General features: G+C 60.7%; 52 protein-coding genes (2 of these 52 cut by a window edge). 15 read left to right on the top strand and 37 right to left on the bottom strand.

Features of this window, described 5'->3' with window-relative positions; genetic code table 11:
* Window positions 1–31 carry the start of a multicopper oxidase family protein gene (locus AC3ITY_RS05195; RefSeq protein WP_489307975.1) on the bottom strand. 1,346 nt of this gene lie to the left of the window's left edge, so only the first 31 of its 1,377 coding nucleotides appear in the window; the start codon lies at window positions 29–31; the stop codon falls past the left edge of the window.
* Between the two features lie 256 nt (window positions 32–287).
* On the opposite strand from AC3ITY_RS05195, the gene AC3ITY_RS05190 reads away from it, so the two are divergent.
* Window positions 288–3,245, top strand: a complete 2,958-nt coding sequence (locus AC3ITY_RS05190) for a dermonecrotic toxin domain-containing protein (protein WP_489307973.1) — start codon at window positions 288–290, stop codon at window positions 3,243–3,245.
* 84 nt (window positions 3,246–3,329) lie between these two features.
* On the opposite strand, the gene guaA is transcribed toward AC3ITY_RS05190, so the two are convergent.
* From guaA to AC3ITY_RS05150, 8 genes are all read right to left on the bottom strand, one after another.
* Entirely contained in the window at window positions 3,330–4,907 is a 1,578-nt protein-coding gene (guaA, locus tag AC3ITY_RS05185) for a glutamine-hydrolyzing GMP synthase (protein WP_008053207.1), read from the bottom strand.
* 99 nt (window positions 4,908–5,006) lie between these two features.
* The gene (gene guaB, locus AC3ITY_RS05180) at window positions 5,007–6,476 is read right to left on the bottom strand and encodes an IMP dehydrogenase (RefSeq protein WP_489307972.1); all 1,470 of its coding nucleotides are present in this window, start codon (window positions 6,474–6,476) and stop codon (window positions 5,007–5,009) included.
* Window positions 6,477–6,708: 232 nt separating this feature from the next.
* The gene (locus tag AC3ITY_RS05175; protein ID WP_489307971.1) at window positions 6,709–7,257 is read right to left on the bottom strand and encodes a sugar ABC transporter ATPase; all 549 of its coding nucleotides are present in this window, start codon (window positions 7,255–7,257) and stop codon (window positions 6,709–6,711) included.
* 183 nt (window positions 7,258–7,440) lie between these two features.
* Complete coding sequence (purT, locus tag AC3ITY_RS05170; RefSeq protein ID WP_489307969.1) at window positions 7,441–8,622, bottom strand: formate-dependent phosphoribosylglycinamide formyltransferase; 1,182 nt, start codon at window positions 8,620–8,622, stop codon at window positions 7,441–7,443.
* Between the two features lie 87 nt (window positions 8,623–8,709).
* The gene (locus AC3ITY_RS05165) at window positions 8,710–9,177 is read right to left on the bottom strand and encodes a preQ0 transporter (protein WP_489307967.1); all 468 of its coding nucleotides are present in this window, start codon (window positions 9,175–9,177) and stop codon (window positions 8,710–8,712) included.
* A 133-nt stretch (window positions 9,178–9,310) separates the two neighbouring features.
* Complete coding sequence (locus AC3ITY_RS05160) at window positions 9,311–9,526, bottom strand: DUF1289 domain-containing protein (RefSeq protein WP_489307965.1); 216 nt, start codon at window positions 9,524–9,526, stop codon at window positions 9,311–9,313.
* Window positions 9,523–10,047 carry a gamma carbonic anhydrase family protein gene (locus AC3ITY_RS05155; protein WP_151213897.1) on the bottom strand — a complete coding sequence of 175 codons (525 nt, stop codon included), beginning with the start codon at window positions 10,045–10,047 and terminating at the stop codon, window positions 9,523–9,525. Before AC3ITY_RS05155 ends, AC3ITY_RS05160 begins: the two co-directional genes overlap by 4 nt.
* A 72-nt stretch (window positions 10,048–10,119) precedes the next feature.
* A complete protein-coding gene (locus AC3ITY_RS05150) occupies window positions 10,120–10,719 on the bottom strand; it encodes a CoA pyrophosphatase (RefSeq protein WP_489307963.1) in 600 nt (199 codons plus the stop codon).
* A gap of 147 nt (window positions 10,720–10,866) precedes the next feature.
* Between AC3ITY_RS05150 and AC3ITY_RS05145 the strand changes: the two genes are divergently transcribed.
* The 7 genes from AC3ITY_RS05145 to nagE all read left to right on the top strand — a co-directional run bounded on the left by AC3ITY_RS05145 (window position 10,867) and on the right by nagE (window position 19,636).
* Window positions 10,867–11,418 (top strand): NUDIX hydrolase, encoded by a 552-nt coding sequence (locus AC3ITY_RS05145; RefSeq protein WP_008016748.1) that lies wholly within the window; start codon window positions 10,867–10,869, stop codon window positions 11,416–11,418.
* 121 nt (window positions 11,419–11,539) lie between these two features.
* On the top strand, window positions 11,540–12,043 hold the full coding sequence (locus AC3ITY_RS05140; protein WP_007982819.1) for a L,D-transpeptidase family protein: 504 nt from the start codon (window positions 11,540–11,542) through the stop codon (window positions 12,041–12,043).
* A gap of 292 nt (window positions 12,044–12,335) precedes the next feature.
* Window positions 12,336–13,067 carry a GntR family transcriptional regulator gene (locus AC3ITY_RS05135; protein ID WP_489307962.1) on the top strand — a complete coding sequence of 244 codons (732 nt, stop codon included), beginning with the start codon at window positions 12,336–12,338 and terminating at the stop codon, window positions 13,065–13,067.
* 49 nt (window positions 13,068–13,116) lie between these two features.
* Entirely contained in the window at window positions 13,117–14,223 is a 1,107-nt protein-coding gene (nagA, locus tag AC3ITY_RS05130) for an N-acetylglucosamine-6-phosphate deacetylase (RefSeq protein ID WP_489307960.1), read from the top strand.
* Entirely contained in the window at window positions 14,216–15,226 is a 1,011-nt protein-coding gene (locus AC3ITY_RS05125) for an SIS domain-containing protein (protein WP_489310782.1), read from the top strand. The genes nagA and AC3ITY_RS05125 overlap by 8 nt, the downstream gene beginning before the upstream one ends.
* Before the next feature lie 148 nt (window positions 15,227–15,374).
* Window positions 15,375–17,891 carry a phosphoenolpyruvate--protein phosphotransferase gene (ptsP, locus tag AC3ITY_RS05120; protein ID WP_489307959.1) on the top strand — a complete coding sequence of 839 codons (2,517 nt, stop codon included), beginning with the start codon at window positions 15,375–15,377 and terminating at the stop codon, window positions 17,889–17,891.
* Window positions 17,892–17,920: 29 nt separating this feature from the next.
* The gene (nagE, locus tag AC3ITY_RS05115) at window positions 17,921–19,636 is read left to right on the top strand and encodes an N-acetylglucosamine-specific PTS transporter subunit IIBC (RefSeq protein WP_489307958.1); all 1,716 of its coding nucleotides are present in this window, start codon (window positions 17,921–17,923) and stop codon (window positions 19,634–19,636) included.
* A gap of 75 nt (window positions 19,637–19,711) precedes the next feature.
* On the opposite strand, the gene AC3ITY_RS05110 is transcribed toward nagE, so the two are convergent.
* Window positions 19,712–20,023 carry an NGG1p interacting factor NIF3 gene (locus tag AC3ITY_RS05110; RefSeq protein WP_489307957.1) on the bottom strand — a complete coding sequence of 104 codons (312 nt, stop codon included), beginning with the start codon at window positions 20,021–20,023 and terminating at the stop codon, window positions 19,712–19,714.
* A 20-nt stretch (window positions 20,024–20,043) separates the two neighbouring features.
* Window positions 20,044–23,940, bottom strand: a complete 3,897-nt coding sequence (gene purL, locus AC3ITY_RS05105; protein ID WP_489307956.1) for a phosphoribosylformylglycinamidine synthase — start codon at window positions 23,938–23,940, stop codon at window positions 20,044–20,046.
* 285 nt (window positions 23,941–24,225) lie between these two features.
* On the opposite strand from purL, the gene mltF reads away from it, so the two are divergent.
* On the top strand, window positions 24,226–25,686 hold the full coding sequence (gene mltF / locus AC3ITY_RS05100; protein WP_489307954.1) for a membrane-bound lytic murein transglycosylase MltF: 1,461 nt from the start codon (window positions 24,226–24,228) through the stop codon (window positions 25,684–25,686).
* Window positions 25,687–25,812: 126 nt separating this feature from the next.
* Here mltF and pdxJ read toward each other — a convergent pair whose 3' ends face one another.
* From pdxJ to lptF, 8 genes are all read right to left on the bottom strand, one after another.
* On the bottom strand, window positions 25,813–26,559 hold the full coding sequence (gene pdxJ / locus AC3ITY_RS05095; protein ID WP_489307953.1) for a pyridoxine 5'-phosphate synthase: 747 nt from the start codon (window positions 26,557–26,559) through the stop codon (window positions 25,813–25,815).
* Window positions 26,560–26,609: 50 nt separating this feature from the next.
* Window positions 26,610–27,293 (bottom strand): DNA repair protein RecO, encoded by a 684-nt coding sequence (gene recO, locus AC3ITY_RS05090; RefSeq protein WP_489307952.1) that lies wholly within the window; start codon window positions 27,291–27,293, stop codon window positions 26,610–26,612.
* Between the two features lie 133 nt (window positions 27,294–27,426).
* Window positions 27,427–28,329 carry a GTPase Era gene (gene era / locus AC3ITY_RS05085; RefSeq protein WP_007973959.1) on the bottom strand — a complete coding sequence of 301 codons (903 nt, stop codon included), beginning with the start codon at window positions 28,327–28,329 and terminating at the stop codon, window positions 27,427–27,429.
* Window positions 28,322–29,011: a ribonuclease III gene (gene rnc, locus AC3ITY_RS05080; RefSeq protein ID WP_008053221.1), complete on the bottom strand. Its 690-nt coding sequence runs from the start codon at window positions 29,009–29,011 to the stop codon at window positions 28,322–28,324. The genes era and rnc overlap by 8 nt, the downstream gene beginning before the upstream one ends.
* Before the next feature lie 185 nt (window positions 29,012–29,196).
* Window positions 29,197–30,051 carry a signal peptidase I gene (gene lepB, locus AC3ITY_RS05075; protein ID WP_489307951.1) on the bottom strand — a complete coding sequence of 285 codons (855 nt, stop codon included), beginning with the start codon at window positions 30,049–30,051 and terminating at the stop codon, window positions 29,197–29,199.
* Window positions 30,052–30,056: 5 nt separating this feature from the next.
* Window positions 30,057–31,856, bottom strand: coding sequence for a translation elongation factor 4 (gene lepA, locus AC3ITY_RS05070; RefSeq protein WP_347910792.1), 1,800 nt, complete (start codon window positions 31,854–31,856; stop codon window positions 30,057–30,059).
* 171 nt (window positions 31,857–32,027) lie between these two features.
* Entirely contained in the window at window positions 32,028–33,089 is a 1,062-nt protein-coding gene (gene lptG, locus AC3ITY_RS05065; protein WP_489307949.1) for an LPS export ABC transporter permease LptG, read from the bottom strand.
* On the bottom strand, window positions 33,082–34,200 hold the full coding sequence (gene lptF, locus AC3ITY_RS05060) for an LPS export ABC transporter permease LptF (RefSeq protein ID WP_489307948.1): 1,119 nt from the start codon (window positions 34,198–34,200) through the stop codon (window positions 33,082–33,084). Before lptF ends, lptG begins: the two co-directional genes overlap by 8 nt.
* Before the next feature lie 407 nt (window positions 34,201–34,607).
* Between lptF and AC3ITY_RS05055 the strand changes: the two genes are divergently transcribed.
* From AC3ITY_RS05055 to AC3ITY_RS05045, 3 genes are read left to right on the top strand one after another with little or no spacing between them, the layout of a single operon-like run.
* Window positions 34,608–36,098, top strand: a complete 1,491-nt coding sequence (locus tag AC3ITY_RS05055; RefSeq protein WP_489310780.1) for a leucyl aminopeptidase — start codon at window positions 34,608–34,610, stop codon at window positions 36,096–36,098.
* 60 nt (window positions 36,099–36,158) lie between these two features.
* Window positions 36,159–36,587: a DNA polymerase III subunit chi gene (locus tag AC3ITY_RS05050; protein ID WP_489307946.1), complete on the top strand. Its 429-nt coding sequence runs from the start codon at window positions 36,159–36,161 to the stop codon at window positions 36,585–36,587.
* An 8-nt stretch (window positions 36,588–36,595) separates the two neighbouring features.
* Window positions 36,596–37,003: a DNA polymerase III subunit chi gene (locus tag AC3ITY_RS05045; RefSeq protein WP_223458616.1), complete on the top strand. Its 408-nt coding sequence runs from the start codon at window positions 36,596–36,598 to the stop codon at window positions 37,001–37,003.
* Window positions 37,004–37,205: 202 nt separating this feature from the next.
* Here the strand turns inward: AC3ITY_RS05045 and AC3ITY_RS05040 are convergent, their stop codons facing one another.
* A complete protein-coding gene (locus tag AC3ITY_RS05040; RefSeq protein WP_489307944.1) occupies window positions 37,206–37,973 on the bottom strand; it encodes a sulfite exporter TauE/SafE family protein in 768 nt (255 codons plus the stop codon).
* Window positions 37,974–38,173: 200 nt separating this feature from the next.
* Here AC3ITY_RS05040 and xseA point away from each other — a divergent pair, with 200 nt between their 5' ends.
* The 3 genes from xseA (at window position 38,174) to leuA (ending at window position 42,518) form a co-directional block, all read left to right on the top strand.
* Window positions 38,174–39,553: an exodeoxyribonuclease VII large subunit gene (gene xseA, locus AC3ITY_RS05035; RefSeq protein ID WP_008053235.1), complete on the top strand. Its 1,380-nt coding sequence runs from the start codon at window positions 38,174–38,176 to the stop codon at window positions 39,551–39,553.
* Between the two features lie 3 nt (window positions 39,554–39,556).
* Window positions 39,557–40,378: a peptidoglycan DD-metalloendopeptidase family protein gene (locus AC3ITY_RS05030; protein WP_489307942.1), complete on the top strand. Its 822-nt coding sequence runs from the start codon at window positions 39,557–39,559 to the stop codon at window positions 40,376–40,378.
* A gap of 460 nt (window positions 40,379–40,838) precedes the next feature.
* Window positions 40,839–42,518: a 2-isopropylmalate synthase gene (leuA, locus tag AC3ITY_RS05025; RefSeq protein WP_489307941.1), complete on the top strand. Its 1,680-nt coding sequence runs from the start codon at window positions 40,839–40,841 to the stop codon at window positions 42,516–42,518.
* 105 nt (window positions 42,519–42,623) lie between these two features.
* Here leuA and AC3ITY_RS05020 read toward each other — a convergent pair whose 3' ends face one another.
* The 17 genes from AC3ITY_RS05020 to iscU all read right to left on the bottom strand — a co-directional run.
* Window positions 42,624–43,415 carry an amidohydrolase gene (locus tag AC3ITY_RS05020; RefSeq protein WP_489307939.1) on the bottom strand — a complete coding sequence of 264 codons (792 nt, stop codon included), beginning with the start codon at window positions 43,413–43,415 and terminating at the stop codon, window positions 42,624–42,626.
* On the bottom strand, window positions 43,403–44,551 hold the full coding sequence (locus AC3ITY_RS05015; RefSeq protein WP_489307937.1) for a pyridoxal phosphate-dependent aminotransferase: 1,149 nt from the start codon (window positions 44,549–44,551) through the stop codon (window positions 43,403–43,405). Before AC3ITY_RS05015 ends, AC3ITY_RS05020 begins: the two co-directional genes overlap by 13 nt.
* Window positions 44,552–44,673: 122 nt before the next feature.
* Window positions 44,674–46,143, bottom strand: a complete 1,470-nt coding sequence (der, locus tag AC3ITY_RS05010; protein ID WP_489307936.1) for a ribosome biogenesis GTPase Der — start codon at window positions 46,141–46,143, stop codon at window positions 44,674–44,676.
* Window positions 46,144–46,361: 218 nt separating this feature from the next.
* Window positions 46,362–47,513, bottom strand: a complete 1,152-nt coding sequence (gene bamB, locus AC3ITY_RS05005) for an outer membrane protein assembly factor BamB (protein WP_489307935.1) — start codon at window positions 47,511–47,513, stop codon at window positions 46,362–46,364.
* Entirely contained in the window at window positions 47,506–48,147 is a 642-nt protein-coding gene (locus AC3ITY_RS05000) for a tetratricopeptide repeat protein (RefSeq protein ID WP_489307933.1), read from the bottom strand. The genes bamB and AC3ITY_RS05000 overlap by 8 nt, the downstream gene beginning before the upstream one ends.
* 41 nt (window positions 48,148–48,188) lie before the next feature.
* A complete protein-coding gene (gene hisS, locus AC3ITY_RS04995; protein WP_046040930.1) occupies window positions 48,189–49,478 on the bottom strand; it encodes a histidine--tRNA ligase in 1,290 nt (429 codons plus the stop codon).
* 38 nt (window positions 49,479–49,516) lie between these two features.
* Window positions 49,517–50,626, bottom strand: coding sequence for a flavodoxin-dependent (E)-4-hydroxy-3-methylbut-2-enyl-diphosphate synthase (ispG, locus tag AC3ITY_RS04990; protein ID WP_003185136.1), 1,110 nt, complete (start codon window positions 50,624–50,626; stop codon window positions 49,517–49,519).
* Between the two features lie 3 nt (window positions 50,627–50,629).
* Window positions 50,630–51,655 (bottom strand): RodZ domain-containing protein, encoded by a 1,026-nt coding sequence (locus tag AC3ITY_RS04985; protein WP_489310778.1) that lies wholly within the window; start codon window positions 51,653–51,655, stop codon window positions 50,630–50,632.
* Window positions 51,655–52,413, bottom strand: a complete 759-nt coding sequence (gene pilW, locus AC3ITY_RS04980) for a type IV pilus biogenesis/stability protein PilW (protein WP_489307932.1) — start codon at window positions 52,411–52,413, stop codon at window positions 51,655–51,657. Before pilW ends, AC3ITY_RS04985 begins: the two co-directional genes overlap by 1 nt.
* A 16-nt stretch (window positions 52,414–52,429) precedes the next feature.
* Window positions 52,430–53,572 (bottom strand): dual-specificity RNA methyltransferase RlmN, encoded by a 1,143-nt coding sequence (rlmN, locus tag AC3ITY_RS04975; protein ID WP_489307930.1) that lies wholly within the window; start codon window positions 53,570–53,572, stop codon window positions 52,430–52,432.
* A 28-nt stretch (window positions 53,573–53,600) separates the two neighbouring features.
* Window positions 53,601–54,026, bottom strand: a complete 426-nt coding sequence (gene ndk, locus AC3ITY_RS04970; RefSeq protein ID WP_007903599.1) for a nucleoside-diphosphate kinase — start codon at window positions 54,024–54,026, stop codon at window positions 53,601–53,603.
* 88 nt (window positions 54,027–54,114) lie between these two features.
* Window positions 54,115–54,315 carry a Fe-S cluster assembly protein IscX gene (gene iscX / locus AC3ITY_RS04965; RefSeq protein WP_218429449.1) on the bottom strand — a complete coding sequence of 67 codons (201 nt, stop codon included), beginning with the start codon at window positions 54,313–54,315 and terminating at the stop codon, window positions 54,115–54,117.
* A 14-nt stretch (window positions 54,316–54,329) separates the two neighbouring features.
* Window positions 54,330–54,671, bottom strand: a complete 342-nt coding sequence (gene fdx / locus AC3ITY_RS04960; protein WP_489307928.1) for an ISC system 2Fe-2S type ferredoxin — start codon at window positions 54,669–54,671, stop codon at window positions 54,330–54,332.
* Window positions 54,672–54,673: 2 nt separating this feature from the next.
* Entirely contained in the window at window positions 54,674–56,536 is a 1,863-nt protein-coding gene (gene hscA, locus AC3ITY_RS04955; protein WP_489307927.1) for a Fe-S protein assembly chaperone HscA, read from the bottom strand.
* Between the two features lie 51 nt (window positions 56,537–56,587).
* A complete protein-coding gene (hscB, locus tag AC3ITY_RS04950; RefSeq protein WP_150813623.1) occupies window positions 56,588–57,109 on the bottom strand; it encodes a co-chaperone HscB in 522 nt (173 codons plus the stop codon).
* 8 nt (window positions 57,110–57,117) lie between these two features.
* A complete protein-coding gene (gene iscA, locus AC3ITY_RS04945) occupies window positions 57,118–57,441 on the bottom strand; it encodes an iron-sulfur cluster assembly protein IscA (protein ID WP_003227904.1) in 324 nt (107 codons plus the stop codon).
* A 34-nt stretch (window positions 57,442–57,475) separates the two neighbouring features.
* On the bottom strand, window positions 57,476–57,671 hold the 3' portion of the coding sequence (gene iscU, locus AC3ITY_RS04940; RefSeq protein WP_007982746.1) for a Fe-S cluster assembly scaffold IscU. Its footprint extends 191 nt past the window's final position; 196 of the gene's 387 nt are visible here — the last part of the coding sequence; its start codon lies beyond the right edge, outside the window — the gene reads right to left on this strand; it ends in the stop codon at window positions 57,476–57,478.

Here is a 57,671-nt window from a genome sequence, read left to right as displayed (position 1 = left end):
CACCGAGGATTTGGCGACGGGTAAACGACATGAACTCAACTACCTCACGTATCAGCGACAGGCCCGGGGCCCGCAAAAGGCGAATACGATACACCCGCAGTTGTGAAAGAAACAGCAAAGTGGGCGTGATGCCGGGCCGCAGCGGGTCGGCAATCTGTTCGGATCTACCTCTGACAACACAGGTCCATCAATACCTGACACCGCGCGCCGTTATTCCTACAGAACCGGCTGTAGTCCGCAGCGCATAGTGCCGACTTCAAACCCATCCATTTCTCAAGGAGAGAGAAATGAATTCTTCAGATACAGACTCACAATTCCTACTTCCCAACCCCGACGACGTGCAGGCCCTCAAAGACCTGGTGATTCCGTTCGTGGAAGCATGCCCCGACATGCACGACATGGCCCACATCGAAGCCCAGGGGATTCTGGACAAGTACGGCATCCAGCACATCGATCCGGACCGGGTCTGGTGGCACCGTTTCGACAACACCTCGGTGAGCAGCAACAAGGCCTTCCTGTTCTGGGAACACTACCCCAGGCCCATCGAGTCACTGACCTTGCCGCAACTGGTGATCCAGCGCTTTCAAGCCCACGACCAGGACAATGCCGACCTGCTGGACAGTGATGGCGGTTTCTACAGCGAAGGAGCGAATGCCCGGATCTACAACGAAACCAACGAAGTGAAGATGTACCCAAGCGTGGTCATCAAGGACCTGTGGCGCATCAATTTTCACGACCGCTACTGGGACAAGATGGGCGACTTCTGGCGCAATCATTCGGACAACTTCCGCACCCTGGCCAAGCTCAATTTCATTTCCAAGGCGCTGGAGGAACACGACGGCTCACGCCTGAGCAACGAAAACCTCAAGACCGTGCTCAAGGCTGTGGCCAGCCATCTCTCCTGGCCCATAACCCTCGATTTGCTCCGGGCCCATGAGCCACCTGCCGAAGGCCTGCGGGTCGCGCCGCTGTACATCGGCAACTACCGCGCCTGCGACATACTGCGCATCATCGACCGCCAGGGTCGGCAGATCCTTTATACCCCTGGCGAAACAGATGCCTTCCATGTGTTCGAAACCTCCCACGACCTGCACTGGTGGCTGCTGTGCCAGAACAACCACCCAGAGAACCGCGCCCGCTTCATGGCGCACTTTCCCCTGTCAGCGCAACAACAGGATGGCGACAACATCGGCCTGAATCATACGATCGACCTGCTGTATTCGACCTGGGGCAAGTACGACAGCAGCCTGTTCGATCAGGACGCCCCCGATATCGAGATTGATGCCTTCACCTGGATCCGTGACTCGGTAAGGGACCGTATGTTCGACGATGCCGATCTGTCCCTGCGCTCCAATGGCGACCTACGGGAGAAAATGTGGATCGGCTACCTGAGTACCTTCACCCGACTCTTTGGCGCCATGTCCACGGTGGGCTGGCCGGTTGCCCTGGCCGCGGTCGGTGCCGGGCTCGCCAACATCGGCCTGAACATCGACCAGGCCGTCAACGGCATGAATGCCAACGAACGCAAGGCCGGTGTGCTCGGTGCCATCTTCAGCAGCATCGATACCCTCTTCAATGCGCTGGCGCTCGGCGGCGCGGCCGAGATAGCGGAGGTCGGCGAAGCAAAGGATGAGTTCACCCCCCAGGAGAATCTCGCCGCCGAAAACGAACACCCCAATGGCACCCCGCCGAAAATCAACGTTGCCGCGCCTGATCGGGCCTATATCCTGGAAGGTGAAAACCCGCTGGCTCCGTTCGAGACCAATGAAGTAGTCGATGGGATGGAGGTCGTGGCTGACGAAGGCAAATACCGCAACATTTACCAAACACCCAGAGGCGAAAACTACGTCCGAATCGACAATTCCTACTACCTGGTGCGCTACGTCAACGAGTTGAAGACCTGGGTCATCATCGACCCCGCCAACCCGTTCTCTTTTTACCGCAACCTGCCCATTCGCTTGAACGACGAGGGTGAATGGATTTTCCTGACACGCCCAGGGCTGTACGGTGGCGGGAGGATTTTCGGCAAGCTGCCTTGGGGGCGCTCCCCATCGCGGCTGCCGGATATGGACAGCGCCCCCACCCCCTACGATGTGCCAGTTGAGTTACGCCAGGAGCTCAAGCCAGTGGCTTGGGGGCACGTGGGTGAAAGGATACTGGACGATCAATTCGTCAATATCGTGAACCCGGATGGCCCTATCGCTCAGTTCAAGGTATTTCGCAAAAGACTTCACAATGATGCAGAAGCTTTCTTTGCCAACCAGACTGTCCCTGCGCGCCCTTCCATTCCAGCCTTCAGCTCTGCCAGCTCACCAAAACTCATCGTCCGGAGACTCTACGAAGAGTCCCCTTGCCTGGTGATCGGCGAAAGTCACGCAAGTATCGGCAGCAAACAGTTCTTGATTGAAAACATGGAGCTACTCGGTAAACAGAAAGTCAAAACGCTGTACATGGAACACCTGCTCACCGACTTCCACCAGGCAGACCTGGACATTTTCAATCGAGGCGGCGAACTTTCGGAAGATCTCGAGAGCTACCTCAAAGATCTCGACGCCGGTCATCACACCGACCCTTCGGGTGAATTCACCTTTCTAAACGTGGTCAGGACCGCACAAAAAAATCATATCCGCATACAAGCCATAGACTGCACCGCCAGCTATCGGTCCAAGGGGATTCTTGGCGCCTCCGATACCTTCCGGCAAAAGATGATGAACTACTTCGCCAAATGGGTGATCGACGCCGATCAGGCACTGAGAGGCCCTCATCGCTGGATTGCGCTGGTGGGGGAGTCCCACGCCAACAACTGGCACGAAGTCGCGGGGCTCAGTGAGCTGGAGGGTGGCATTGGTTTGCGCATCGAAAGTGCAGAACCCGGCCAGTCCGGCGGCATCGGACCCGATCCAGGAAGAACCGCCGCCGACCCCGCTGACCTGACGATGGATGTCGTCAAGAATGACTTGCGCCTGCAGATCGCCCTGCCCCCCAAAAGGGCCAGAAGGATACTGCTGGAAGCAGCTCTGAGTGAGCCTGGAATGGTCACTATTGATAAATTTGGTTCCAGCTACGTACTGGTTCACCGCAGTCGCGACCTATCGCTCGTGGTCACACCCATTGAGCACGATGCTCGTGGCCTTTACATCAACCGCCCGCAGTGGGGCAGCATCAGTAACAAGCGCTTTGCAAATCTGGCCGAGCTTGGCGAAGCACTTGATCGCCTCGGCCTGAACCGCGTACACGTTTCTTGAAACGAAAAAAAAGCCCCGGGTCTCTCGACCCGGGGCTTCGCTTGGCATTATCGATTTGAACCTGGTTTCACAGGTTCAATTCGATCATTCCCACTCAATGGTCGCCGGCGGCTTGCTCGACACGTCGTAGGTGACGCGGGAGATGCCTTCGATTTCATTGATGATGCGGCCGCTGACGGTTTCCAGCAGTTCGTAAGGCAGGTGTGCCCAACGCGCGGTCATGAAGTCGATGGTTTCCACGGCACGCAGGGCCACGACCCAGGCGTAACGACGGCCATCGCCAACAACGCCTACCGATTTCACCGGCTGGAACACCACGAATGCCTGGCTGACCTTGTGGTACCAGTCGGCCTTGCGCAGCTCTTCGATGAAGATGTGGTCGGCGCGACGCAGCAGGTCGGCGTATTCCTTCTTCACTTCACCGAGGATCCGCACGCCCAGGCCCGGGCCCGGGAACGGGTGACGGTAGACCATGTCGTACGGCAGGCCCAGTTCCAGGCCCAGACGACGGACTTCGTCCTTGAACAGTTCGCGCAGGGGCTCAACCAGCTTGAGGTTCATTTCTTCCGGCAGGCCGCCCACGTTGTGGTGCGACTTGATCACGTGGGCCTTGCCGCTTTTCGCGCCAGCCGACTCGATCACGTCCGGGTAGATGGTGCCCTGGGCCAGGTACTTGATGTTGTCCAGCTTGCAGGATTCGGCGTCGAACACGTCGATGAAGGTACGGCCGATGATCTTGCGCTTCTTCTCCGGGTCGGCTTCGCCGGCCAGGTTGCCGAGGAACTGCTCTTCGGCGTTGGCGCGGATCACCTTGACACCCATGTTCTCGGCGAACATGGCCATCACTTGCTCGCCTTCGTGCAGGCGCAGCAGGCCGTTGTCGACGAATACGCAGGTCAGCTGATCGCCGATGGCCTTGTGCAGCAGCGCAGCAACCACGGACGAGTCCACACCGCCGGACAGGCCGAGCAGGACGTTGTCGGTGCCGACCTGGGCACGCACCTGGGCGATGGCGTCTTCAGCGATTTTCGACGGGGTCCACAGGGCTTCGCACTCGCAGATGTCGAGGATGAAACGCGACAGGATGCGACCGCCCTGTTTGGTGTGGGTCACTTCCGGGTGGAATTGCACGCCGTAGTAACGGCGCTCGTCGCTGAACATGCCGGCGATCGGGCAGCTCGGGGTGCTGGCCAGGATGTGGAAGTCTTCCGGCATGCGGGTGACCTTGTCACCGTGACTCATCCACACGTCGAGGCCGAACAGGCCATCGGCGTCGATGTGGTCTTCAATGCCGTCGAGCAGGCGGCTCTTGCCGACCACGTCTACGCGGGCATAACCGAACTCACGCAGCTCGGAACCTTCAACCTTGCCACCCAGTTGCTCGGCCATGGTCTGCATGCCGTAGCAGATACCGAAGACCGGCACGCCCAGATCGAAAACGGCTTGCGGGCAGCGCGGGCTGTTGGCTTCGTGAACCGACTCTGGGCCGCCGGCGAGGATGACGCCTTTAGGAGCGAATTCGCGGATCGCATCTTCGTCCATGTCGAACGGATGCAGCTCGCAGTACACGCCGATTTCACGCACGCGGCGGGCGATCAGCTGGGTGTACTGGGAACCGAAGTCGAGGATCAGGATGCGGTGAGCGTGAATATCGAGGGCCATGATTCAGTCTCGTCTAAGTCATTCAGAAACAGTCGTGATTCAGAAACAACTCGGGGCTGAATAAAACAGCCCCGGTTGCTTAGCTTGTTGCTTGAAGGCTCAACCTACGCGGTAGTTTGGCGCTTCCTTGGTGATCTGCACGTCGTGAACGTGGGATTCGGCCATGCCAGCGCCGGTGATCCGCACGAACTCAGGCTTGGTGCGCATCTCTTCGATGTCGGCGCTACCGGTGTAGCCCATCGAGGAACGCAGGCCGCCCATCAACTGGTGGATGATCGCGCTCAGGGTGCCCTTGTACGGAACACGCCCTTCGATACCTTCCGGAACCAGCTTCTCGGCGCCTGCCGAGGAGTCCTGGAAGTAACGGTCGGAGGAACCTTGAGCCTGGGACATGGCGCCCAGCGAACCCATGCCGCGGTAAGCCTTGTACGAACGGCCCTGGAACAGTTCGATCTCGCCCGGCGCTTCTTCGGTACCGGCGAACATCGAGCCCATCATCACGCAGGAAGCACCGGCTACGATGGCCTTGGACAGGTCACCGGAGAAACGGATGCCGCCATCGGCGATCAACGGTACGCCAGTACCTTCAAGGGCAGCGGCAACGTTGGCGATGGCACTGATTTGCGGCACGCCGACACCAGCGACGATACGGGTGGTGCAGATCGAGCCAGGGCCGATACCGACCTTGACCGCATCAGCGCCAGCTTCGGCCAGGGCCTTGGCGGCAGCGCCGGTGGCGATGTTGCCGCCGATGACCTGCACTTCAGGGAAATTCTGCTTGACCCAGCGAACGCGGTCGATCACGCCCTTGGAGTGACCGTGAGCGGTGTCGACCACCACCACGTCAACACCGGCAGCGACCAGCGCGGCAACGCGATCGCCGGTGTCTTTACCGGTACCCACAGCTGCGCCGACGCGCAGACGACCTTGATCGTCCTTGCTGGCCAGCGGGTAAGCCTTGGCTTTTTCGATGTCGTTGACGGTCATCATGCCCTTGAGGGCGAATTTGTCGTCGACGATCAGCACGCGTTCGATGCGGTGCTTGTGCAGCAGTTCACGCACATCATTCTTGTCGGCGCCTTCCTTGACCGTGACCAGACGCTCTTTAGGCGTCATCACTTCACGGACAGTGGCTTCCAGACGATTCTCGAAACGCACGTCACGGGAGGTGACAATGCCGACCAGGTCGCCATTGTGCAGCACCGGAACGCCGGAGATGTTGTGCATGCGGGTCAGTTCGAACAACTCGCGCACGGTGGCGTCGGCGACGATGGTGATCGGGTCCTTGACCACACCGGCTTCGTAACGCTTGACCTTGCGGACTTCGGCAGCTTGCTGCTCGACGGTCATGTTCTTGTGGATGATACCGATACCACCTTCCTGAGCCATGGCGATTGCCAGACGGGCTTCAGTGACGGTGTCCATGGCAGCGGAAACCAGTGGAATATTCAGCTCGATGCCACGGGTAAGGCGGGTCTTGAGACTGACTTCGTTAGGAAGCACCTCGGAATAACCGGGCACTAGGAGAATGTCGTCGAATGTCAGAGCTTCTTGGCTGATACGCAGCATCGCGGGGGCTCCCGAGCGGGAAAATGGAAGCGCGCCATTATAGTCAGACACCCCCTCGGGTTCAATGTAAAACTCTGTCTATTATCGACGTAGTGATCAACGGAGTAACTAACGCCAAAAAACTGTAGGAGCGAGCTTGCTCCGGGCGGCGTTCCGACGATGGTCGCCAACGATAACGCGCACTGCCTGACTTATCGCGTCGTCCAAAAGTTTTTCGCGAGCAAGCTCGCTCCTACAATTCGACTTTCACCCAACTGACCGGCTGATCGAGCCAATCGGCGAATTCATCGAGAAAGCGCTGTTTGAACCCGGCTTCGGCCCAATTATTGAAGATGAAACCGAGGTTGGAGAAGCCGCATTCCTGCAGGAACAGGAAGCCGTTGATGTCGTCTTCATGCCCGCATTCGGGGCAGGTGAAGTTGTCGGTGCGCCCCGGCATCCAGTCTTCCAGGCTTTCGAACAGGGCTTCACCCACTTCCTTGCGGCACTCGGCGCAGCCCGCCTCTTCAAGGAAACCCTTGGCTGGCGTATAGATGCAGCGCTTGGTGATGATCTCCAGGCCATTGATCGGCTCGCCGAACGGCAGCGCCTCCGGGTGCAGGACCACTGCGCGGGCACCGTCGGCGATGGCATGGGCCATGCGATTGCCGGTGCGACCGCAGGTGGTCAGCTCTTCCTGGATGATGTTCTTGCGCACCAGCCAACGCACGATCGCCCGGGCCCGGGGCTCGTGCACCGGCAGTGTGGAGATTTTCGGGACGATGATGCTTTGGGAATTCATGGGTACAGGCCTGAAGCTTTAATGAAAGGGTCGATCAACAATCCCTGTAGGAGCGAGCCTGCTCGCGATAGCGGAAAGCCTGTCGACATCAATGTCGACTATGAAATCGCTTTCGCGAGCAGGCTCGCTCCTACAGTAAATTGCGGCGACCCCATAGAAGTTATAGGCCCGCCACAGCTGTTTTTACAACTCTACGACAACCGCTTGCGAAGCACGGGTCGCCTTGGCGCGGGCGGCTTCGATCGATTCGTCGCGGGCCAGGGCCACGCCCATGCGGCGCTGGCCGTTGACCTCAGGCTTGCCGAACAGGCGCAGCGCGGTATCCGGCTCGCTCAAGGCAGCGCCCAGGTTGGCGAAAGCGGTCTGGGTCGACTGCCCTTCCACCAGGATCACCGCCGAGGCCGAAGGCCCGAAATGACGGATCAATGGGATCGGCAGACCGAGAATGGCCCGCGCGTGCAGGGCGAACTGCGACAGGTCCTGAGAGATCAGGGTCACCAGGCCAGTGTCGTGAGGGCGCGGCGAGACTTCGCTGAACCACACCTGATCGCCCTTGATGAACAGCTCGACGCCGAACAGACCACGGCCACCCAGGGCTTCGGTCACGGCTTTGGCGACGCGTTCGGATTCAGCCAGGGCAATCGGGCTCATGGCTTGCGGCTGCCAGGATTCCTGATAGTCGCCCTTCTCCTGACGGTGGCCGACCGGCGCGCAGAAGGTGGTGCCGCCGACGTGGCGCACGGTCAGCAGGGTGATTTCGTAGTCGAAATCGATGAAGCCTTCGATGATCACCCGACCTTTACCGGCACGGCCACCTTCCTGGGCGTAGTCCCAGGCTTTCTGCACGTCATCGACGCTGCGCAGCAGGCTCTGGCCCTTGCCCGAGGAACTCATGACCGGCTTGACCACGCATGGGAAACCGAGGTCTTCAACGGCTTTGCTGTAGTCCTCGAAGGTGTCGGCGAAGTGGTACGGCGAGGTTGGCAGGTCCAGCTCTTCAGCGGCCAGGCGACGGATGCCTTCGCGGTTCATGGTCAATTGCGCAGCGCGGGCGGTCGGGATCACGGTGAAGCCTTCGGCTTCCAGTTCCACCAGGGTCGCGGTGGCGATGGCTTCGATTTCCGGCACGATGAAGTGCGGCTTCTCGGCTTCGATCACCGCACGCAGGGCTGCACCGTCGAGCATGTTGATCACGTGGCTGCGGTGCGCCACCTGCATGGCCGGCGCATTCGCGTAGCGGTCCACGGCAATCACTTCAACGCCCAGGCGTTGCAGCTCGATCACCACCTCCTTGCCCAACTCGCCACAGCCACACATCAATACGCGGGTCGCGGTGGGCGACAATGGAGTTCCGATACGGGTCATCTGAAGGTCCTCAAGGAGCGGATCATCGAGGGACGCGTCGCCATGCGCGCTTCCCATTGAGAGAAAGCGCGGCATTTTACATGAACTTCAGCCGACGACAGCCTGTTTGCGCAGGCGCCAGGCCATGATCAGCCACACGGCGGTGACCCCGGCGAATTTCGAACCCAGGGCGGTGAGGATCACCCCCGGCGTCAGGGCGTCGATCATGCCGAAAAAGATAAAGGTATCGAGGGGAATGCTCAGGGCCGAACTTATCCACAGGCGGTCGTGCAACGGGCGTTTGGTGATGCTGAACACCAGCCAGTCGATGCACTCGGAAATCGCGAACGCCGTGGCGCTGGCCAGGGCGATGGACGGATCGGAGGTGACATAGGACAACACCAGCGCCACCAGCATCGCCGCGAGAGCGCCATGCCCGAATCGGGCTTGCACCATGTCGCGCAGGATAAATACCAGACCGCCCCAGGCCGACCAGATGATGTCCAGGTGCGGCGCGGTGGAAAAGGCGTAGTTGATCAGCACGACGCTGCTGATGTAGGCGATCAGGAAGAGCATGGGCGGGAAAGTACCTGTCAATTTGCCGCACAGAATACTGTAGGAGCGAGCTTGCTCGCGATGGGCGTGAACGATAACGCGGCAAACCTGACACCCCGCGGCGTTCGCGGGTCCATCGCGAGCAAGCTCGCTCCTACAACCGCGGTTTTGCCCCGATCATCCACACCAACCCACTGGACTTCGCCCGCTCATGACACAACCCCAGCACCTTGCGTCGCTCGTCGTTGTCCATGCGGCTCCAGCGGGTAATCTCCTCCACCGTGCGTTGGCAACCGGTGCAGATGTCATCGTCGTCCAGCGCACAAATGTTCACGCAGGGCGATGCTACCGGGCGCTCGGTGGTGGTCATTGTTCCTGCTCGGCCAGGTCGCGGGCATAGCGCTGCGAGTTGTGCACGTAGTGAGCAGCGCTGGCTTCCAGCATCTTGATTTGCGGCTCGGTCAATTCGCGCACCACTTTGCCGGGCGACCCCATGACCAGCGATCCGTCCGGAATCTCCTTGCCTTCGCCGATCAGCGAGTTGGCGCCGATGATGCAGTTCTTGCCGATCTTCGCGCCATTGAGAATCACCGCGTTGATGCCGATCAGGCTGTAGTCGCCGACGGTGCAGCCGTGGAGCATGGCATTGTGGCCGATGGTCACGCCGGTGCCGATGGTCAGCGGGTAGCCCATGTCGGTGTGCATCACGGTGCCGTCCTGGACGTTGCTGTTCTTGCCGATCAGGATCAATTCGTTGTCGCCGCGCAATACGGCGTTGAACCAGACGTTGGCGCCCTCTTCCAGCTTGACCTTGCCTACCAGCACGGCATTGGGTGCGACCCAGCTCTGTGGATGGGTTTCGACGCGGGCGTCGCCCAGGCGGTATTTCATTGGTGTATTCCTCAAGGCTCAGGCAGGCTTTTTTTCAGCAAAATCAGGATTCAGGCCATTCGAACGATGGCTTCAGATATTGATAAAGCTTTTGGGAGGCTGATGCAGGCTGATTTTGGCGTCATACAGCAGGTTGATCAACTCGACGATCATGATCGCCGTCAGCCCCCAGATCTTGTATTCGCCATAGCGATAGCTCGGCACGTACCAGCTGTGGCCCTGATAATCGATGCGATGGGTATGTTCGCGGGGGTCTTTGCGGAAGAACTCCAGGGGCACGCTGAACACCGCGGCGATCTCGGCATCGTTGGCCCGGTATTCGACAAAATCCGGGATCACCCCGACATAGGGCGTGACCTGGATGCCATGCAGGCTGATCAGCGGGCTGAGCGGGCCGATCACCTCGACCAGCCCCGGCGGCAGGCCGATCTCTTCTTCGGCTTCACGCAGGGCGGTGAAAATCAGGTCGGGGTCTTCGGGGTCACGGCGCCCGCCGGGAAAGGCGACTTCGCCGCCATGGGTCGACAGGCCGCTGGCACGCAGGGTCAACACCAGCTGAGGCTCGTCACTGCGGGTGATAGGCACCAGCACCGCGGCCTCGGGAAAACGACGGTCGGTCTCCAATGTGCGTGGTGTGTGGTTACTAACCCGATGCAGTAGCTCGTCCAGCATGAGTGTTCTCGATCTGTGCCCTACCCGGCATCATGCACCAATCGCTGCGGTCGCCCAACCCCCGCAACCGCCCCATGTCGCGAAACGACAACTTGCCGACAGACACTGCCGCACGCCAAGATAGGCGCAGCATTCAGGAACCCCAGCATGAAATTTTGCAGCCAGTGCGGTAACCCGGTGACCCAACGCATTCCCGAAGGCGATTCGCGCCTGCGTTTTGTCTGCGACAGTTGTCAGGCCATTCACTACCAGAACCCCAACATCGTCGCCGGCTGCGTGGCGACCTGGGGCACCAAGGTGTTGTTGTGCCGGCGGGCCATCGAGCCACGTCGCGGTTACTGGACCCTGCCCGCCGGGTTCATGGAGAACGGCGAGACCATCGAACAGGCCGCCATTCGCGAAACCGCCGAAGAAGCCTGCGCCCGAGTGCGCAACCTGAGCATCTATACCCTGATCGACGTGCCGCACATCAGCCAGGTGCATGTGTTCTTCCGTGCCGAGCTGGCCGACCTGGACTTTTCTGCCGGCCCCGAGAGCCTGGAAGTGCAACTATTCGACGAAGCGGACATTCCATGGGATGAGCTGGCTTTCCGCACGGTGGGCCGTACCTTAGAATGCTTCTTCGCTGACCGGCGGACCGAAGTCTATCCCGTTCGGTCTGAATCGATCCCGCCACTTGCTCAGCCTGCCATTATCTGATGTCATCTCGGCATCACACAAAGGTGCCGAAAGATCGCCCGAATGCGGCACGAGCCTGCGGCAGCTCCTGCAAAAACTTCTATACATAAATAGTCGCGACACCTCCTGGGGAATCGTTTCAATGCGCTGGTTGCTTGCCCTGTTCTGTTTGTCGTTTGTCACGGTGTCCCAGGCTTCTGCCGTGGAAACCCTGGACGGCAAGGTCATCGAGAAGATCCTGATTCTCAAGTCTTCCCATCAATTGCAATTGATCAATGACGGCAAGCCGCTCAAGACCTATCGCATTTCCCTGGGCAAGCGTCCCAAGGGGCCGAAGCTGATGGAAGGCGACAAGCGCACCCCCGAAGGCTTCTACTGGGTCGACTGGCGCAAGATCAGCGACCGCTTCAACCTGGCGATGCACATTTCCTACCCGAACATCAGCGACTCTGCCCGCGCTCGTCGTGAAGGCGTCGAGCCCGGCGGCATGATCATGATCCACGGCACCCCGGACAGTGAAGACACCCCCGAAGACCTGTTCCACACCCTGGACTGGACCGACGGCTGCATCGCCATGCGCAACATGGACATGCGCGAAGTCTGGAACCTGGTGCCGGACGGCACGATGATCGAAATCCGCCCGTAATCCCCACGACCATTGGTCGCCCGCAAAAAATAAATTCAAAAGATCGTAGTCTGCGGCAGCTCCTACAGGGTGAATACCATTTCGCTCTGCAGGAGCTGCCGCAGGCTGCGATCTTTATCGCTTTAAACCCTACCGCTAATACCACTTCAAACCAACCCACATCCAGCCGGCCACAATCGGCTTGTTCTCGCTCGCCCGCGGTAAAGCCTCGGCGTTGACATGGTATTCAAGTGGTATTAGCTTTCACCCATTACGGGCAAAAACATTCCAATATCCGCCCCGGACACCCGCCATGAACGATCTCCATGCCCTGCGCCCCGACGACACCCAACCCACGCCGTTGTACCTGCAACTGGCACGCAACCTGGAAGCGGCGATCCACGCCGGCCAGTGGAAAGCCGAGCAGGCGATGCCATCGGAACGCAACTTGAGCGAGACGTTGGGCATCTCCCGCGTCACCGCCCGCAAGGCGCTGGAAGTGTTGTTCGAACAAGGTTTGATTCGCCGCAACCAGGGCTCCGGCACCTTCATCACGCCGCGCCTCGAACAACCGTTGTCACGCCTCTCCGGCTTCAGCGAAATGCTCCGCCTCAAGGGTTTCGTGCCCGGCTCACAATGGCTGGAGCGAGAAATCACCCTGCCGACCCACGAAGAGCTGATCCGCCTCGGCTTGTCGCCCAATGACAAGGTCGCGCGCCTCAAACGCCTGCGCAAGGCCGACGACACGGTGATGGCCATCGAGATGAGCACCCTGCCCGCCTCGATCATTCCCAAGCCGCTGGCGGTGGGCGATTCCCTCTACGAATTCCTCGACGGCATCGGCAAACCGGTTGTCCGCGCCCTCCAGCACATCCAGGCGATCAACGCCTCGGACGAGTTCGCCGCGCTGGTGGGCATCGCCCCCGGCACCGCCATGTTGCTGATGACCCGGGTCGGCTACCTCGAAGACAACACGCCCATCGAAGTCACCGACACCTATTGCCGTAACGACTACTACGACTTTGTCGCAGAGCTTCGAAGATAAAGAGCTTCGTAGAGAAAGAGCTGCGTCGATAAAACACCGAGATCCCGACATGTCCGAAGACAACATCCTCACCGCCCACGGCTGGGTTCGCGGCCGACTGGTCCACGAGCACGGCAAAGTCGTGTCGATCGAAGGCCAGCCCTGCGATCCGGCGGACAACGATCTGCCGTACCTGCTGCCGGGCTTCATCGACCTGCACGTGCACGGAGGCGGCGGCAAAGACATCATGGAAGGCGCGTCGGCCTTCGAAACCATCACCCGAACCCACGTGCGCTTCGGCACGACGTCGCTGCTGGCCACCACCATGACGGCACCGAGCGAAGAGATATCCAGCGTACTCCAGGCCGTCGGCGAGTTCTGTGAGCAGCGGCCCCAAGGCTGCGCCCGGGTGCTCGGCGTGCACCTCGAAGGCCCTTACATCAACCCGGGCAAACTCGGCGCGCAACCCAACTTCGCCCACACCGCGCTGATGGCCGAAGTCGAAGCGTACCTGGCGCTCGCGCCGATCCGGGTGATCACCATTGCCCCGGAAATCGCCGGTCACGACGCCTTGATCCGCGACCTCAGCAACCGCGGCGTTCGCATGCAGATCGGCCACACTCTGGGCAGTTATGAGGAAGGCGTGGCCGCACTGGAGGCCGGCGCCAGCAGTTTCACTCATCTCTATAACGCCATGAGCCCTCTGCATCACCGCGAGCCCGGGATCGTCGGCGCCGCGCTGGCCCACGCCAAATACGCCGAACTGATTCCGGACTTGTTGCACGTACACCCCGGCGCCATCCGCGTGGCCCTGCGTTCGATTCCGTGCCTGTATTGCGTCACCGACTCGACCGCCGCCGCCGGTATGCCTGACGGCGAGTACAAGCTCGGCAGCCACACCGTGACCAAATGCCTGGGCGGCGTGCGCCTGCCCGACGGCACCCTTGCCGGCAGCACACTGACCATGGATCAGGCCCTGCGCAACCTGGTGAAGATCGGCCTGCCCATCGCCGAAGCCTCGCAGCGCCTGTCGCAATTTCCCGCCGACTACCTCGGCATCACCGAACGCGGGCGCCTGCAACCGGGGGCCTGGGCCGACTGCGTGCGGCTGGATCGCTCACTGAAACTGACCGCCGTGATGGTCGAAGGAGAAGACATTGACTTCAAAAATGCTTGAAGAGGCGCTGTCCTCGTTCGAGGCCGTGCAGGCCCAGTTGCAACAACTCCACCCGCAGATGATCGAGATCGCCGGGCGCCTGCGTCGTCAGCCGCCGCAAGTGGCCATGACCGTGGCGCGCGGTAGCTCCGACCATGCAGCCAGTTACTTCGCCTACCTGACCATGCAACTGCTGGGCATCCCGGTGGCGTCGCTGCCTATGTCGGTGGTGACCATGCAACAGGCACCGTTGAAGGTCAGCGGCCAGGTGGCATTCGCATTTTCCCAATCGGGGCAAAGCCCGGACCTGGTCAACAGCCTGCGCCTGTTGCGCAAGCGCGGTGCCTTGAGCATTTCGCTGGTCAACGCCGAAGACTCACCGCTGGAAGCGGCCTGCGAATTCAGCCTGCCGCTGTGTGCCGGCACCGAAAGCAGCGTCGCCGCAACCAAGAGTTTTATCGCCACCCTCAGCGCCAGCGCCCGGTTGATTGGCCACTGGAAAGAAGACGCCGAATTGCTCGAGGCCGTCTCTGCCTTGCCCGACGGCCTGCGCGACGCAGCGCAACAGGACTGGAGCCCGGCCATCGACGCCTTGCGCGATTGTCAGAGGCTGATGGTGATCGGCCGTGGCGCCGGTTTCGCCATCGCCCAGGAAGCGGCGCTCAAGTTCAAGGAGACCTCGGCGATCCAGGCCGAAGCCTTCAGCAGCGCCGAAGTCCGTCACGGCCCGATGGCCTTGATCGGCGACAACTACCCGCTGCTGGTGTTTGCCCCACGGGGTGCCGAACAGGCCGGTTTGCTGAGCCTGGCCGCCGACATGCGCCAACGCGGCGCCCGTGTCCTGCTGGCCGCGCCGGATGACGTGCTTGAACGCGACCTGACCCTGACCCGCGCCGAGCACCCGGCCCTCGACCCGATTCTCGCGATCCAGAGTTTCTACGTGATGGCCGCCGGCCTGGCCGTGGCCCGTGGCATGGACCCGGACCAGCCGCGGCACCTGAGCAAAGTGACGCGCACCCACTGAACGCCCCCCTGTAGGAGCGAGCTTGCTCGCGATGGACGTTAACGATGACGCGTTCTTCCTGAATGAACGCGTTGCTCTCAGGCTCTTCGCGAGCAAGCTCGCTCCTACAAGGGGCGAGCTGATCTGAACTTTTTGATGAGACCGAGCCATGCATAACAACAATAAAGAGCTGACCCTCAGCGCCCCGCTCAGCGGCCCGGTGCTCACGCTCGCCAAAGTCCCGGACCCGGTGTTTGCCAGCGGCGCCATGGGTGACGGCATCGCCATCGATCCGCTCAATGACACGCTTCACGCCCCCTGCGCGGGCGTGGTGGTGCATGTCGCCCGCACCGGTCACGCGGTAACCCTGCGTGCCGACAACGGCGCGGAATTGCTCCTGCACCTGGGCCTCGACACGGTCGAGTTGCAGGGCCAGGGCTTCTCGATGCTGGTCAAGGAAGGCGCGCGTGTCGCCAACGGCCAACCGCTGCTGCGCTACGACCTGGACAAGGTCGCGCAACAGTGCAAGAGCCTGGTCAGCCTGCTGATCCTCACCAACAGCCAGGACTTTCAGGCACGCCCCATCACCCTCAAGTCGGTAAAGGTCGGCGAGCCGCTGCTGCACATCATTCGTCGACAGACCTCGAGCGCACAGGTTGATGCCGAGTTTGCCGGCGCCGAGATTGTCGGTCTCGTGCGCATTGCTCACCGTGGCGGTCTGCACGCGCGGCCGGCTGCGTTGATCCGTCAGACCGCGCAAGGATTCAAAAGCAAATCGCAGCTGCATTTCGCCGGCAAGTCGGCCACCTGCGACAGCCTGATCGGCCTGATGGGACTGGCCATCGGCGAACAGGCAGAAGTCCAGGTCAGTTGCCAGGGCCCGGACGCCGAAGCCGCGCTGCAAGCCTTGCTGACTGCGTTATCCACAGCCCTGGCCGAAGACCACCACGCTGCCGCACCAGCCACGATTGCCCAACGCAGTCGCGCCGCCGAAGCCGGCGTGTTGCACGGCGTCTGCGCGGCACCCGGCCTGGTCGGCGGGCCGCTGTTTCGCCTGAATGCAATCAGCCTGCCGGTGGATGCCGGCCATCATGATCCGCAGCAACAACAGCAAGTGCTGGACGCGGCACGGAGCCAGGTGCGCAGCGAAATCGAGCACACGCTGGCCCTGGCGAAAAAACACAAGGACACCGCGGAGGAGGCGATTTTCGCCGCACACCTGGCGCTGCTCGAAGACCCGGCCCTGCTGGACGCCGCCAGTCAAACCGTCGCCCAGGGCACGGCCGCGACCCACGCCTGGAGCCAGGCCATCGACGCGCAATGCGAAGTCCTCCAGCAAATCGGCAGCACGCTGCTGGCCGAACGCGCCAACGACCTGCGCGACCTCAAGCAACGGGTGCTGCGCGCATTGCTCGGCGATACCTGGCATTACGACGTGCCGGCCGGCGCCATCGTCGCGGCGCATGAACTGACGCCCTCCGATTTACTGCAACTGAGCCAGCAAGGCGTCGCCGGGCTGTGCATGGCCGAAGGCGGCGCGACCTCCCACGTGGCGATTCTGGCCCGGGGCAAAGGCCTGCCGTGCATGGTCGCACTGGGCTCGACGCTGCTCGATCAGCAACAGGGGCAACCGGTGGTGCTGGACGCCGACGGCGGTCGCCTCGAACTGACACCCAATGCCGAGCGCCTGGCCGACGTGCGCCTGCTGCAACAGCAACAGCAACAACGCCGGGCCGAACAACAGGCCCAGGCGCACACACCGGCACTGACCACCGATGGTCTGCGCATCGAAGTCGCTGCCAATGTGGCATCCAGCACGGAAGCGGCAGACGCACTGGCCAATGGTGCCGACGGCGTCGGCTTGCTGCGTACCGAGTTTCTCTTCGTCGACCGCCACACCGCCCCGGACGAACAGGAACAGCACCACGCCTATCAAGCGGTGCTCGATGCCATGGGCGACAAGTCGGTGATCATCCGCACCATCGACGTCGGCGGCGACAAGCAACTGGACTACCTGCCACTGCCCGCCGAGGCCAATCCGGTGCTCGGCCTGCGCGGCATTCGCCTGGCCCAGGTTCGTCCTGAACTGCTCGACCAGCAACTGCGCGCGCTGTTGCACCTGCGCCCGTTGTCACGCTGCCGGATCCTGCTGCCGATGGTCACGGAAGTCGATGAACTGCTGCACATCCGCCAGCGCCTCGATGCCTTGTGTACGGAGCTGGGTCTGACACAACGTCCGGAACTGGGCGTCATGATCGAAGTTCCGGCCGCCGCGCTGCTGGCCGAGCAACTGGCCGAACACGCGGACTTCCTGTCCATCGGCACCAACGACCTGTCGCAATACACCCTGGCCATGGACCGCGACCACGCTGGGCTCGCTGCGCGCGTCGATGCGCTGCATCCGGCACTGCTGCGGTTGATCGCCCAGACCTGCGCCGGTGCGGCGTTGCACAACCGTTGGGTGGGCGTGTGCGGCGCACTGGCGTCCGATCCATTGGCCACGCCGGTGTTGATCGGCCTGGGGGTCAGTGAATTGTCGGTGAGCCCGGTACAGGTCGGTGAAATCAAGGACCGCGTGCGTCATCTCGACGCCAGCGAATGCCGGCGCATCAGCCTGGGTCTGCTCAAGCTGAGCAGCGCTGGCGCGGTGCGTCACGCCTGTCACCAGCATTGGCCTCTGAGCTAAAGAACAACAAGAATCCACGGAGAACCGCCATGTACCAACTTTTCATTGAAGGTCTGCAACGCCTCGGGCGCGCGCTGATGCTGCCGATCGCGATCCTGCCGATTGCCGGCCTGCTGCTGCGCCTGGGCGATACCGACCTGCTGAACATCGCGATCATCCACGACGCCGGCCAGGTGATCTTCGCCAACCTGGCGATGATCTTCGCCATCGGCATCGCGGTCGGTTTCGCCAAGGACAACAACGGTACAGCGGGGCTTGCCGGGGTGATCGGCTACCTGGTGATGATCTCCACCCTCAAGGTGCTCGACCCGAGCATCAACATGGGCATGCTCGCCGGGATCGTCAGCGGCCTGATGGCCGGCGCGCTGTACAACCGCTTCAAGGACATCAAGCTGCCGGAGTACCTGGCGTTCTTCGGGGGCCGGCGTTTTGTGCCGATTGTCACCGGGTTCGCCGCCGTGGGGCTGGGCGTGGTGTTCGGTCTGATCTGGCCACCGATTCAGAATGGCATCAACAGTTTCGGCGTATTGATGCTCGACAGCGGCAGCATCGGCGCTTTCATCTTCGGCGTGTTCAACCGCCTGTTGATCGTCACTGGACTGCACCACATCATCAACAACATGGCATGGTTCGTCTTCGGCAACTTCACCGACCCGACTACTGGCGCCCTCGTGACCGGCGATATCTCACGCTACTTCGCCGGCGACCCCAAGGGCGGCCAATTCACCACCGGCATGTTCCCGATGATGCTCTTCGGCCTGCCCGCCGCGTGCCTGGCAATGTACCGCAACGCCTTGCCGGAACGACGCAAAGTCATGGGTGGGATCTTCCTGTCGATGGCCCTGACCTCGTTCCTCACTGGCGTCACCGAACCCGTCGAGTTCGCCTTCATGTTCCTTGCGCCACTGCTCTTCTTGTTGCACGCGCTGCTGACCGGCCTGTCGCTGGCTATCACCAATCTGCTGAACATCCACCTGGGGTTCACCTTCTCCGGGGGCTTCATCGACATGATCCTTGGCTGGGGCAAGTCCACCAACGGCTGGCTGGTGTTCCCGGTGGGCCTGGCGTATGCGGTGATCTATTACGTGGTGTTTGATTTCTGTATCCGCCGCTTCGACCTGAAAACACCGGGCCGCGAAACCAGTGCTGCCGCCCCGCAGGTTGCAGTGGCCGACAATGAACGCGCCGGGGCTTACATCAAGGCCCTGGGCGGTGCCGAAAACCTGATCACCGTCGGCGCCTGCACCACGCGCTTGCGCCTGGACATGGTGGATCGCAACAAGGCCTCGGATACCGACTTGAAAGCGCTCGGCGCCATGGCCGTGGTGCGTCCGGGCAAGGGCGGGAGTTTGCAGGTGGTGGTGGGGCCGATGGCCGACGCGATTGCCGATGAGATTCGCCTGGCGATGCCGGCGCTGGGCCGCGCCATGGTGTCGTCACCGGCAGCAGAAATCGACACACCTCCACCTGCCGCCGTGGCAACACCCGAGGCGCAACAATGGCTCAAAGCCCTGGGGGGTGGCGACAATGTGCTGCAACTCGATTGCATCGCCATGACCCGCCTCCGCCTGCAACTGGACAATGGCAAAGCGTTGTCGGAATGTGATTTGAAAGCGCTGGGCTGTCAGGGTGTCAGCCAGTTGGAAGGCGGCATCTGGCATCTGTTGATTGGCGACAAGGCGCCGAGCTTGAGTGATGCGCTGGAAGCGTTGGTCAATCGCAGTGAGGTCAGTGCCAAGGTTTAGATCCTCGGTGCCTGAGCAACAAAAAACCCGCTGAAATCTCTTTCAGCGGGTTTCTCATTTCAGCAGCCAGGAAGATCAGAAATCCTCCAACCGCCACACCTCATAAGCCGGCGTCTCGTAGGGATGGCTCTGTTTCAGAGCCGCCACCACCGAGCGAATCAACTCATCGGCCACCACCAGTTCAACCTTCCATTCCTCGACCTGCTCGACCTGCCCCGCTTCGCCAATGAACGGCTGACTGCCGTCCAGTGGACGAAACTGGCCAGTGCCAAGCACCTGCCATGCACAGTGGTCGTAAGCACCGATTCGACCGCCACCGGCGGCGAATATGGCACTCTTCACGTCTTCGACGTGACTGGTTGGAACGAAAAAGCTGAGCTTGTACACGGCGCTTAGTTCACCCGCTTTTAGTTTACCCAGACCCGAGCATTACGGAACATGCGCATCAGCGGTGCATCTTCGTTCCAGTCGTCCGAACGCCACGAGTTCTGCACGGCGCGGAACACACGCTCCGGGTGCGGCATCATGATCGTTACGCGACCGTCGCGGCTGGTCAAACCGGTGATCCCGCGCGGCGAGCCGTTCGGGTTGGCCGGGTAGCTTTCGGTGACCTTGCCGTGGTTGTCGACGAAACGCATCGCCACGCAACCGGACAGATCGGCTTCCAGCAGGGCTTCTTCGCTGGAGAACTCGGCATGACCTTCACCGTGGGCGATGGCGATCGGCATACGCGAACCGGCCATGCCTTGCAGGAAGATCGAGTTCGACTCCTGGATCTGCACCATGGCAACACGGGCTTCGAACTGCTCGGAACGGTTGCGCACGAAGTGCGGCCAGAACTCGCTACCCGGGATCAGCTCGTGCAGGTTGGACATCATCTGGCAACCGTTGCACACGCCGAGGGTGAAGCTGTCGTTACGTTCGAAGAAACCCTGGAACGCATCGCGGGCCCGGCTGTTGAACAGCGCCGACTTGGCCCAGCCTTCACCGGCACCCAGTACGTCGCCGTAGGAGAAGCCACCGCAAGCGACCATGCCCTTGAACTCGTTCAGGTCGACTCGGCCGGCCAGAATGTCGCTCATGTGCACGTCGATCGCGTTGAAACCGGCGCGGTCGAACGCGGCTGCCATTTCTACCTGACCGTTGACGCCCTGCTCACGCAGCACGGCAACCTGTGGGCGAATGCCTTTCTTGATGTAAGGCGCGGCGACGTCCTGGTTGACGTCGTAGCTGAGCTTGACGCTCAGGCCCGGGTTGTCTTCTTCCAGCAGCACGTCGAACTCTTGCTCGGCGCAGTCGGCGTTATCACGCAGACGCTGGATCTGGTAGCTGGTCTCGGCCCACTGGCGTTGCAGCAGACGACGCTGGCCTTCGAACACGGTTTCGCCGTTGAAGGTGATGCTGATCTCGCCGTTGTTCATCGGCTGACCGACCACCGATACGCAGTCGCCCAAACCAGCAGCGCTGAACTGCGCGAGGATGTCCGGGGTCGCGTCCTGGCGAACCTGGATCACGGCACCCAGTTCTTCGTTGAACAGGATGGCGGCGATGTCGGCGGAGGTTTCCGCCAGACCGTCGAGGTTCAGGCTCAGACCGCAGTGACCGGCGAAGGCCATCTCGACAACGCTGGTCAGCAGACCACCGTCGGAACGGTCGTGGTAGGCCAGCAGGTGACCGTCGGCGTTGAGGCCCTGGATCACCGCGAAGAAGGCTTTCAGGTCTTCGGCGTCATCGACGTCCGGAGCCTGACTGCCGAGTTTGCCGTGAACCTGCGCGAGGATCGAGGCGCCCATGCGGTTCTGGCCACGACCGAGGTCGATCAGGATCAGGTCGGTGGTGCCCTTGTCCATGCGCAGTTGCGGGGTCAGGGTCTGACGGATGTCAGTCACTGGCGCGAAACCGGTCACGATCAGGGACATCGGCGACGTGACGGACTTGTCCACGCCTTCATCGTTCCAGCGCGTGGCCATGGACATCGAGTCCTTGCCCACCGGAATGGTGATGCCCAGCTCAGGGCACAGTTCCATGCCGACCGCTTTCACGGTGTCATACAGGCGTGCGTCTTCACCCGGGTGACCGGCTGCGGACATCCAGTTCGCCGACAACTTGATGTCGGAGATCTTGCCGATGCGCGAAGCGGCAATGTTGGTCAGGGTTTCGCCGATGGCCATGCGGCCCGACGCCGGAGCGTCCAGCAGTGCCAGCGGAGTACGCTCGCCCATGGCCATGGCTTCACCGGTGTAGACGTCGAAGCTGGTGGCGGTGACGGCAACGTCGGCCACCGGAACCTGCCACGGGCCGACCATCTGGTCACGGGCCACGAGGCCGGTGATGGTGCGGTCGCCGATGGTGATCAGGAAGCTCTTGCTGGCCACGGCCGGGTGATGCAGGACGCGCTCGACGCAGTTGGCAATGTCGAGGGTCGACGGATCGAAATCGTCGCCCAGCTCATTTTCACGAACCACCGAACGGTGCATGCGTGGAGCCTTGCCCAGCAGCACTTCCAGCGGCATGTCCACAGGGCTGTTGCCGAAGTGGCTATCGGTCACGGTCAGCTGTGGTTCGGCAGTGGCTTCGCCGACCACGGCAAACGGGCAACGCTCGCGTTCGCAGATCGCCTTGAAGCGTTCGAAATCCGCCGGGCCGACCGCCAGAACGTAGCGCTCCTGGGATTCGTTGGACCAGATTTCGTGCGGGGCCATGCCCGGCTCGTCGTTTGGAATGTTGCGCAGTTCGAAACGGCCACCGCGGTCGCCGTCGTTGACCAGTTCCGGGAAGGCGTTGGACAGACCGCCCGCACCCACGTCGTGGATGAAGCTGATCGGGTTCTTGTCGCCCAGTTGCCAGCAACGGTCGATGACTTCCTGGCAGCGACGTTCCATTTCCGGGTTTTCGCGCTGTACCGAAGCGAAGTCCAGGTCTGCCGAGCTGGTGCCGGTGGCCATGGAGGAAGCCGCGCCGCCGCCCAGGCCGATCAGCATCGCCGGGCCGCCGAGCACGATCAGCTTGGAGCCGACCAGGATCTCGCCTTTCTTGACGTGTTCTTCACGGATGTTGCCCATACCGCCAGCCAGCATGATCGGCTTGTGGTAACCACGAACTTCGTCACCGTGCGGGGTGGTGATCGATTGTTCGAAGGTACGGAAGTAGCCGGTCAGGGCCGGACGGCCGAATTCGTTGTTGAACGCAGCGCCGCCCAGCGGGCCTTCGATCATGATGTCCAGCGCAGTGACGATGCGCTCAGGCTTGCCGTATGGCACTTCCCACGGCTGTTCGAAGCCCGGGATCTGCAGGTTCGACACAGTGAAACCGGTCAGGCCAGCCTTCGGCTTGGCGCCACGGCCGGTAGCGCCTTCGTCGCGAATCTCGCCACCGGAACCGGTGGATGCGCCCGGGAACGGGGCAATCGCGGTCGGGTGGTTGTGGGTCTCGACCTTCATCAGGATGTGCACCGGCTCCTGCACCGCGCCGTACTGGCGGGTTTCAGGGTCCGGGAAGAAGCGACCGGCCACGGAGCCGACGATCACCGAAGCGTTGTCCTTGTAAGCCGACAGGACACCTTCGCTGTGCATCACGTAGGTGTTCTTGATCATGCCGAACAGGCTTTTTTCCTGGCTCTGGCCGTCGATGTCCCAACTGGCGTTGAAGATCTTGTGGCGGCAGTGCTCGGAGTTCGCCTGGGCGAACATCATCAGTTCGATGTCGTGCGGGTTGCGCTTCAAGCCGACGAAGGCGTTGACCAGGTAGTCGATCTCGTCTTCGGCCAGGGCCAGGCCCAGCTCGGTATTGGCTTTTTCCAGCGCGGCGCGGCCGCCACCCAGCACGTCGATGGCGGTCAGGGGTTTCGGTTCGGCGTGGCTGAACAGGCCGGCGGCCTGTTCGAGGTTGCCCAGGACGATCTGGGTCATGCGGTCGTGCAGACCGTCGGCGATCAGCTGGGCTTCAGCGTCGCTGAACTGGCCGGCCACGTAGAACGCGATGCCGCGCTCCAGGCGCTGGATTTTCGCCAGGCCACAGTTACGGGCGATGTCGCTGGCCTTGCTCGACCACGGCGAGATGGTGCCGAAACGCGGCAGCACCAGAAACAGACGACCGGTCGGTTCCTGTACCGGAACGCTTGGACCGTACTTCAGAAGGCGCGCAAGCACCTGCTGTTCGTCGCCGGTCAGGACGCCGGTAACTTCGGCGAAGTGAGCGAATTCAGCATACAGGCCACTGACAGCCGGAACCTTCTGGCTCAGTTGCTCAAGGAGTTTGCTGTGGCGAAAGGCAGAAAGGGCAGGAGCGCCGCGCAGGATCAACATCTTCGGGACAGCCTCGGGAAGGGGTGTGCTTTGAGGCCGTGCATTCTAGCCTAAACAGCCCGCGACAGCACCCGAAACGCTACGCACGGTTGCACTCGGGTGCCAAACTGTGTTTCTGCCTCGAAAGTCAGGTTAACCGGGCGTGTGACGACAGCTTATTTTTACTGTAACAAAATGCAGACAAAGCCCATTCCTGCGGGGTTTCGGCCGGTTTTGTGATCTCTAGCAGACTAGCCCCTCACTGTCGAGATATGGCGCCCGTGGTCCTTTGCGTATACTGCGCAAATGTTTTTCCCAACGGCTTTGCGTCCGCGGTATGCCAAATGGCTCATCGCAACCGGACTCTTCCTGATGCTCGGTGGCTGTGTTGATAAACCCAACACGCTCGAGCGCGTAAAGGAGGATGGTGTGCTGCGGGTGGTTACCCGAAACAGCCCTGCCACCTACTTTCAGGATCGCAACGGTGAAACCGGCTTCGAATACGAGCTGGTGAAGCGCTTCGCCGACGATCTGGGGGTCGAGCTCAAGATCGAGACCGCCGACAACCTCGATGACCTGTTCAACCAGGTCGGCAAGCCCGATGGCCCGGTGCTGGCGGCGGCCGGTCTGGTCAGCAGCGAAGAACGCAAGAAGCAGGTGCGCTTCTCCCACTCCTATCTGGAAGTCACCCCGCAGATCATCTACCGCAACGGCCAGTCACGGCCAACCGACGCGAAGGATCTGGTGGGCAAGAAGATCATGGTGCTCAAGGGCAGCACCCACGCCGAACAACTCGCGCAGTTGAAACAGAAATTTCCCGGCATCGAATACGAAGAGTCTGACGCGGTCGAGGTCGTCGATCTGCTGCGTATGGTGGACGAAGGTCAGATCGACCTGACACTGGTCGACTCCAACGAAGTGGCGATGAACCAGGTGTACTTCACCAACATCCGGGTCGCCTTCGACCTCGGTGACGCCAGCAACCAGAGCTGGGCCGTCGCCCCGGGCGACGACAACAGCCTGCTCAACGAAATCAACGATTACCTCGACAAGGTCAAGAAGAACGGCACCCTGCAACGCCTCAAGGACCGCTACTACGGGCATGTCGACGTCCTCGGCTACATGGGCGCCACCACGTTTGCCCAACACTTGCAGCAACGCCTGCCCAAATACGAACAGCACTTCAAGTCGTACGCCAAGAAAGAGAAAGTCGACTGGCGCCTGCTCGCGGCCATCGGGTACCAGGAGTCGTTGTGGCAACCGGCGGTCACATCCAAGACCGGCGTGCGCGGCCTGATGATGCTGACCCAGAACACCGCACAGGCCATGGGCGTGTCCAACCGACTGGACCCCAAGCAGAGCATCATGGGCGGCGCCAAGTACCTGGCCTACATGAAAGACCAGCTCGACGATTCGATTCAGGAACCGGACCGTACCTGGTTTGCCCTGGCAGCCTACAACGTCGGCAGCGGCCACCTGGATGACGCACGCAAACTGGCGGCCAAGGAAGGGTTGAACCCGGACAAATGGCTGGATGTGAAGAAAATCCTGCCGCGCCTGTCGGAAAAGAAGTGGTACAGCAAAACCCGGTACGGCTACGCCCGTGGCGGCGAACCGGTGCATTTCGTGGCGAACATCCGTCGCTACTACGACATCCTGACCTGGGTCACGCAGCCGCAGCTTGAGGGCGACCAGGTCGCCCAGGGCAAACTGCTTGTTCCGGGGATCGACAAGACCAAGCCTGCTCAAGAGCCAGCACCGCTTTAAAAACCACCACCAAACCACTGTAGGAGCGAGCCTGCTCGCGATGAGGCCCTTTCAGTCACATCAACTGTGTCTGTCAGACCGCTATCGCGAGCAGGCTCGCTCCTACAGTGGGGTTTGTATTGTGTTTCAGGCCTTGGCAGCCGCCGCCAGAATCAGCGCCTTCATCTCCGAAACTGCCGACTTGAAGCCAACGAACAGCGCATGGGCCACCAGCGCATGGCCGATGTTCAGCTCGTTGATCCCCTTGATCGCCGCCACGGCTTCAACGTTGTGATAGTGCAGGCCATGGCCGGCATTGACGATCAGGCCCTGGGACAGGCCGAAGGCCACGCCATCGGCCACACGCTTGAGTTCTTCGGCGACTTCGGTTGGCGTCTCGGCATCGGCATAACGGCCGGTGTGCAGTTCGATGGCCGGTGCACCGACACGGCGGGAGGCTTCGATCTGGCGCTCATCGGCGTCAATGAACAACGACACTTCGGAGCCGATCTTCGACAAGCGCTCGACCGCGGCCTTGATCCGCGCTTCCTGCCCCGCCACGTCCAGGCCACCCTCGGTGGTCAGTTCCTGACGAGTTTCCGGCACCAGGCAAATGTGCGCCGGGCGGATGCGCTCGGCGAACTGCATCATTTCTTCGGTGACGCCCATTTCGAAGTTCATGCGGGTTTGCAGCACGTCCTTGAGCAGCAGAACGTCGCGTTCCTGAATATGCCGACGGTCTTCACGCAGGTGCACGGTGATGCCGTCAGCGCCCGCCTCTTCCGCGTCCAGTGCCGCCTTGACCGGGTCCGGGTAACGGGTGCCCCGGGCCTGACGCAGGGTGGCAACGTGGTCGATGTTCACGCCAAGAAGAATGCGGGTGCTGGTGGTCACGGAAAGCGCTCCAGAAGAAGAGAAAGTTCGGTGCACAGCATACGGTGTGATCAGGGCTTGCGAAACAGCTCGCGACTGACAAGTGGACGGCCGCCCAGGTGAACGGCCAACGCCTGGCGCATCAAGCGCTTGGCGGCAGACAGAGCGCCGGGGGCGGACCAGTCGGCTTCGGCCATGGCCAGCAGTTCGGTGCCGTTGAACAGGCCCGGTTGCAGCAGATAGACCCGCTCCAGCCCCGCATCCACTTGCAAACGGTAGAGGCCGTCCGGCGCGATGGGCTGATCATGAATATCAGTTGTCAGGGAAAAACCGTAGCCGAGGTCATCAAGCAAGCGCCATTCGAAGGAGCGCAGCAAAGGCTCCAGTGGGCGACCTTCGGCCAATGCCAGCAAAGTGGCGGCGTAATGATCGAACACCGAGGGGAGCGGATCTTCAGCGGGCAACAAGCGAATCAGCAGTTCATTGAGGTAAAGGCCACTGAACAGCGCCTCACCGTTGAGCCAGGTGGAGATGCCGGCACTTTCCATGCGCCCGACATTCTTCAGCTCGCCCTTGCCCCGGAACTCGACTTCCAATGGCACGAATGGCCGCGCCAGCGTCCCGGCCTTGCCCCGTGCACTGCGCAACACCGCCCGCAGCCGGCCTTGCGGCGTCAGGAAGTCCACCAGCGCACTATTTTCACGGTAGGCGCGGGAGTGGAGGACGTAGGCGGGCTGGGCGATGGGCTGGGACATGGAACTCTCAATGAACTGTAGGAGCGAGCTTGCTCGCGATGGTGGGTAACGATAACGCGGGCATTCTGAATGAACACGGCGCTTTCAAGTCCATCGCGAGCAAGCTCGCTCCTACAGGGGGCCTTGCGAAATATTACAAGTCGCCATAACCCAACGAACGCAACGCACGCTCGTCATCGGACCAGCCACCCTTAACCTTGACCCACAGGTTGAGCATGATCTTGGAGTCGAACAGCAGCTCCATGTCCTTGCGCGCTTCGGTGCCGATGCGCTTGATGCGCTCGCCCTTGTCGCCAATGATGATTTTCTTCTGGCCATCGCGCTCGACGAGGATCAAGGCATGGATGTGCAGGGTCTTGCCCTGCTGCTTGAACTCTTCGATTTCAACGGTGATCTGGTACGGCAGCTCGGCGCCCATCTGGCGCATGATTTTCTCGCGCACCAGTTCGGCGGCGAGGAAACGGCTGCTGCGGTCGGTGATCTGGTCTTCCGGGAAGAAGTGATCGTTTTCCGGCAAGTGCTCGGCAATCACCCGTTCCAGTGCATCGAGGTTGTGCCCGTGCTGTGCGGAAATCGGGATGATCTGTGCATTCGGCAACTGCTCCTGCAACCAGCTCAGGTGCGGCATCAGCTCGGCTTTGTCTTCGATGCGATCGGTCTTGTTCAACGCCACGATCAGCGGGCCGGTCACGTACTGGACGCGCTCGAGAACCATCTGGTCCTCTTCGGTCCACTTGGTGCGATCCACCACGAAGATCACCACGTCGACGTCTTTCAACGCCGCCGAAGCGGTCTTGTTCATGTAGCGGTTCAGGGCCTTCTCGCCACCTTTGTGCATACCGGGGGTGTCGACGTAGATCGCCTGCACATCGCCCTCGGTCTTGATACCGAGCATGTTGTGACGGGTGGTTTGCGGTTTGCGCGAGGTGATCGCCAGCTTCTGACCCAGGATGTGGTTCAGCAGCGTGGACTTGCCCACGTTCGGACGGCCGACGATGGCAACATAGCCACAGCGAGTTGCGTTTGTATCAGTCATTGCCATTCTCCACACCCAGGGCAATCAGTGCTGCGGCGGCCGCTACCTGTTCGGCAATACGACGACTCACACCCTGACCTCGGCTTTTTTCATTCAGTAAGATGATTTCGCATTCGACGAAGAACGTCCGGCAATGCGGCTCACCCTGGATATCCACCACTTCGTAACGCGGCAGCTCACAACCACGGGACTGCAGGAACTCTTGCAGGCGGGTCTTTGGATCTTTGTTGGTGTCGACCAGTGTCAGGCCTTCGAACTCGCCGGCCAGCCAGGCGAGCACACGCTCGCGGGCCATTTCCATGCCGGCATCGAGGTAGATAGCACCGATCAACGCTTCGAGGGCATCGGCCAGAATCGACTCGCGACGGAAACCGCCGCTTTTCAGCTCGCCCGAGCCCAGGCGCAGGTATTCGCCCAGATCGAAACCACGGGCCAGTACGGCCAGGGTCTCACCTTTCACCAGACGCGCGCGCAAACGCGACAACTGGCCTTCGCGGGCCAGCGGGAAACGCTCGAACAGAGCCTCGCCGGCGACGAAGTTGAGAATGGCGTCACCGAGGAATTCCAGGCGTTCGTTGTTACGCCCGGCAAAACTGCGGTGAGTCAGGGCCAGGACCATCAGTTCCTGATCCTTGAAGGTGTAGCCGAGCTGACGCTCTAGACGGCTTAAGGAGACGCTCACGGTTTACCCACGCTGAGTTCGTGGCTGGATTCCACCGCCATTGCCGTGAGGCGGCGCAGGCTTGGGACAATTAACGCTGTGTTCAAAAATAACGTCCTGAATATCATTGTTTTCATGCCTCTGGCCCCCGAATCTGCCGGTTCCAGAAATGCATTCGGCGCTGTGTTCAACAGCGCCGTGTTTGATTACTTGATCAGGCCAACCCGCGAGAAATTCGGCAGGTGGCTGAGTTTGGGTTCCGGCCAGCTCATCCAGACCGCGAAGGCCTTGCCGACGATATTCTTGTCGGGAACCATGCCCAGCAGATCCTTGGGAATGTTCGGATCATCCCAGTAGCGACTGTCGTTCGAGTTATCGCGGTTGTCGCCCATCATGAAGTAGTGCCCGACCGGCACGGTCCACGAATGGTCCGGCATTGCGCGGTAGCGGCTCATTTCCTTGCGGATCATGTGCTCGGCCGCACCGAGTTTTTCCTTGTAGAGCTCAGCGCTGCCCAGCGTGCCCGGCTCGGCGCCGACCAGTTGCTCGGCAATCGATTGACCGTTGACGAACAGACGCTTGTCGGCGGTGTAACGAACCGTGTCGCCCGGTAAACCAACCACACGCTTGATGTAGTTGACGTTCGGATCGCTCGGGTAGCGGAACACCATGACATCGCCGCGCTGCGGATCACCGACTTCGATGACTTTCTTGTCGATCACCGGCAAGCGGATCCCGTAGGAAAACTTGCTCACCAGGATGAAGTCGCCGACATCCAGGGTTGGCTTCATCGAACCGGAAGGAATTTGGAACGGTTCCACCAGGAACGAACGCAGCACCAGCACGATGAACAACACCGGGAAGAACGACTTGCCGTATTCAACCAGCAGCGGCTCTTTGTTCAGCTTCTCGACCACGACCATGTCAGGCTGGCTGACGCTGCCCTGATAGGAGGCGATGGCGGCACGCCGGCGCGGGGCCAGGACCAACAGATCGAGCAACGCCAACAGGCCGCAGACGAACACGGCGATGACCAGCAACAGCGGGAAATTTAGTGACATAGGACCTAACTATCCAACCTGAGCACTGCAAGGAAGGCTTCCTGTGGAATTTCCACGTTGCCGACTTGCTTCATGCGTTTCTTACCGGCCTTTTGCTTTTCCAGCAGCTTTTTCTTACGGCTGACGTCACCACCGTAGCATTTGGCCAATACGTTCTTTCTGAGCGCCTTGACGGTTGTCCGCGCCACAATCTGCCCGCCAATGGCGGCCTGGATTGCCACGTCGAACATCTGCCGCGGAATCAGTTCCTTCATCTTCTCGGTCAGCTGGCGACCTTTGTAGTGCGAGTTGTCACGGTGCACGATCAGCGCCAGGGCATCGACCTTGTCACCGTTGATCAGCACGTCCAGCTTCACCAGACTAGCCGATTGATAACGATCGAAATGGTAGTCCAGCGAAGCATAGCCGCGGCTGGTGGATTTCAGGCGGTCGAAGAAGTCCAGCACCACTTCGTTCATCGGCAGGTCGTAGGTCACTTGTACCTGCGAACCGAGGAACAGCATGTCGACCTGTACACCACGTTTTTCGATGCACAGGGTAATGACGTTGCCCAGGTGCTCCTGCGGCACAAGAATATTGGCGCGCACGATCGGCTCGCGCATGTCCTCGATGGCAGACAGATCCGGCAGCTTCGACGGGTTATCGACGTAGATCGTCTCGCCGGTCTTGAGCAGCAGTTCGAAGATTACCGTCGGCGCCGTGGTGATCAGGTCCAGGTTGTACTCGCGCTCCAGGCGCTCCTGGATGATTTCCATGTGCAGCATGCCGAGGAAGCCGCAACGGAAGCCGAAGCCCAGTGCGTCGGAGCTTTCCGGTGTGTATTGCAGCGACGAATCGTTCAGGGTGAGCTTTTGCAGCGCCTCGCGGAAGTCTTCGAAGTCGTCGGAGCTGACCGGGAACAGACCGGCGTAAACCTGCGGTTGAATACGTTTGAAGCCTGGCAGTACATCAACGTCCGGCGTCGAGCTCAAGGTCAGGGTGTCGCCCACTGGCGCACCGTGAATGTCCTTGATGCTGGCGATGATGAAGCCCACTTCACCGGCCTTGAGGTCAGCGGTAGGGGTGTGCTTCGGGTTGAATACACCGACGCTGTCCACCAGGTGGATCTTGCCGGTGGACTTGACCAGGATCTTGTCGCCCTTCTTCACACGACCGTGGCGCACGCGTACCAAGGAAACAACGCCCAGGTAGTTGTCGAACCAGGAGTCGATGATCAACGCTTGCAGCGGATCTTCGTAGTTGCCGGTTGGTGCAGGAATGGTGGCGACCAGGCGCTCGAGCACTTCGTCGACGCCCAGACCGGTCTTGGCAGAGCAAGTGACCGCGTCGGTGGCATCGATGCCGATGATTTTTTCGATTTCTTCCCTGACGCGGTCCGGATCGGCCTGTGGCAGGTCGATCTTGTTCAGCACCGGCATCACTTCCAGGCCCTGCTCGATCGCCGTGTAGCAGTTGGCAACCGACTGCGCTTCCACGCCCTGACCGGCATCGACCACCAGCAGCGCGCCTTCACAGGCGGCCAGCGAACGGCTCACCTCATAGGTGAAGTCGACGTGGCCGGGGGTATCAATGAAGTTCAGCTGGTAGTTGATACCGTCGCGAGCCTTGTAATACAGGGTAACGCTGTGCGCCTTGATGGTGATCCCGCGTTCACGCTCGAGGTCCATGGAGTCCAGGACCTGGGCTTCCATTTCGCGCTCGGCGAGGCCGCCACACATCTGGATGAAGCGATCGGCCAGCGTCGACTTGCCATGGTCAATGTGGGCGATGATGGAGAAATTGCGGATATGACTCAAATCACTCACGGATCAACACTCAAAAAGGCTGCAGGCATGGCCCGCCGAAAAATAGCCGGGAATTGTACCTGATCCACGGCGCAAGCGTCACGTTCGCAGGTCAGACGGTGCCTACAAAAACGCCCCGGTCTTGCGACCGGGGCGTTCTAAATCGTCAAAGCGGTCGGAAAATGCCCGCCATCAACCTGCTCGACGCAACAACCAGAGCCCCGCCAAGGCACAAATACCCGCCGGCAGCAGCACCGAAAGCAACGGCGGGAAGCCGAATACCAGGCTGGAAGGCCCCAGCAAATCCTGGACGATACGGAAGGTGAAGCCCACCAGCACACCGGTGAATACACGCTGGCCGAGAGTTACCGAACGCAATGGACCGAAAATGAAGGAAATGGCCATCAACACCAACGCGGCAGTGACCAACGGCTGCAACACCTTGACCCAAAATGCCAGCCAGTAGCGGCCATTGTTCAGCCCCTGGTCTGCCAGATAGTGGATGTAACCCCACAGGCCGCTGATCGACAGCGACTCCGGCACCATGACCACGGTGTTCAGCAACTGCGGACTCAATGCGACTTCCCAACGCTCGATCGGGGTCGAAACCACTTCGGTGCTGCGCTCGTGGAACAGCGTGGTCGTGACGTCCGTCAACTGCCAGTGATCGGTGTCGAACTCGGCACGCTTGGCGAAGCTCGCCGACAGCATGTGCCGTTCGTTGTCGAAGCGATAACGGGTCACGCCATACAGGATGCCGTTGGGTTGTACCGAGTTGACGTGAATGAATTCATCGCCCTGGCGGTGCCACAAGCCGTGCTTGGCGCTTTGTGCATCACCGCTGCCCTGGGCCAGCGAGCGATTGGCCTGTGCGGTGGTTTCGGCAGGCGGCGCGATGTACTCGCCGACCAACACACCGGCGAGCATCAATACCAGCATCGGTTTCATGACCGCCCAGACGATCCGGCCGATCGACACACCGGCCGCGCGCATGATGGTCAGCTCACTGTTGCTGGCCAGGCTGCCCAGACCGATCAGGCAACCGATCAGCGCGGCCATCGGCATCATTTCGTACATCCGGCGCGGCGCAGTCAGCGTCACATAACTCAGAACATCGACCAGGGTGTAGGTATCGGTGACTTCACTCATCTCGTCGATGAAGGCAAACAGTGTCGCCAGACCAAGAATGATCCCGAGCACCGCCAGAATCGCAATCAACACACTGCTACCAATGTAGCGATCCAGCTTAACCACGGGCCACCTCCAGCGCGCTGCGGCGACTCGCCCTCTTCAAACGCAGAGGCTCCCAGTAAAGCAAGCCCAGGCCAATGGCCAGGAAAATTCCGTGCACCCACCACAAGCCCAGCACCGCGGGGATCTTGCCCTTGTCGAGGGCACCGCGGGCGGCAATCAGAATGGTCAGGTAGGCCATATAAAGAAGAATCGCCGGCAGCAATTTGAGGAACCGGCCCTGGCGCGGGTTGACCCGCGACAGCGGCACCGCCATCAAGGTCACGATGAACACCAGCAATGGCAGTGACATGCGCCATTGCAACTCGGCGCGCAGGCGAATGTCTTCACTGCCGATCAACTTACTGGTCGGCATCGCATCACGATCGGTGACTTCGTCGCTGACGTCCGGTTTTGGCAGCAACACACCGTACTCGTCGTACTTGATCGCCCGGTAGTCGGCCTGCCCTGGATTACCGTCATAGCGATAGCCGTTATCAAGGATCAGGTAGCGGTTGCCGTCCGGGCGAATTTCCTGGCGCCCCTTTTCTGCTACCAGGACAGAAATTCCGCGATCCTTGTTATTGGAACTGATGTTTTTTTGCGAGATGAACACGCCCCCCAGATTGACGCGGTCATCGGTCATGCGCTCTGTGTAGGTGACCCGGGTACCGTCTCGCAGGGCCTGGAAACGCCCTGGCTCCAGGGTATCGAATTCGGTCAAGGCATCCTGCTTGTTCAGTAGCAACTGAAACTGGTTGGCCCCTTGTGGCGCCAGGCTCAGGCTCAGCCACGCCACGACGAGTGCAACCAGGGTAGCCGGAAACATTGTCATCCAAACCAGCCGTTGCTGGCTCATGCCGGTGGCCGAGAGTACGGTCATTTCACTTTCGAGGTACAGGCGCCCGTAGGACAACAGGATCCCGAGAAACAGCCCCAGCGGCAGGATCAGCTGGAGGAAGCCCGGCATACGAAAGCCCATGATCAGGAACAGCGACCCCGGATCCAGCAGGCCCGAGGCCGCCTGGGCGAGGTACTTGATGAAGCGACCGCTCATGATGATGACCAGCAGCACGGCGCTGACGGCGCTCAAGGTCAACAGGACTTCGCGGGATAGATAACGGAAGACGATCAAACCAGACACTCCAGGGTTGTCAGGCTAAGGCGGCCAAACAAGCAAACGTATCGGACAACCCGCAAGGCAGAGCCGCCGAAAAAAGATGGCGCATTATCCTGTGATTGGGTGCGCCTGTCACTGCGCAATGCATCCGGGGACGTGTAGGAGCCAGCTTGCTAGCGATGGTCGCCAACGATAACGCGAAGAACCTGAAACCCCGCGGTGGCCTCGGGTTCTTCGCGAGCAATCGAGCGTCGACCGGCTGCTCCTACAATCGTACAACCGAGGGTTGTCAGCCGCCGGTAGCGAGGTTCAAACTGCGGCCTTTGTCGCCGGTCGATCCTGGCGCCTTTCTGTTTATAAGCAATCGACGCACATAAAGTGTCGGGCGCATGCGTGATAACCATCAATTCAGGGACCCGGACATGGAACTGGTTGTAAAAAGCGTCAACCCCGAAACGTTGAAGACCGCCACTCTCGTGGTCTCCGTCGGCGAAGGCCGCAAGCTCGGCGCTGTTGCCAGACAACTCGACGAACTGAGCGGCGGCGCGATCAGCGCAGTGCTCAAGCGCGGCGACCTGGCCGGCAAGGTTGGCCAGAGCCTGTTGCTGCACAGCCTGCCGAACCTCAAGGCCGAGCGTGTGCTGCTGGTGGGCGTGGGCAAGGACGACGAACTGGGTGACCGCCCGTTCCGCAAAATCATCGCCGGCATCCTCAATACCCTCAAAGGTTTGGGCGGCAACGACGCTGTGCTGGCCCTGGATGAAGTGGTCGTCAAAGGCCGCGACAGCTACGGCAAGACCCGCCTGCTGGCCGAAACCCTGGTGGACGGCGAGTACAGCTTCGACCAGTTCAAGAGCCAGAAGGCCGAACCCCGCGCCCTGAAGAAAATCACCCTGCTGACCATCAAGGCCGCCCAGGCTGAAGTGCAACGCGCCGTGACTCACGCCACCGCCATCGCCAACGGCATGGCTTTCACCCGCAACCTGGGTAACCTGCCGCCGAACATCTGCCACCCGACCTTCCTCGGTGAGCAGGCGAAAGACCTGGGCAAGGAATTCAAGGACCTGAAAGTCGAAGTCCTCGACGAGAAGAAGATCAAGGCCCTGGGCATGGGCTCGTTCTACGCCGTCGGCCAGGGCAGCGCCCAGCCTCCGCGCCTGATCGTCATGCAATACAACGGCGGCAAGAAATCCGAGAAGCCGTACGCACTGGTCGGCAAAGGCATCACCTTCGACACCGGCGGTATCAGCCTGAAGCCAGGCGCCGGCATGGATGAAATGAAGTACGACATGGGCGGCGCCGCCAGCGTGTTCGGCACCCTGCGTGCCGTACTGGAACTGAAGCTGCCGATCAACCTGGTCTGCATCCTGGCCTGCGCCGAGAACATGCCGAGCGGCAATGCTTCGCGCCCTGGCGACATCGTCACCACCATGAGCGGCCAGACCGTGGAAATCCTCAACACCGACGCCGAAGGCCGCCTGGTGCTGTGCGACGCCCTGACCTACTCCGAGCGCTTCAAGCCGCAAGCGGTCATCGACATCGCGACCCTGACCGGTGCGTGCGTGGTCGCCCTGGGTTCCCACACGTCGGGCCTGCTGGGCAACAATGACGAACTGATCGGCCAACTGCTGAGCGCCGGCAAGGCTGCCGACGACCGCGCCTGGCAACTGCCGCTGTTCGATGAGTACCAGGAACAGCTGGACAGCCCGTTCGCCGACATCGCCAACATTGGCGGCCCGAAAGCCGGCACCATCACCGCGGCCTGCTTCCTGTCGCGTTTCACCAAGAACCTGAACTGGGCGCACCTGGACATCGCCGGCACGGCCTGGACCAGCGGCGGCAAGGACAAGGGCGCCACTGGCCGTCCGGTTCCCCTGCTGACCCAATACCTGCTAGACCGCGCCAAAGCCTGAAACCGTTGATGGGCGGCGGCGTCACTTTCCGGTGACGCCGCTTGCCGCTCTGGAACCGCAATGACCAAAGTCGACTTCTATATCCTGCCCAGCGCCGATCCTTCGGCACGCCTGGACTTTGCCTGCAAGCTCACCGAGAAAGCCTGGCGCATGGGCCACCGCATCTACCTACATTGCAGCGACGCGGCCCAGCGTGACGATCTCGATGCGCGGCTGTGGGCGTTCAAGGGTGAAAGCTTCGTGCCCCACGGCCCTGCCGACAGCGAACCTGACGGCTTGATTGTCTTGGGGTTGGGCGAAGACTGCGGTCAGCATCAGGATTTGCTGGTCAATCTCGACCTGAAAGTCCCGGCCTTCGCCAACAGGTTCGCCAGAGTGGCGGAAGTGGTGGTGGAGGATCCGACGATCAGAGCGGCCGCGCGGGAGAGTTTCCGTTTCTACCGCGAACAGGGCTATCCTCTGCAAGATCACCGTTTACAGCGACTCTGAGCCTGCCAATGGACACTCCAAAACCGCTGCAACAGTCCGCGCACCTGCTGGACGACCTTGAGTCGATCCGCCAATTGCTCGGCGATGACAACCTGCAACCGCCCCTGCTTACCGACACGGTCGAGGAAGGTGATCAGGAACAGATTCCGATGTTGTTCGACGCCGTGAGCGAGCCTTCGCCACCCGTCGTACCGACAACCCCTGCCTCCATCGTTGAACCCGTCACCACGGCGACGCCGGCGCCTGCCGCCAGCAAGAACCCGGATGACTTGCTGCACCTGGACAGCGAATTGCGCGCCGCCGCACAGTTGATCATGCAAGACGTGATCGACGATTTCGCCCCGCACATCGAGACCGAAATCAAACGCCGCCTCAGTGCACGGCTGGAGCGGTTGTTGAGCCAGTACAACGACTGAATAATTGTGGAGTGTGGCTTGCCTGTGGCGAGGGAGCTTGCTCCCGCTGGGCTGCGAAGCGGCCCTGGCCTTTCTGTCAGTGAAACCGGTCTGGATGAATAAGCGTCTGCTGCGCAGCCGAACGGGACGGTGCGGCGGTCCGACAAGCTCCCTCGCCACAAAATAGCTCTCTGACACCAACTCCCCACCACAGGTTGAATATTCAGACGCTCAAGTAACGCCCGATCAACGCAATCCCACTGGCCAGCACCAGCCACGTCACCAGGCGCACGAACGCCTCGCGGGACAACCTCATGGTCAGCCGTCGACCGAACCACAGCCCCAGCACCATCGCCGGCAACAGACAAACCGCCAGCACCAGCAGCGGTAAATCGGCATACACACCGGCGATTGCAAACAGGCTCAGACGCACCACCGTACTGCAACTGATCAGCGCACTCTGGGTGGCCCGCGCCGCCTCCTTGGGCAACCGGCTGTTCAAATAGATCGCATAGAGAAAGCCGCCGCTGCCAAACAACGCGCCAAACATTCCGCCCACCGTCCCCATCGGCAGCGCCCATGCGGCGGACAGTTGCGTCGGCCGGGTCTTGATCCACAGGCTGTAAATTGCATAGGCGCTGATAAACAGCCCCATCAACAGCAGCAACAGGTCGGACTTGAGGTTCAGCAGGAAAATCACGCCCAGGGTGCAGCCCACCGCCATGCACGGCAGCAAGCGCAGCAGTTCCGGTTTCGCCACATCACGCCGCGAGGGCAACAAGTTGCCGAACGCCGCAACAAAATCCAGCAGCACAAGCAGCGGGACGATTTTCGACAGCGGCATGAACAGAATCAGAATCGGCCCCGCCACCAGCGCGGTGCCAAAACCGGCGATGCCGAACACGATGTAGGCCAGGGCGATGCCCGCACCGATTACCAGCCAGTCCAGCGGGCCGAAGGGCCACTGGTTCAACAGTTCAAACGCATTCATCCACATATCTTCCGTGATTACCCGCCGGTGACTCTACCTTTGTGGGACCGGGCTTGCTCGCGAAAGCGGACTAACACCCCAGACCAATGTGGCTGACACACCGTCTTCGCGAGCAAGCCCGCTCCCACATCAAGCGGTTCCACAAGGGATTTATGTTGAGCCATGGAGATTGCCGGGCAAATGCCTTTAAACTGCGCCCCATGATTAAAGATCCCTTTGCAAGACTCGGCCTGGACCGCGAAGTCCTGACTGTCAGCCAGCTCAATGGCCGCGCGCGGGTGTTGCTCGAAGACGTGTTCAGCAACATCTGGGTCGAAGGCGAAATCTCCAACCTCGCCCGCCCGGCTTCCGGCCACGTGTATTTCACCCTCAAGGACAGCGGCGCCCAGGTGCGTTGCGCGCTGTTCCGACAAAACGCGGCACGGGTTCGCCAGGCCTTGAAGGACGGCCTGGCGGTCAAGGTCCGTGGCAAGGTCTCGCTGTTCGAGGGGCGCGGTGATTATCAACTGATCCTCGACACCGTGGAGCCGGCCGGCGACGGCGCCTTGCGCCTGGCCTTCGATGCACTCAAGGAAAAGCTCAGCGCCGAAGGGCTGTTCAGTGCCGAACGCAAAGTGCCGCTGCCGGCGCACCCACAACGCATCGGCATCATCAGTTCGCCCACCGGGGCGGTGATCCGCGACATCATCAGCGTGTTCCGCCGTCGCGCACCGCAGGTGCAGTTGACCCTGATCCCTACCGCCGTACAGGGCCGCGAAGCCACAGCGCAGATTGTCCGCGCCCTGAAACTGGCAGATGCTCGCGGGTTCGACGCACTGATCCTGGCCCGGGGCGGCGGTTCACTGGAAGACCTCTGGTGCTTCAACGAAGAAGCCGTGGCCCGCGCCGTAGACGCTTGCGTGACGCCGATTGTCAGTGCGGTCGGCCATGAAACCGACGTATCGATCAGCGACTTCGTGGCCGACGTGCGCGCACCCACCCCTTCCGCTGCCGCCGAATTGCTGGCACCGGACTCCAGCGACCTGGTGCGTCGGGTCGAAAGCCTGCACCGACGACTGGTGATGCGCATGCGCGACCGCTTGATGCGCGACCGCCTACGCCTGGAAGGCATTTCCCGGCGCCTGCGCCATCCCGGCGAGCGCCTGCGCCAGCAAGCGCAACGCCTGGATGACCTGGACATGCGCATGCGCCGCGCGTTCGAGCGCAGCCTCAACACCCGTCGCGAACGCTTGATCCGCCTGGAAACCCGTTTGGCCGCACAACATCCGGGACGGCAACTGGCAATGCTTCGCCAGCGCCTCGACAGCCTGGCCGAACGCCTGCCGCGGGCGATCCGCGAAGGGCTGAAGAACCGTCGGCTGCAGTTGCACAGCCAGATGCAGACGCTGCATGTGGTCAGCCCGCTGGCGACCCTCGGCCGTGGCTACAGCATCTTGCTGGACGAGCGCGGCAACGCGATCCGCAACGCCGCGCAAACCCATACCGGCCAGCGCCTGAAGGCCAAACTGGGCGAAGGTGAACTGCAAGTGCGGGTCGAAGACAATCACCTGACGCCTGTCACCCTTTCTTTACTGGATTGATCCATGCCGCGTTTCTTTGCTCCGTTGCTGTTACTGCTCCTGACCTTCAACGCCCACGCCGACAGCTACATCACCCGCCTGTTGAACAAACCGGTGCCGGGCGGTGTTGCGGTGGTGGACCTGGGCACGTCCGCCCAGGCGCCAAAAGCCACTTATCAAGGCAAACCGGTGCTGGTGGTCAAGGAGCAGAACAACTGGCTGGCGATTGTCGGCGTGCCGCTGACGGTCAAGCCAGGGGCTCAATCGGTCAGCAGCGGCGGACGTAACCTGAGTTTTACGGTTGGCGACAAGAAATACCCGGAACAGCGCATCACCCTGAAAAACACCCAACAGGTCAATCCGGACCCGGAAAATCTCAAGCGCATCGAGCGTGAACTAGCCGAGCAGATTACTGCCTACCGCACGTACAGCCCCAACACCCCGAGCAACCTACTGCTGGACAAACCGGTGAACGGGCCGCTGTCGAGCAAGTTCGGCGTGCGGCGCTTTTTCAATGGTGAAGAGCGCAACCCCCACTCAGGCCTGGACTTCGCTGTACCCGGCGGTACGCCAATCAAGACCCCGGCCGCCGGCAAGGTGATCCTGATCGGTAACTACTTCTTCAATGGCAACACGGTATTCGTCGACCACGGCCAGGGCTTTATCAGCATGTTCTGCCACATGTCGAAAATCGACGTGAAGGTGGGGCAGCCACTGGCCCGTGGTGACGTGGTCGGCAAAGTCGGCGCGACCGGCCGCGCGACCGGGCCGCACATGCACTGGAACGTCAGCCTGAACGATGCACGGGTCGATCCGGCTATCTTCATTGGTGCGTTTCAGCCCTGATCCTCAAATAGGGCCTCTGGCCTCATCGCGAGCAGGCTCGCTCCCACATTTTCCGTATTCACGTCGATCCAATGTGGGAGCGAGCCTGCTCGCGATGGCAATATCACAGACACCGAAAGCAGTCCGGCAGTGTCACCTCACCAATTGCGCACCGCTCAAACCTCGCGCAACCAACAAGATGATCGAAACCATTTGAAGCAATAAAATCTCGATAAATACCCGCTCACGAGTATTCCTCTCAATTTTTTTCGACTGCTTGCCATCTTTCCCCCCCAAGGTTAGGGTTGAAGGCATGAAAACCTCTCACACCCTCATTCAGCTCCGCCAACACCGCAGCCTGTGCCTCGTCAGTGCACGACTGCCGGGCTGAATCGTGGTGCCTCGTCCCAAGCGTTACTCCAAGAACTTTTGATCCACCGGCAGGCCGCCTTTTTTCGGCCCACACAATAAGGATTTCCTGATGAGCATGCTCAAAGACCCGTCTTCGAAATACCGCGCGTTCCCGACCATCGACATTCCGGACCGCACCTGGCCGTCGAAAACCATCACCGCCGCGCCGATCTGGTGCAGTTCCGACCTGCGTGACGGCAACCAGTCGCTGATCGAGCCGATGGACGCCGTCAAGAAGCTGCGCTTCTGGAAAACCCTGGTACAGGTCGGCGTGAAGGAAATCGAAGCGTCGTTCCCGGCCGCCTCGCAAACCGACTTCGACTTCGTTCGCACCCTGATCGAAGGCAACCACATCCCGGACGACACCACCATCCAGGTGCTGACCCAGGGCCGTGAAGACCTGATCGAGCGCACCTTCGAATCCCTGCGCGGCGCGAAGAAAGCCATCGTTCACCTGTACAACGCAACCTCCCCTTCCTTCCGCCGCATTGTCTTCAACCAGGACAAGGACGGGGTCAAGGCCATCGCCGTGAACGCCGCCAAACTGTTCGTCAAATACGCGGCCATGCAGCCGGACACCGAGTGGACCTTCGAATACTCGCCAGAAACCTTCAGCGCCACTGAGCTTGAGTTCGCCAAGGAAGTCTGCGACGCGGTGATCGAAGTCTGGAACCCGACGCCCGAGCACAAGATGATCCTCAACCTGCCGGCCACGGTGGAATGCGCGACCCCGAACATCTATGCCGACCAGATCGAATGGTTCGGCCGTCACATCAACCGTCGTGACAGCGTGATCATCAGCCTGCACACCCACAACGACCGTGGCACGGGCGTTGCCGCCACCGAACTGGGCCTGATGGCTGGCGCCGACCGTGTCGAAGGCTGCCTGTTCGGCAACGGCGAGCGTACCGGTAACGTCGACCTCGTGACCGTGGCCCTGAACCTCTACACCCAGGGCGTGCATCCTGAGCTGGACTTCTCCGACATCGACGGCGTGCGCAAAGTCGTCGAAGAGTGCAACCAGATCCAGGTGCACCCGCGTCACCCGTACGTCGGCGACCTGGTGCACACCGCGTTCTCCGGCTCGCACCAGGATGCGATCCGCAAGGGCTTTGCCCAGCAGAAACCAAACGAATTGTGGGAAGTACCGTACCTGCCGATCGACCCGGCCGACATCGGCCGCAGCTACGAGGCGGTCATCCGCGTCAACAGCCAATCGGGCAAGGGCGGCATCGCCTACCTCCTGGAACAGGAATACGGCATCAGCCTGCCGCGTCGCATGCAGATCGAGTTCAGCCAGGTCGTGCAGCGTGAAACCGACCGCCTCGGCCTGGAAATGACCGCCCAGCAGATCCACGCATTGCTGCACAGCGAGTACTTGCAGGCCAACACCCCGTACGCGCTGGTCAGCCATCGCCTGCAGGAAGAAAACGGTCACAGCGCCGTTGAAGTGGAAGTGGCCAGCCAAGGCCAGGGCGAAACCAACCTGCACTGGCGCGGCAAGGGCAACGGCGCCCTGGAAGCGCTGGTGGCCGGCCTGCCGGTACCGGTGGAAATCATGGACTACAACGAGCACGCCATCGGCGCGGGCACCAATGCCAAGGCTGCGGCCTACATTGAACTGCGTGTGAACGGCGAACGTGCGGTGCATGGCGTCGGCATCGATGAAAACATCACCACCGCCAGCTTCAAGGCCCTGTTCAGCGCACTGAACCGTTCGCTGAGCCAGCCGGAAGCGAAAGCGGCGTAACCATCGCTGAAATGCAAAAGGCCTCAAGGTGCGAACCTTGGGGCCTTTTTATTTGCCTGCCTGTTTTTGTGTTGCCTGTTATGACCCCTTCAGGCAGAGAAAATCTCAGGTGAATTCGAAAGTATCCGCATCCAGATTCGCCGGAAACCGCTGCCGATACGCCGCCAGCTCTGCCGCATCCAGCACCACCTTGAACACCCCGTCAGCCTCCCCCGCACTGAGCAACGTCTCGCCCTGGAAATCCAGCACCTGGCTGTCACCGGTATAGGCAAAGCCCTTGCCATCAGTCCCGATGCGATTGACCGCCGCCACATAGCACAGGTTCTCGATCGCCCGCGCCGGCAGCAAGCGGTTCCAGTGCTGGCGCCGCGCACCTGGCCAGTTGGCGGTGTACAACAGCAAATCAGTGTCCTGGGCATCGCGGCTCCACACCGGAAAGCGCAGGTCGTAGCAAATCAGCGGTCGCACTCGCCAGCCCTTGAGCTCGAACTGCACCTGACGCTCGCCGGGGGTGTAGTGGTTATGCTCACCGGCCATGCGGAACAGGTGACGCTTGTCGTAATGCAGCACCTCGCCATCCGGGCGTGCCCACAGCAGACGATTGCGATGACTGCCGTCGGCGGCCTGGACGATGACGCTGCCGGTGATCACCGCATCGAGCCTCAAAGCCTGAGCCCGCAGCCATTTGCTGGTCGGCCCGTTTTCCGCTTCCGCGAGGGTCTCGGACTCCATGGAAAAACCGGTGGTGAACATTTCCGGCAAGATGATCAGGTCGGCGCCGCGGGCCTGTTCCAGCAATGGCTCGAAATGCTCGAGGTTGGCCTGGCGGTCGTGCCAGGCCAGGGACGTCTGGATCAGTGCAATGGTCAGTTTCGGCAATGCACTCAGATCACGCATAGTTTTTCCGCTGCTTCACGCAGGGTCTCCTCACGCTTGGCAAAGCACAGCCGCACCAGACGCTGGCCAACCGGTGGCGTCTGGTAGAACACCGAGATCGGGATACTGGCCACGCCATGCTCGCGGGTCATCCACAGGGCCATCTCGACGTCATTGAGGTCCGGGCGGATCTGCGAGTAATCGACCAACTGGAAATAGGTGCCGGTCACCCGGGTGAAACTGAAACGCGACGGCGTCAGCAGATCGCAGAACAAGTCGCGCTTGGCCTGATAGAAATCCGGCAACTCCTCGACGTGTTCAGGATGCTCGGCCATGTAATCGGCCAGGGCGTATTGCAGCGGGGTCACGCCGCAGAAACTGACGTATTGGTGCACCTTGCGCAATTCCGCCGTCAGGGCCGGTGGCGCGACCACATAGCCGGTTTTCCAGCCGGTGACGTGGTAGGTCTTGCCGAACGAACTGACCACGAAGGCACGCTGATACAGCTCCTCATGGGCCAGCACGCTGACGTGGGGCACGCCGTCGTACACCAGGTGCTCATAGACTTCGTCGCTGATCACATAGATGTCGCGATTGCGGATCAAGTCTGCCAACTGGTCGAGTTCGGCACGGCTGATCAATGCGCCACTGGGGTTGTGCGGGGTGTTGAGGATGATCATCCGCGTGCGCGGGCTCAACGCATCGGCGAGCTTCTGGAAGTCGATGCTGAAATCGTCGAGGCCCAGTTGCACATGCACGCAACGACCGCCGGCCAGCTCCACCGAAGGTTCGTAACTGTCGTACGCCGGGTCAAACACGATGACTTCGTCACCGCTGTGGATAACCGCCTGAATGGCACAGAAAATCGCCTGGGTAGCACCCGGCGTGACGGTTACTTCATGGTCGGCATCGACATGGACGCCGTAACTGCGGGCGATCTTTGCCGCAATCTGCTGACGCAAGGCGGGTAGACCGGTCATTGGCGAATACTGGTTATGGCCACTGGCGATGTGCCGACCGACCGCATCGCACAGGGCCTGCGGGGCATCGAAATCGGGGAAGCCCTGGGACAAATTGAGCGCGCCGGTCTGAGCCGCGAGCTGAGACATCTGAGTGAAGATAGTGATGCCGACATTCGGCAGCTTGCTGGTAATCATCGGTGGTTCCCTGCTCTACACCCGGCTCTACGGCGGCGCGGGGGAGTCCGAGGATAGCCCAAACGGCAGGCATGAAAAAGGGCGCCATCGGCGCCCTCTTCTTCCCACAGGAAAAACCGCAATCAGCGCTTGTCGCGACGCTTCTTGTCGGCTTTCTTGTGGTGCGACATCAAGCGACGCTTCTTGTTGACCTGACGGTCGGTGAGCGTGTTCTTGTTGCCTTCGTACGGGTTCTCGCCACCCTTGAACTCGATGCGGATCGGCGTACCGACCAGCTTCAGCACTCGGCGATACGTGTTTTCCAGGTAACGTACGTAGGACTTCGGCACCTTCTCGATCTGGTTACCGTGGATCACGATGATCGGCGGGTTCGCGCCACCGAGGTGGGCATAACGCAGCTTGATCCGGCGGTTGTTGACCATCGGTGGCGCGTGCTCGCCAACCGCATCTTCCAGAATCTGGGTCAGACGGTTGGTTGGCCAGCGGGTAACCGCAGACTTGAACGAGTTCTGTACGGACGCGTAGAGGTTGCCCACGCCGGTGCCGTGCAGCGCCGAGATGAAGTGAATATCGGCAAACTCGACGAAGAACAGGCGACGCTGCAACTCGATCTTGACGAAGTCGCGCTCGCTCGGCGTCATGCCGTCCCACTTGTTGATCGCGATGACCAATGCACGACCGGCCTCAAGGGCAAAGCCCAGCAGGTTGAGGTCGTGGTCCACCACGCCTTCGCGGGCGTCCATCACGAAGATCACCACGTTGGCGTCTTTGATCGCTTGCAGGGTTTTGACCACGGAGAACTTTTCGACTTCTTCGTGGATCTTGCCGCGCTTGCGCACACCGGCAGTGTCGATCAGCGTGTACTTCTCGTCGTTACGCTCGAACGGGATGTAGATACTGTCGCGGGTGGTGCCGGGTTGGTCGTAGACGATTACCCGGTCTTCCCCGAGCATGCGGTTGACCAGGGTCGACTTGCCGACGTTCGGCCGGCCGATGATCGCGATCTTGATCCCGTCTTTTTCGCTTGGGCCAGGAATGCGCTTGGCTTCCTCGCCTTCGGCTACATCTTCTTCCTCGCCTTCTTCCAGCTCGTCGTCGTCTTTCGGGAAGTCACTCAGGGCGATTTCCAGCATCTGGGTGATGCCACGACCGTGGGCACCGGCGATCGGAATCGCATGGCCCATGCCCAACGGAGCGAATTCGGCGCGGGCCATTTCAGGGTCGATGTTGTCGACCTTGTTGGCAACCACAAAGGAACGCTTGTTACGTTTGCGCAAATGCTCGGCGATCATCTGGTCGGCGGCGGTGAAACCGGCCTTGGCATCTACCAGGAACAGAACGACATCTGCTTCTTCGATGGCCAGCAGCGACTGCTCGGCCATCTTTTCGTCCATACCATGCTCGTCACCGGAGATACCGCCGGTGTCGATCAGAATGTAGGAACGCCCTTGCCACTTGGCCTCACCGTACTGGCGATCACGGGTCAGACCGGACAGGTCGCCGACGATGGCGTCACGAGTCCTGGTCAGGCGGTTGAACAAGGTGGACTTGCCGACGTTTGGTCGGCCCACCAGGGCGATTACGGGAACCATGCGGCTCTCCACTTCGTTATTTCAGAAAATACAAAAGCCGCTGCGAGGCAGCGGCTGGTGCTCGGGGCAATCACTGTAGGAGCGAGCTTGCTCGCGAAAAACGCAAAAACACCGCGTTTATTCAGACAGCAAACGTAATCGTTGACGTCCATCGCGAGCAAGCTCGCTCCTACAAGTGAAGCAGCCTGGGGGGGTTAACCCCAAGCATAGTCAAACCTTTACTTAATGGTCAGGGCTTCCAGTTTGCCGCTGTTGCCATACACATAAATCGTGTCACCCATCACCAGCGGACGGGCACGTAGGCCGTCGCTGTCGATGCGCTCGCGACCGACGAAACGACCGTCCACCTGACTCAGCAGGTGCAGGTAACCTTCCAGGTCACCGACTGCAACGTAGCTGGAGAACACTTCCGGAGCCGACAGTTGACGGCGGGCCAGCGAGTCGTTGCTCCACAGGGCTGTGGTGGAACGCTCGTCGACGCCTTCAACGGTGCCCGAAGACAGGCTCACATAAACGGTACCGAAACCCTGGGCGACACCGGCATAGCTGGAAGCATCACGCTGCCAGAGCTGACGGCCGCTTTGCAGGTCCAGAGCGGCAACGCGCCCCTGATAGCTGGCGACATACAGCGTCTCGCCCGACAGCAGCAAGCCACCGTCGATATCGACCACGCGTTCCAGCTCCGAACGACCTTGCGGGATCGCTACGCGCTGTTCCCACACCGGTACGCCGTTGGAGATGTTCACGGCAACCACTTTACCGGTCGACAGGCCAGCCACCGCGAGGCGGTTGGTCACGATCGGCGCACTGGTGCCACGCAGGGTCAGTACCGCAGGCGTGCTGTCATAGATCCAGCGACGGTTACCGGTGGAGGCATCCAGGCCGATCAGACGATCGTCCTGGGTCTGAACCACCACAACGTCACCGTTGTTGGCTGGCGGTGCCAGTACTTCGCTGGACACGCGAGCGCGCCATTTCTCTTCACCGTTGATCGCGTCCAGGGCAACGATTTCACCCTTGAGCGTACCGATGGTAACCAGACCGTAACCTACGCCAACGGCACCGGAGACAGGCAGTTCGAGATCTTTCTTCCATTTGACGTCGCCGGTGTTGCGATCCATCGCCATCAACACGCCAGTAGTGTCGGCGGCATAGATGGTATCGCCATCGATGGCCGGAACCAGCATGTTGTAGGTTTCGCCCTGACCGTCACCGATCGAACGACTCCACTGCTTGTGCAGAACCACTTCTTCCTTGAAGTCGACCAGTTCGGCCGGAGGCAGTTCTTTTTTGCTATTGCTGCTGCAACCCGAGGCCAACAAGGCCAGAGCCAGCAATGCTGCATGTTTCCAACGAATCACGTCACGCATCTCCTTTGGCCAGGTCGTCCAGCTTGATTTGCAGGCCACCGACCGCCGCTTCATCCGACAGTGCCGCCTTGGCTTTTTGATACGCCGCGCTCGCCTCGTCGGTACGACCCAACTGCACCAGCAGGTCACCCTTGAGCTCTTCGCGAGTGGCCAGGAATGCCTTGTCGGTATCGCCTTCGAGCAGCTTCAGTGCTTCGTCGGCCTTGTTCTGCGCGCCGAGTACCTGGGCCAGACGCTGACGGGCGATTTCGCCCAGCGCCGGGTTGGCCGGTTTGGCGACAATGGCTTTGAGCTCGCTGGCTGCGTCGTCCAGCTTGCCGCTGTCGACCGCCACCTTGGCCACGAACAGGCTGCCGTACTGCGCGTAGGCGCTGCCGCCGAACTCGCTGTTGAGCTTGCCGGCCAGGTCCGAGACACGGGCCGCATCAGGCTTGCCGTCAGGCGTCAGCGTGGTTTCGAGCAATTGCTGATAGAGCATCGAGGCGCCTTGCGACTGATTGCTCTGATACTTGTGGAACGCCTGCCAGCCGAACACGATGACCAGCGCCAACAGGCCACCAGTGACCAGGGGCTTACCGTTGCGTGACCACCATTCCTTCAATTCCGCCACATGTTCGTCTTCGGTACTCGACACCCCAATACTCCTTAATCGCTAATTCGGCTGTTTAGACAGCTTCAACCCTGCACGACGCAGGTGGCCAGGTGAGCGGCAAGCGCATCCCAGGCAATGCTTTGTTGTTCGCCCTGGCCACGCAGGGGTTTGAAACCTACCACTTGCTGGGCCATTTCGTCGTCACCGAGGATCAGCGCATACAGCGCGCCGCTCTTGTCGGCCTTCTTGAACTGGCTTTTGAAACTGCCGGCGCCGGCATTCACTTGCAGGCGCAGGTTGGGCAACTGATCACGAACACGCTCCGCCAGGGTCAGGCCAGCCAGCTCGGCGGCTTCACCGAAAGCGCAGAGGTAGACGTCGACCTGACGGGAGATCTCTTGCGGGATCTGCTCCAGGGTTTCCAGCAACAGCACCAGGCGTTCGATGCCCATGGCAAAGCCAACGCCGGCGGTCGGCTTGCCGCCCATCTGCTCCACCAGGCCGTCGTAGCGGCCACCGGCACACACGGTGCCCTGGGCGCCGAGTTTGTCGGTGACCCATTCGAAAACGGTCTTGCTGTAGTAATCCAGCCCGCGAACCAGCTTCGGGTTGATCACGTAAGGAATGCCGGCGGCGTCCAGGCGAGCCTTGAGGCCCTCGAAATGCACGCGGGATTCCTCGTCGAGGTAGTCGGCCATTTTCGGCGCATCGACCAGAATCGCCTGTGTCTCGGCGTTTTTGGTGTCCAGGACGCGCAACGGGTTGGTCTTCAGGCGGCGCTGGCTGTCTTCGTCCAGCTTGTCCAGGTGTTGCGACAAGAACTCAACAAGTGCTTCGCGATAACGCCCACGGGATTCGCTGGTGCCCAGGCTGTTAAGCTCGAGTTTGACCGCATCGCGGATGCCCAGTTCGCCCCACAGGCGCCAGGTCAGCACGATCAGCTCGGCGTCGATGTCCGGACCGTCGAGGTTGAACACCTCCACACCGATCTGGTGGAACTGGCGATAGCGGCCTTTCTGCGGACGTTCGTGGCGGAACATCGGCCCGATGTACCAGAGTTTCTGAACCTGGCCGCCGCCGGTGATGCCGTGTTCCAGCACCGCGCGCACACAGGCCGCCGTGCCTTCAGGGCGCAGGGTCAGGGAGTCGCCGTTGCGATCGTCGAAGGTGTACATCTCTTTTTCGACGATGTCGGTCACTTCACCGATGGAACGCTTGAACAGCTCGGTGAACTCGACGATCGGCATGCGGATCTGCTTGTAACCGTAGTTATCCAGCAGGCGCGAAACGGTGCCTTCGAAATGACGCCACAGGGGGGTCTGCTCGGGCAGGATGTCGTTCATGCCACGAATGGCTTGCAGAGACTTGCTCACTTAAATTCCTTAATTCGTTCGGCTCTTTTTAGCCAGGCTTAGCCGCGCGCAATAACGGCAGCGTCAGCTTCGACCTTTTCGGCCGCTTTCTGGCGGATCAAGCGCTCAAGCTCATCCACCAGATTGTCATTCGTCAGCTTCTGCGACGGCTTGCCGTCGATGTAAATCAGGTTCGGCGTGCCGCCGGTCAAGCCGATATGGGCTTCCTTGGCTTCGCCCGGACCGTTGACCACGCAACCGATAACCGCGACATCCAGCGGCACCAGCAAATCCTCGAGGCGCCCTTCCAGCTCGTTCATGGTCTTGACCACATCGAAGTTCTGCCGCGAGCAACTCGGGCAGGCGATGAAGTTGATGCCACGGGAACGCAGGTGCAGGGATTTGAGAATGTCGTAGCCGACTTTCACTTCCTCGACCGGGTCGGCCGCCAACGAGATGCGGATAGTATCGCCAATCCCTTCGGCGAGCAGCATACCGAGGCCCACGGCAGATTTCACCGTGCCGGAACGCAAACCACCGGCTTCAGTGATGCCCAGGTGCAGCGGCTGGACGATTTCCTTGGCCAGCAGGCGGTAGGCTTCGACGGCCATGAACACGTCGGAGGCTTTCACGCTGACCTTGAAGTCCTGGAAGTTCAGGCGCTCAAGGTGCTCGACGTGGCGCAAGGCAGACTCGACCAGCGCAGCCGGGGTCGGCTCGCCATATTTCTTTTGCAGGTCTTTTTCCAGGGAACCGGCGTTCACGCCGATACGGATCGGGATCCCGCGGTCACGGGCGGCATCCACCACCGCACGCACGCGGTCTTCACGACCGATGTTGCCCGGGTTGATCCGCAGGCAATCGACACCCAGTTCGGCTACACGCAAAGCGATCCGGTAGTCGAAGTGAATATCGGCAACCAAGGGTACTTTGACAAGCTGCTTGATCTTGCCGAAGGCTTCGGCAGCGTCCATGTCCGGCACGGAGACCCGCACGATATCGACGCCGGCCGCTTCCAGGCGATTGATTTGCGCGACAGTGGCCGCGACATCGTTGGTGTCGCTGTTGGTCATGCTCTGCACAGCGATAGGCGCATCGCCGCCAACAGGCACGTTACCGACCCAGATCTTGCGGGATTCGCGACGTTTGATTGGAGATTCGCCGTGCATGACTTATTGACCCAATTTCAGGCGAGCAGTCTCGCCACTGGTGAACGGAGCGACATCAACCGGCTGGCCGTTGTAGCTGACCTGAGCGCCGCGGGCAAAGCCCAGGCGCACGGTAAACGGTGGTTTGCCATTGACTGCCAGGCTGTCGCCTTTGCGTTTGAGACCGCTGAACAGCACCTTGCCGCTACCGTCGGTCACTTGTGTCCAGCAATCGGAGGTGAACTGCACCTTGACCTGGCCTTGACCGGCCACTGGCGCGGTTACCGCTGGCGCAGGAGCCGGAGCGCTCGGGGCTACAGGTGCAGTCACCACCGGGGCCGGGATGGCCGGAGCTGTCGGGGTCACCGGCGTTGCGACAACAGGCGCGATAGTGCGGGCCGGTGCGGCTGGTGTGGTCGGCGCTGCCGGGGCGGCTGGTGCAGTCGCCTGAGCCTGCTCTGGTGCTTCAGCCGAAGCGTCGGCCTGTGGCAGCGCGAGGGCGGTTCCGCCTTCGGTCTGGCCTTCCACGACGGCCTGGTCTTCCGGCTCGTCCAGCGGGTGAATCTGTGTCGTACCGTCGGCGCCTTCGACTTCTACGTGCTCTGGTGCCAGACCGATCAGGTCCTTGGTGCGCATCGAGGTCTGATCCTGCCACCAGACAAAACCCCCGCCAATCACCGCGACCAGCAACAGCAGGCTGACGATTCGCAAAATGGTGTGGGAAACCCGAACCGGCTCTTCAATACGGCCCAGGCTGTGAACATTGCTGCCCTGGGAGTCGGTACCGGTGGATTGATCGAATTGCTGGACCAGGACGGCCTGGTCCATGCCGAGCAATTTGGCATAGGCGCGAATGTAACCGCGGGCAAAAGTATGCCCGGGCAGCTTGTCGAAAGCGCCGGCTTCCAGATTGCTCAAGGAAGTGGTGGTGAGGTTGAGCTTGAGGGCCACTTCGGCCAGCGACCAGCCATTGCTTTCGCGGGCCTGGCGCAAAGTCTCACCGGGGTTTACGCGATTCGCTGCTACAACTTCGGGATGCGCCGCTTTCATCATTGCTCCGACAGGTATTGCTGATATTCCGGCGTACCGGGATAGAGTCTTTTAAGTTGCAGGCCAGCACTTGCGGCCTTGTCGCGGTCATCAAACACTTTTGCCAGCCGAACGCCGAGCAACAGACTACGTGCATTTTGTTCGGAGAGCTGGCTAAAACGGTCGTAATAGTCACGCGCGGGCACATAATGCCTGTCTTCGTAAGACAACTCAGCCATTTCCAGCAATGCACGTGGTTGTTGGTGGTTCAGGCGCAGGGCTTTTTCCAGTTGCTGCTGAGCCAGATCGCGCTGACCGAGCATCGCAGCGGTCATGCCCAGGTTCTCGAACACCCGCGAACGCTCAGGATACAGGGTATCGGCAGCGGCTTGTTCAAAGCGCTCGTAGGCTTCCTTGTAACGTTTCTGCTCGAACAGAAAACTGCCGTAGTTATTGAGGATTCGTGCATCGGCGGGACGGGAAGACAGCGCCTTGCGAAAATGCTCGTCGGCAAGTGTAGGTTCCATCTCGGCCTGGAACACCAGCCCCAGCGCCGCATTGGCATCAGGGTCGGAGCCATCGAGCTCCAACGCTTTCTTCAACGGAACCTTGGCGCGCTCGGTCATGCCTTGTTGCAAATACCCGATACCGAGCTGCACATAGGCCTCACGCGCTTCATCACGGCCCTTGCTGGTCTTCATCGGGTTGTAATCGCCCGAAAGCACGCAGCCAGCACACAGGCTGGCCAACAGCAAAAGCAGCGCAAAGCGCAGGGACATAGAGTTCCTCTCTTGGTTATTTCGCGGCGTCTTGCGCTACATCGTTTTCGGCGTTGAGTTCACGCACGGCGATATAACGTTCGCTGCGACGGGTGCGGTCCAGCACCTGCCCTACCAATTGACCACATGCGGCGTCGATGTCTTCACCACGGGTGGTGCGGACGGTGACATTGAAACCTGCATGGTGAAGCTGATCCTGAAAACGACGAATCGCATTATTGCTCGGACGCTCGTAACCGGAATGCGGGAACGGGTTGAACGGGATCAGGTTGATCTTGCACGGGATATTCTTCAGCAGCTCGATCATTTCCACCGCGTGCTCGACCTTGTCATTGATGTCTTTGAGCAAGGTGTATTCGATGGTCAGCACGCGCTTTTCGCCGAGATTCGACATGTAGCGCTGGCACGATTCGAGCAGCATCTTAAGCGGATACTTCTTGTTGATCGGCACCAATTGGTTACGCAATGCGTCATTCGGTGCGTGCAGGGACAACGCCAGGGAGACGTCGATGTGCTTGGAGAGCTCATCGATCATCGGCACCACGCCGGAGGTCGACAGGGTCACACGGCGCTTGGAAATGCCGTAGCCCAGGTCGTCCATCATCAAATGCATGGCCGCGACGACGTTGTCGAAGTTCAGCAGCGGCTCACCCATGCCCATCATCACCACGTTGGTGATGGCACGGTCGACTGTTGCCGGGACGCTGCCAAAGGATTTGTTGGCAATCCACACCTGGCCGATGACTTCGGCGGCGGTGAGGTTGCTATTGAAGCCTTGCTTGCCGGTGGAGCAGAAACTGCAATCCAGGGCACAGCCTGCCTGGGACGAAACGCACAAGGTGCCGCGCTTGCCCTGGGGAATGTACACGGTCTCGACGCAGCTGCCGGACGCCACGCGCACCACCCACTTGCGGGTGCCGTCGCTGGAGATGTCCTCGCTGACCACTTCCGGACCACGGACCTCAGCAACAGCCTTGAGCTTTTCGCGCAAGGCCTTGCTGACGTTCGTCATGGCATCGAAATCATCGACACCAAAGTGGTGAATCCATTTCATTACCTGACCGGCACGGAAACGCTTCTCCCCGATTGAGTCGAAGAATTTTTCCATTTCCAGCTGAGTCAGACCCAGCAGGTTAATTTTTACAGTCGATGTAGTCATGGATTCACCTTCACTCTTAAGCCAATGCTTAGCGAGTGGTTACTTCAGTAGCTGCGAAGAAGTACGAGATTTCGCGAGCGGCAGCGGCTTCGGAGTCCGAACCGTGTACAGCGTTGGCGTCGATGGAGTCAGCGAAGTCAGCACGGATGGTGCCGGCAGCAGCTTCTTTAGGGTTGGTAGCGCCCATCAGCTCACGGTTCAGAGCGATAGCGTTTTCGCCTTCCAGAACCTGAACGACAACCGGACCGGAGATCATGAAAGCAACCAGGTCGTTGAAGAAACCACGAGCGCTGTGCTCAGCGTAGAAGCCTTCAGCTTCAGCTTTGGACAGTTGCTTCAGTTTCGAAGCTACAACGCGCAGGCCAGCTTTTTCGAAACGAGTGGTGATCTCGCCGATAACGTTTTTAGCAACGGCGTCAGGCTTGATGATGGAGAAAGTACGTTGAACAGCCATGGTGTAACTCCAGAAACGGTAATTTACGAAAAATTAAACCCGCGAATTATACGCGGGTTCTCGGGTATTGCCTAACCTGCGGCGTGGCTCAGTGGCGTTCTTCAATCCAGTGGGCCTGAATGGCCTCCAGGATCTTTTCGCCACAATGCTCAGGCATGTCGTCGAACTCGGGCAATTCCATCACCCATTTACGCAGATCGACGAAGTTGACCGACATAGGGTCCACGTCGGGCTTGCTTTCAGCCAGCTGGATCGCGATCTCCAGCACATCAGTCCACTTGAGTTTCATGACAATTCCTTGAATCAGTGCGCTGCTTCGGCTGCGTGGTTGAGCGAGTACTTCGGAATTTCGACGGTCAGGTCTTCGCTACCGACCTTGGCCTGACAACCCAGGCGCGATTGAGCTTCCAGCCCCCATGCCTTGTCAAGATAGTCCTCCTCCAGCTCATCAGCCTCTTCCAGCGAGTCGAAACCCTCGCGGATGATGCAGTGGCAGGTGGTGCAGGCACAGACGCCACCGCAAGCGCTTTCCATCTCGATATGGTGCTCATGGGCCAGCTCGAGGATGGACGTACCGGTCTCAGCCTCTACAACCATGCCTTCGGGGCAAAACTTCTCGTGTGGCAGAAAAATGACCTGCGGCATCGTTATTCCTCAATCTCATTCAGGTTGCGCCCCGCCAGCGCGGCTTTCACCGTCGAGTCCAGGCGGCGGGCAGCAAAGGCGTCGGTCACTTGCGACAGACGCTTGGTCTGCTGCTCGATGGCGTAACCATCGGTACCTTTCATCAGTTCGGTCAGTTCCTGCACCTGCATGTCGATGACCAGGCGCTCTTCGGCATCGAGCAAACGCTCGCCATCCGCCTCCAGAGCGGCCTGCACCGCTTCGATCAGGCGCTGGGCGTCGACCTGCTGCTCGCGCAGTACGCGGGCAACCTTGTCGTCATTGGCGTGCTGGAACGAGTCCTTGAGCATTCTGGCGATTTCGCCGTCGGTCAGGCCGTAGGACGGCTTGACCTGAATGCTGGCCTCGACGCCCGAACCCAGTTCCCGGGCGGAAACGCTGAGCAGACCGTCGGCATCGACCTGAAAGGTCACGCGAATCTTCGCCGCGCCAGCGACCATCGCCGGAATGCCGCGCAGCTCGAAGCGCGCCAGGGAGCGGCAGTCGCTGATCAGCTCGCGCTCACCCTGCAATACGTGGATGGCCATGGCCGACTGGCCGTCTTTGTAAGTGGTGAAGTCCTGGGCGCGGGCGACGGGGATGGTAGTGTTGCGCGGAATCACCTTCTCCATCAGGCCGCCCATGGTTTCCAGCCCCAGGGACAGCGGAATCACGTCTAGCAGCAACAGTTCGCCGCCGTCACGCTTGTTACCGGCCAGGGTATCGGCCTGGATCGCAGCACCGATGGCTACCACTTGATCCGGGTCGATTTCAGTCAACGGCTGGCGACCGAAGGCTTCGGCGACGGCGTCACGAACGCGAGGAACGCGAGTTGAACCACCAACCATGACCACGGCATGCACGTCTTCCAGCTCGATACCGGAATCACGCACCGCACGGCGGCAGGCTTTCAGGCTGCGAGCGACCATCGGCTCGATCAGCGCATTGAAGGCTTCGCGGGTCAGCTCGGCTTTCCAGTTGCCATGGGCCACTTCAACGGCCGCAGCATTGGTCAGGGCTTCCTTGGCCACACAGGCGGTTTGCAGCAAGTTGCGTTGCGCACCCGGATCGAGGTCGGCGGATAGGCCAGCGCTCTCGATGATCCAGCCAGCGATCGCGTGATCGAAGTCATCGCCACCCAGGGCGCTGTCGCCGCCAGTGGCCAAAACTTCGAAGACACCGCCAGTCAGGCGCAGAATCGAAATATCGAAGGTGCCGCCGCCCAGGTCATAAATGGCGACCAGGCCTTCGGCGTGCTGGTCCAGACCGTAAGCCACCGCCGCCGCGGTCGGCTCATTGAGCAAGCGCAGCACGTTCAGACCGGCCAGCTTGGCCGCATCCTTGGTGGCTTGACGCTGAGCGTCGTCAAAATAGGCCGGAACAGTGATCACCGCACCCACCAATTCACCACCCAGGGTCGCTTCGGCGCGTTGACGCAGGACCTTGAGGATATCGGCGGAGACTTCCACCGGGCTTTTCGGGCCCTGGATCGTCTCGATGAACGGCATGTGCGACTCGCCATCGACAAAGCGGTACGGCAGTTGGTCGCCCAATTGCTTGACGTCGGACAGACCACGACCCATCAAGCGCTTGACCGACAGCACAGTGTTCAAGGGATCGGTAGCGGCAGCCAGCTTGGCGGACTCGCCCACTTCGACGCGATCAGCGTGGTAGCGCACGGCAGACGGCAGGATAACCCGCCCTTCTGCGTCGGCAAGCGGCTCGGAAAGACCACTGCGCAATGCAGCGACCAGCGAATTGGTAGTGCCCAAGTCGATCCCCACAGCCAGACGACGCTGGTGCGGTTGAGGACTTTGGCCGGGTTCGGCGATCTGCAGTAGGGCCATCGTTATCAGGACTTATCTGTATATCAGGCGTGCGACCGGAGCGGCACTGGGTTAATCGTCGAGGCGCTCTTCTAACTGGCGCACTTCGTAGGTGAGCTTGTCGAGGAACTGCATGCGCCGCATCAGGCGTTCGGCCCGTTCACGGTGCGCAGCATCGTTCCAGCAAGCTGCGAAGCTTTGGTTCAGTTCATCCTGGGCAGCCTTCAGGCGACGCTTGAAGACGGCAACGCCATTGAGGTCGGCGCTGTCCTGCAGGTCTTCGAGCTCTTCACGCAACTCCATCTGCTGCAGAAGAAATTCCGGATCATGCACCGTGACCTCCAGCGGCAGCTCGCCACCATTCAAGGCGAGCAGGTAACGCGCGCGCTTGGGTGGACTCTTGAGCGTCTGATAGGCCTCGTTGAGGCTCGCGGATTGCTCCAGCGCCAACCGCTGCTCACGCTCGGAAGCGTCAGCAAAGCGGTCCGGATGAACACTGCGCGCCAACTCACGGTAGCGCGTAGCCAGCTGATCGAGGTCCAGATCGAAACTCGGTTGCAGCTCAAATAAAGCGAAATGACAAGGAGTACCCACGACAAGCCTCAGATGTTGAAGCTTTCGCCGCAGCCACATTCACCGCGTACATTGGGGTTGTTGAACTTGAAGCCTTCGTTCAACCCTTCCTTGACGAAATCGAGCTCGGTGCCGTCCAGGTAGGCCAGGCTCTTCGGGTCGATGATCACTTTTTCGCCGTGACTTTCGAACACCTGGTCCTCTGCAACCACCTCGTCGACAAACTCCAGCACGTAGGCAAGGCCGGAACAGCCCGTGGTGCGAACACCCAGACGAATCCCTTCACCTTTGCCGCGCCCGTCGAGGGAGCGCCGCACGTGTCGAGCAGCCGCTTCTGTCATGCTGATAGCCATCGGTGACTCCTTACTCGTCGCCAAAACTCGAAAATCAGATCAAGCCTTTCTTCTGCTTGTAATCGCGAACAGCCGCCTTGATGGCGTCTTCAGCAAGTACCGAGCAGTGGATTTTCACTGGCGGCAGGGCCAGCTCTTCAGCCAGCTGAGTGTTCTTGATGGTTTCTGCTTCGTCCAGGGTCTTGCCCTTCATCCACTCGGTGGCGAGGGAGCTGGAAGCGATAGCCGAA

It is taken from the genome of Pseudomonas sp. GL_091, assembly GCF_057837725.1.
Note: the sequence above shows the minus strand (reverse complement) of the source record. Positions and strands in the feature narration are given on the sequence as shown.

Coding starts and splice junctions, on each gene's coding strand:
- AC3ITY_RS05190 (WP_489307973.1), top strand. CDS start 288: ATGAATTCTTCAGATACAGACTCACAATTCCTACTTCCCAACCCCGAC.
- guaA (WP_008053207.1), bottom strand. CDS start 4,907: ATGGCCCTCGATATTCACGCTCACCGCATCCTGATCCTCGACTTCGGT.
- guaB (WP_489307972.1), bottom strand. CDS start 6,476: ATGCTGCGTATCAGCCAAGAAGCTCTGACATTCGACGACATTCTCCTA.
- AC3ITY_RS05175 (WP_489307971.1), bottom strand. CDS start 7,257: ATGAATTCCCAAAGCATCATCGTCCCGAAAATCTCCACACTGCCGGTG.
- purT (WP_489307969.1), bottom strand. CDS start 8,622: ATGACCCGTATCGGAACTCCATTGTCGCCCACCGCGACCCGCGTATTG.
- AC3ITY_RS05165 (WP_489307967.1), bottom strand. CDS start 9,177: ATGCTCTTCCTGATCGCCTACATCAGCAGCGTCGTGCTGATCAACTAC.
- AC3ITY_RS05160 (WP_489307965.1), bottom strand. CDS start 9,526: ATGACCACCACCGAGCGCCCGGTAGCATCGCCCTGCGTGAACATTTGT.
- AC3ITY_RS05155 (WP_151213897.1), bottom strand. CDS start 10,047: ATGAAATACCGCCTGGGCGACGCCCGCGTCGAAACCCATCCACAGAGC.
- AC3ITY_RS05150 (WP_489307963.1), bottom strand. CDS start 10,719: ATGCTGGACGAGCTACTGCATCGGGTTAGTAACCACACACCACGCACA.
- AC3ITY_RS05145 (WP_008016748.1), top strand. CDS start 10,867: ATGAAATTTTGCAGCCAGTGCGGTAACCCGGTGACCCAACGCATTCCC.
- AC3ITY_RS05140 (WP_007982819.1), top strand. CDS start 11,540: ATGCGCTGGTTGCTTGCCCTGTTCTGTTTGTCGTTTGTCACGGTGTCC.
- AC3ITY_RS05135 (WP_489307962.1), top strand. CDS start 12,336: ATGAACGATCTCCATGCCCTGCGCCCCGACGACACCCAACCCACGCCG.
- nagA (WP_489307960.1), top strand. CDS start 13,117: ATGTCCGAAGACAACATCCTCACCGCCCACGGCTGGGTTCGCGGCCGA.
- AC3ITY_RS05125 (WP_489310782.1), top strand. CDS start 14,216: ATGCTTGAAGAGGCGCTGTCCTCGTTCGAGGCCGTGCAGGCCCAGTTG.
- ptsP (WP_489307959.1), top strand. CDS start 15,375: ATGCATAACAACAATAAAGAGCTGACCCTCAGCGCCCCGCTCAGCGGC.
- nagE (WP_489307958.1), top strand. CDS start 17,921: ATGTACCAACTTTTCATTGAAGGTCTGCAACGCCTCGGGCGCGCGCTG.
- purL (WP_489307956.1), bottom strand. CDS start 23,940: ATGTTGATCCTGCGCGGCGCTCCTGCCCTTTCTGCCTTTCGCCACAGC.
- mltF (WP_489307954.1), top strand. CDS start 24,226: ATGTTTTTCCCAACGGCTTTGCGTCCGCGGTATGCCAAATGGCTCATC.
- recO (WP_489307952.1), bottom strand. CDS start 27,293: ATGTCCCAGCCCATCGCCCAGCCCGCCTACGTCCTCCACTCCCGCGCC.
- era (WP_007973959.1), bottom strand. CDS start 28,329: ATGACTGATACAAACGCAACTCGCTGTGGCTATGTTGCCATCGTCGGC.
- lepB (WP_489307951.1), bottom strand. CDS start 30,051: ATGTCACTAAATTTCCCGCTGTTGCTGGTCATCGCCGTGTTCGTCTGC.
- AC3ITY_RS05055 (WP_489310780.1), top strand. CDS start 34,608: ATGGAACTGGTTGTAAAAAGCGTCAACCCCGAAACGTTGAAGACCGCC.
- AC3ITY_RS05050 (WP_489307946.1), top strand. CDS start 36,159: ATGACCAAAGTCGACTTCTATATCCTGCCCAGCGCCGATCCTTCGGCA.
- AC3ITY_RS05045 (WP_223458616.1), top strand. CDS start 36,596: ATGGACACTCCAAAACCGCTGCAACAGTCCGCGCACCTGCTGGACGAC.
- AC3ITY_RS05040 (WP_489307944.1), bottom strand. CDS start 37,973: ATGAATGCGTTTGAACTGTTGAACCAGTGGCCCTTCGGCCCGCTGGAC.
- xseA (WP_008053235.1), top strand. CDS start 38,174: ATGATTAAAGATCCCTTTGCAAGACTCGGCCTGGACCGCGAAGTCCTG.
- AC3ITY_RS05030 (WP_489307942.1), top strand. CDS start 39,557: ATGCCGCGTTTCTTTGCTCCGTTGCTGTTACTGCTCCTGACCTTCAAC.
- leuA (WP_489307941.1), top strand. CDS start 40,839: ATGAGCATGCTCAAAGACCCGTCTTCGAAATACCGCGCGTTCCCGACC.
- AC3ITY_RS05020 (WP_489307939.1), bottom strand. CDS start 43,415: ATGCGTGATCTGAGTGCATTGCCGAAACTGACCATTGCACTGATCCAG.
- AC3ITY_RS05015 (WP_489307937.1), bottom strand. CDS start 44,551: ATGATTACCAGCAAGCTGCCGAATGTCGGCATCACTATCTTCACTCAG.
- der (WP_489307936.1), bottom strand. CDS start 46,143: ATGGTTCCCGTAATCGCCCTGGTGGGCCGACCAAACGTCGGCAAGTCC.
- bamB (WP_489307935.1), bottom strand. CDS start 47,513: ATGCGTGACGTGATTCGTTGGAAACATGCAGCATTGCTGGCTCTGGCC.
- ispG (WP_003185136.1), bottom strand. CDS start 50,626: ATGCACGGCGAATCTCCAATCAAACGTCGCGAATCCCGCAAGATCTGG.
- AC3ITY_RS04985 (WP_489310778.1), bottom strand. CDS start 51,655: ATGAAAGCGGCGCATCCCGAAGTTGTAGCAGCGAATCGCGTAAACCCC.
- pilW (WP_489307932.1), bottom strand. CDS start 52,413: ATGTCCCTGCGCTTTGCGCTGCTTTTGCTGTTGGCCAGCCTGTGTGCT.
- rlmN (WP_489307930.1), bottom strand. CDS start 53,572: ATGACTACATCGACTGTAAAAATTAACCTGCTGGGTCTGACTCAGCTG.
- ndk (WP_007903599.1), bottom strand. CDS start 54,026: ATGGCTGTTCAACGTACTTTCTCCATCATCAAGCCTGACGCCGTTGCT.
- iscX (WP_218429449.1), bottom strand. CDS start 54,315: ATGAAACTCAAGTGGACTGATGTGCTGGAGATCGCGATCCAGCTGGCT.
- fdx (WP_489307928.1), bottom strand. CDS start 54,671: ATGCCGCAGGTCATTTTTCTGCCACACGAGAAGTTTTGCCCCGAAGGC.
- hscA (WP_489307927.1), bottom strand. CDS start 56,536: ATGGCCCTACTGCAGATCGCCGAACCCGGCCAAAGTCCTCAACCGCAC.
- iscA (WP_003227904.1), bottom strand. CDS start 57,441: ATGGCTATCAGCATGACAGAAGCGGCTGCTCGACACGTGCGGCGCTCC.